The sequence below is a fragment of the Flavobacterium sp. TC780 genome (genome assembly GCF_056783245.1).
The window spans coordinates 1-49,512 of sequence record NZ_JBXBAV010000081.1 but is presented as its reverse complement, the minus strand read 5'-3'; the positions used below and the strand labels follow the sequence as shown (position 1 = coordinate 49,512).

The following is a 49,512-nucleotide window of genomic DNA, read 5'->3' as shown; positions in this document are numbered from 1 at the left end:
TGTAGTCACATCTTCTTCGGTTCAGTTGCGTATTGCTAAGGTTAATACATGCTCCTGTTGTTAGGGAGGCAGCACCTCTGGGAAAGTATAGTTTAAAACTTGATTTTTATAATTTTGAAACGTGCCTGAGCTCTTCCGTTTTTAGATTGTTTTTGATCTAATAAATAAGAAGTTTCAAACCAGATATCTCTGTATTTAGGAATGTTTAAAGACCAATTTCCAACTTCTAAAGTCTCAGAAGTAGTTACAGAACCGATTTTGAAGAATTCAATATTACTTGCATTTAATTTAGCTTCAACAACAGCATCAGCTTTAGCTTGGAAAACAATTCCTATATTTTCTGCAAAAAGGATTTTCAATAAGTCTTTTTCTGCGAAAGCAGAGAAATCAATTTTTGCTCCTAGATTTATATCAGCAAAACATAATTCTAGTAAAGTTGTGATTAAACCACCGCTTCCTATATCGTGTCCAGCAAGAATTTGATCTTCACCAATTAATTCCTGAATGGTATTAAATGCATTTTTAAAGAATGAAGCATCTTTAATAGTCGAAGTTTCGTTCCCAATAGTATTTCTGATCTGTGCAAAAGAAGAACCTCCTAATTTGTATGCATCTTGAGATAAATTGATATAATAAATAGAATCTCCGTTTTTCTGTAAAACAGGTTCTACTACTTTTTTAATATCAGTACAATTTCCACCTGCCGAAATAATAACCGTTCCTGGTGCGATTACTTCGTCATTAGGATATTTTTGTTTCATCGAAAGAGAATCTTTTCCTGTTGGAATATTGATTCCTAATTCGATTGCAAACTCTGAACAACCTTCAACAGCTGCGTATAAACGTGCATCTTCTCCTTCGTTTTTACAAGCCCACATCCAGTTTGCAGATAATGAAATTCCTTTCATTCCATCTTTAATTGGAGCCCAAACAATATTTGATAATGACTCAGCAATTGCATTTCTGCTTCCTGCCACAGGATCAATTAAAGCTGCAATAGGAGCGTGCCCGATAGAAGTTGCATTCCTTCTTTACCTAAATAATCTAAAGCCATTACACCAACATTATTTAATGGTAATTGTAATGGACCAGCATTTTGTTGTTTGGCTACTTTTCCACCTACACAACGGTCTACTTTATTAGTTAACCAGTCTTTAGATGCTACAGCTTCTAAACGTAAAACATCTTGTAAATAGCTTTCAAAATCATTTGCTGTATAAACAACATCAGCATAATTTCTATTGATTGTTTTATCAGTCATTACAGTTTTTGGAGAACTTCCAAAGAAATCTTCAAGTGCATAATCCATAGGTTTAGCCCCAGTTGATTTAGATTCAAAAGTAAAACGGTGATCTCCAGTTACATCTCCAACTTGATACATTGGCGAACGCTCTCTGTCAGCGATTCTTTGTAACGTATCAATATCTTTTTGACCAATTACTAATCCCATTCTTTCTTGAGATTCGTTTCCAATAATTTCTTTAGCAGAAAGAGTTGGATCTCCAACAGGTAATTTGTCTAAATCAATTAATCCACCAGTTTCTTCTACTAGTTCAGAAAGGCAGTTTAAGTGTCCTCCGGCTCCGTGATCGTGAATAGAAACAATTGGGTTATTATCACTTTCTACTAAACCACGAATGGCATTAGCAGCACGTTTTTGCATTTCAGGGTTAGAACGTTGGATTGCATTTAATTCAATTCCTGAACCAAAAGCTCCTGTGTCTGCAGATGAAACTGCAGCTCCACCCATTCCTATTCTATAATTTTCTCCACCAAGAATAACGATTTTATCTCCTTCTTGTGGTTTCTTTTTTATGGCTTGATCTAATTTTCCGTAACCGATTCCTCCAGCTTGCATGATTACTTTATCGTAACCAATTTTGCGGTCGTTTTCTTCATGTTCAAAAGTTAAAACAGAACCAGTAATTAATGGCTGACCAAATTTATTTCCAAAATCTGAAGCTCCATTTGAAGCTTTTATCAAGATATCCATTGGAGTTTGATATAGCCATTTTCTTTCGTCCATAGCATTCTCCCATGGTCTGTCATCCTGAGCGGAGTCGAAGGATTTCAAACGTGAGTAAGATGTCATATAAACTGCAGTTCCTGCAAGTGGCAATGAACCTTGTCCTCCTGCAAGACGGTCACGAATCTCTCCTCCTGATCCTGTTGCTGCACCATTAAAAGGCTCAACAGTTGTAGGGAAATTATGTGTTTCGGCTTTTAATGAAATAACCGAATCAAATTCTTTTATTTCGTAAAAGTCTGGTTTGTCTGCTGTTTTAGGAGCAAACTGTTGTACACGTGGTCCTTTTACAAAAGCCACGTTATCTTTGTAAGCCGAAACGATGTCGTTAGGGTTTTCCTGAGATGTTTTCTTGATTAATTTAAATAGAGACGTTTCTTTTTCTTCTCCGTCGATTACAAAAGTTCCGTTGAAAATTTTGTGACGACAGTGCTCTGAATTCGCTTGTGAGAAAGCAAAAATTTCAGAGTCAGTTAATTTACGTCCTAGTTTGATAGCAAGATTGTCTAGATAATCTACTTCTTCTTGGCTTAAAGCTAACCCTTCGGTTTTGTTGTAAGCAGCAATATCATCGATATCCAAAATTGCCTCTGGTTGTACGTTGATAGTGAAGATTTCTTGATTCAGTTCAGTATACTTTTGTGAAAGCATCGGGTCAAAATCTGAAAATTCAGTAGTTGCCGGATAAAATTCTTCAATTCTGATAATGCCCGAAATCCCCATATTCTGAGTAATCTCTACAGCATTAGTACTCCAAGGGGTAATCATAGTGGCACGAGGACCAACAAAAAAATCCGTTAGTACGGATTTTTCTATTTTATTGGAGTTGGCAAAAAGCCAGTTTAATTTTGAAATGTCTTGAGCCGAAATTTCGTTTTGCGTTTGTACTGCAAAAACAGTTTTGCTTTGGTTTTCAAAGAAATGAATCATTGTGTTGTGTAGTTTGTTGTAATTTAGATGCAAATTTAGTGTAAATAAATAGTAAGCGCAAATTTGAAAACGAACTCTTTTAAAAAAAAAAATACAGTGATTTTTTTCATCAGAATGTCGAGAGGGTTAATGGTAATGTGTAGGAACGCAGATCAGTACGTTTTTTTTTAATTTTGCAAAGACGCAAATATTTTTGTTTCATGCAGATTTGGCTGATTGCTTCGCCTGTTCGCTATCGCTCGGGTGAGCAGATTTAATTGATTGGGGATTATTAAATCTGCATAAATTCTTTAGAGGTTTTGTATCTGCTTTATCTGTAAAATCTGCGTGAAAGATATTTCTTGAATGCAAGTTTTTTTGTGGAAATGTTTCTTTTAAATTTTACAAAGACGCAAAGTTTTTGTTTCACGCAGATTTGGCTGATTGCTTCGCCTGTTCGCTATCGCTCGGGTGAGCAGAATTAATTGATTGGGGATTATTAAATCTGTATAAATTCTTTAGAGGTTTTGTATATTCTTTATCTGCAAAATCTGCGTGAAAAATTAATTTTAAAATCTTCAGAAACAAGAAAAAGCGACAAATTGCCGCTTTTTAATTACTAGATGTTTAATTTGTAATTAGTTGATTAGTATTTTTTTAATAAAGGTTTTTTCCTCTTTTATCACTTTAACGATATATAATCCTTTAGGTAGATTACTTACAGCTATATTTTGCAGGGTTGTGTTTACTTTTTCGAATACTTTTTGTCCAGATATCGAAATTATTTCAATTGCATAAGGGGTATTTGAATTATCGAAATTAATAAAAAAGTTACCATCTGAAGGATTCGGATATAAATGAATTTCATCAGAATCTAAAGCTAATTCGGAAGGGTTTGTTACTTTTAGGGTGCGATTTCCTAAATTTTCACAAGAGTCTACAGTAAAAGAATCCCATTGTGAGCTTAAATTAAATGTAGTGCTTGGAGAAGTTACAGTCGATTTTCTTCTTAAAGTTACATCGAAAGCAAAGTTTGCAGATCCTCCGTTATAAGTTCCAATAATATCAATAAGTACTCCGTTTTTAAATAAACCTACAGGATCATTTCCATTAAATGTAAGTTCTGGAGCTGTTGTCGAAATATTGGCAGACGCTTTAGGGTAACAGGTAGAAGTAATCACATTATTTACAATAGTAAATTTAGTTCCGCTATTTAAAGTTCCGTTTAAGGCAAGACCCGTACTCCATGCTCCAGCTCCGTTTGTTTGTCTTTTTATAGTGTATCCAGACAAGTTAACGGGACTACCTGTTACATTCAGAATTTCTAATGCTTTGTTATTTCCAGATCCCTCGATATATTCTGAGAATAATAAGTCGGTTGCAGTTCCAGGGTCTGTTACACCACCCGCATCTGTTGTTACAGTAATTGTATTACTTGTTGTTGAAATATTTCCTGCAGCATCATTTGCTTTAACAGTAAGATTATAGCTAGTTGAAGCTGTTAAGCCAGTTATAGTAGCTGTTAGTCCTGTTGCTGTAGTTTTTAAAACGCCATTTGCATAAACATTATAATTTGTTACTGCTACGTTGTCTGTAGATGCAAACCAGCTTAAAGAAATAGAAGTGGCCGTTTTTGATGTACTGGCTAAGCTGGTAGGAGCTGTTGGTGCTTGCGTATCAGCAGAAGGATTCCATATTTGATTAACATATTCTGGATGGTCTATATATGGATTTCGATTGTTCTGACGTGCATAAATGGCATTGTTTCTAGCAATCTCTCTTGCGCTTACCGGATCTTGTGTGTTCCATGCTAAAAGAATATTTAAGAACGCAGCAGAAAAAACTTTATCGCCAGAGCCATCAAACATAGGATAGCTATAACCAGCAACAGTATTTTCATAGCGTGTTGCAAAATAAAAATACATTCGGGCAATGTCTCCTTTGAATTCATTGATTGGTTCAAAAACAGTTCCTGAATAACCTGATGTAGAATTTGCTCCCACCTTTCCGCCGTTTTGAGAAATGTAAGTTGGTGTATTCACAACTCCATGAGGATAATTAGATCGCATACCATTTACTTTCCCATCCGTGGGTGTGATAAAATGGGCATCAGATACCATTGGAGCTTTTTTACTAAATATTGATTGTGGTATTATATGTTCTCTGTTGTAACAATCTCCTTCAGACAAATAATTACCACATCGTTGCGTAGTTGCTATGCTATAGTTATAAGGATCTGTTCCTGATGGGTTCTCTGAATACATGTCTAAGACTGTTCCGTCATTTTCATAAAAATTATCTATATCAGATGTTTGATATGTGGTATACAAACCAGCATATCCATTATCGGTATGACCTTTTATAATGTTATACAATTGGGTTTTTAAGGCGTAACCAGTTCCGGTTGCAGTGCTGTAATATCCCGAAGGAATTTGTGCAAAAGTTGCAAAACTAAAAAGCAGTAATAGAATGAAAGAGTAGATTTTCTTCATAATTTATTAGTTTGAGTTTAAAAAATGGAGCTTATAAAACGAATCAAAAAAATGATTTTGAGTTGGTTAGCTTTATATTCAAACAAATCTACATCTTTTGAGGATATCTTATGTTAAGAGATGTTTAATTTATGAAGCATTTTTCTTACTCGTAATTATTATAAAGATTTAATTTGAAGATAGCTTTGCGCCTTAGCGTTTTTGCTAGTCATTATAAGGGGATGTGAGCTTTTGTAGTTTTAATTTATTTTTAGTTAAGTCGTAGATTTACCAAGTTTTAAAGATCTCATTTTTCTCAATATTGTCTTTCTGACGAAGGAAGAATCACCATTAGTAGCTCGCCAAGTTTTAATGGTTTTTTTTAAAGAAAGCTTTGCGTCTTAGCGCCTTTGCGAGCATTATAAAAAAGGTGAGTTTTACATGTTTAATTTATTTCTCGCTAAGTCGCAGAGATGCTAAGTTTTAAAGAAAGCTTTGCGCCTTAGCGTCTTTGCTAGTCATTATAAAGGGATGTGAGCTTTTGTAGTTTTAATTTATTTTTAGTTAAGTCGTAGATTTACCAAGTTTTAAAGATCTCATTTTTCTCAATATTGTCTTTCTGACGAAGGAAGAATCACGATTAGTAGCTCGCCAAGTTTTAAAGGTTTGTTTTAAAGAAAGCTTTGCGTCTTAGCGCCTTTGCTAGTCATTATAAAAAAGGTAGGTTTTACATGTTCAATTTATTTCTCACTAAGTCGCAGAGATGCCAAGTCTTTTTAATAAAGATAAATAACTGTTTCGATTTTATTTCGATTTTGGAAAGGGCATACTTTGATAAGCTCCTAAATCGGGTGGAGAAGTTCTAGTATTCCCTATGATATCTAGCGAAATGTTATAGGTCTGGTTTCCTTTTGCGAAAGCACCAGAATTGGTATCGATATTAAATTTATTTTGAGAAACTTTATAAAATTTTGGATCTTGATTTAGTATAATCCCATTGTAATGCTGGGGATCTTTATCAAACTGATAATCTGGATTTGTACTTGTACTGCTATACTTGATTAAAGAATTATTAAATTGGTATACAAAAGCCGAACTGTTTTTTTTGTCTAATGATAATTCGTTAGTATTTGAGCCGTAAATTATACAGTTATTGAAAGTTGCTTTTACTAAATCTTTAGATTCAGGAGTTGCACCCGCAAGAGTATTACTTAAAGCAACTGCACTTTGCAGAGAACTTTGCCAGTTGTTATTAAATGTACAATGTGTGAATTCATAATTTCCACCATACAAACAGGCTAAACTCGATAATCCTGCGCGGTTTATTACAATGTTTTCACCCTTTATTCTTCCATTTTCGGCCAAAATACCATGATTTACTGAGTTGTAAATTTGTGTATTTTTAATGCTTACAGTCGTTTGATCACTATTTTCTATAAACAATCCTGTAGTTGCATTTTTAATGGTTAAATGATTGATTGTGTTGTTTGTGCTTCCATTGGCGAGCCATATAGTTCCCCATTGTCCAGGGATATCCGAATATAAAGGTTCTAGGCGATCTCCTTCGAAAATGACTTCTTTCTCTAATTTTTCTGTTGAAGATAGTGCGCCATTTACATTAAGACTTGCGTTTTTACTAACCAATAAACCTGAGTTTGCATGAAAATAAACCCTTGCGCCTGGGTCAAACGTAACGGTTTTTCCTTCAGGAACAGCTGCATAGCCATATATCACATATGCTTTTTGGCTTGTAAATTGTAATTCAGAATCCTCTAAGTAAAAGCCTTCTACTTCTTTACCATTGATTGGTAATGTTTCTGTAGTTCCATCAGAGGATCTTTTTGGATATAAAAAAGTCGCATCTTTAATTAGTGTTACTAATTCTACATTTTGAAGATTTGCACCACTATCAAATTGAATTTGGTCGGTGTATAAAAAATCGGTTGGGTTTGCATCAGCAATTGCAGCAGTTGTTTCTATAAAAATATACATGCTGTCTTTTGCTAAAAGTGTTACATCATTAAAGATCTTTCCCTCTGTTCCGTGCATTCCGTCAACGGTCATTCTGTATTTCGAGCTTAATCCTTTACTTAGTTTGATTGTTGGGATGGTAATGTCTTTTTTTCCTTGATTGTACACTTTTAGCTGGTATGTACTTGAGCCAATGTTGGTAAAAACGGTATCTAAATAAACGGTGTCTTTTGAGAAAACTAAATCTCCAGTACTGGCAACGGTTTCGAAATCACTTCGACATGAGCTTGTTGCTAAAAGTATTCCGATAGTAAATAGTAAAAAAAAAGTACGCATTTGATTAGAATTTATGTAAAAATAGCAAAAAAGTAATTCGATTAACGTATGATTTTTAATTTAGAATTGTATTTCCTGTTTTGTGACTTATCTTTTATTTAATTTTACATTTTAAAGCCAAACAAATGAATTTTAGTAAAGAACAAATATTGGAACGTTGCAATCAATTTTCACAAAATACCTTGATGCAAACGTTGAAAATTGAATATGTAGATGCGGGAGAAGATTTTTTAGTAGCAAAAATGCCAGTAAATCCATCGGTTCATCAACCAATGGGGTTGTTACACGGAGGTGCTTCTGTAGCACTAGCAGAAAGTGTAGGCAGTGCAGCATCATTTTTTTATATAAATCCAGAATTACAAGAAGTGCGTGGAATCGAAATTTCGGCTAATCATTTAAAAAGTATTCGTGAAGGATTCGTTTACGGAACAGCACGAATTATTCATAAAGGAAGAAGTTTGCATCTTTGGGAAATTAAAATTACGGATGAAGAAGGTAATTTAGTTTCGTTGTGTAAATTGACGAATATGGTTTTGGATAGACAAAAAAAGTAATCTGGAAATCATGAATCAATTTTTTTCTAAAATAAAAAAGCACAAAGAGCAGCTTTTGCCTTTTGTGCTTTATAAGAAACCAAAATCGGACGCAATCATAGCTTTGTTACAACAAAATAATACGTTGCATAAAGTTGTTGACTATAAAGAAAAAGGATTTGTGTTTGCTTCTTTTGATAAAAATCAAATTGTTCTTATTCCTGAAAATGAATCTGAAATTTGTACTAGTGAATTAGAACGAAAATCAATAAGCCTAGTAGATATTGTTGATTTAAATTTTGATGTTGAAGCTAAAGAACAATTTGAAATATTAGTACAGAACGGTGTTAACGCAATTGTGAATGATGAATTCAAAAAAGTAGTTTTATCTCGTAGTGAAATTGTTCCTTTGAATGACTTTGATTTTATTGAGACTTTTCAGAATCTGGCAAATTTATACCCCACAACATTAGCGTATTGCTTTTATCATCCTGAAATTGGTTTGTGGATGGGAGCAACGCCAGAACAATTGCTTAAAGCAAATGGGAATGCTTTTGAAACAACAGCTTTGGCGGGAACTCAGAAAGCTGCTTTGGTATCAGAAGTTGTTTGGCATCAAAAAGAAAAAGACGAACAGCAATATGTTACTGATTTTATTATAAAAAGATTGCAGGACGTAGCCTCTTCAGTTGAAGTTACGGAACCTTATAGTGCAAATGCAGGGAGTATCTGGCATATAAAGACAGATATTTCAGGAGCATTAAAGATTAATTCGAGTTTAGATGAAGTGATTGATTTATTACATCCAACACCTGCTGTTTGTGGTTATCCTAAAAAGAAATCGAGAGCATTTATTCTGGAAAACGAAAATTACGATAGAACTTTTTATACTGGATTTTTGGGTGAACTAAATAGCAGTTTTGCATCTGACTCGATAAGCTCGGATTTATTTGTGAATTTACGAAGTATGCAGCTACGTAATGCGGAAGCTGTTTTATATATGGGATGCGGAATTACAAAAGAAAGTATTCCTGAAAACGAGTGGGAGGAAAGTGTGAATAAATCAATGACGATGAAAAGGGTTCTGAACATAAAATAAAAAATTAGTTTTCAGTTGTGGTATTTAGTCACAGTATTCAGTTGTAGAATTCACTCGCAATGGAACTTGAAACAAAGAAAACTTGAAACAAACAAATAAATAGAAGATGAAATTAGATATATTAGCTTTTGGAGCACATCCAGATGATGTAGAATTGGGTTGTGCTGGTACAATATTAAAAGAGATTTCTTTAGGGAAAAAAGTAGGGATTGTTGATTTAACTAGAGGAGAGTTAGGAACGCGTGGATCAGCTGAGCTTAGAGATCTTGAAGCCGCTGCAGCTGCAAATATATTAGGTGTTTCTGTGCGTGAGAATTTAGCAATGCGAGATGGTTTTTTTGTAAATGACGAGGCGCATCAATTAGAGGTTATAAAAATGATTCGTAAGTACAAACCAGAGATTGTATTATGTAATGCAATCGATGATCGCCATATAGATCATGGAAAAGGGAGTAAATTGGTTTCTGATGCTTGTTTTTTATCTGGGTTAATGAAGATAGAAACTATTCTTAATGGACAGCAACAAACAGCATGGCGTCCTAAGGTTGTGTATCATTATATTCAGTGGAAAAATATAGAGCCAGACTTTGTGGTGGACATTACAGGATTCACTGAAAAGAAAATAGAATCAATTTTAGCGTATGGATCACAGTTTTATGATGCGAATTCTAAAGAACCGGCTACTCCGATAACGAGTAAGAACTTCCTTGAAAGCTTAAATTATCGTGCGCAAGACTTAGGAAGGTTAGTTGGGGTTGATTTTGCAGAAGGTTTCACTGTTGAAAGATGTTTGGCTATCAATAGTTTAGGAAATTTGTTATAAAAAAGATGAAATTTTTTCGCTTTTTTGTTTGTAGAAGTGAACTTTAGTAGTATCTTTGCCACCGCTAAGCAAATGGTGGTTGTAGCTCAGCTGGTTAGAGCATCGGTTTGTGGTACCGAGGGTCGCCGGTTCGAACCCGGTCATCCACCCAAGAAGCAAAAGCCTCGAATTTATTCGAGGCTTTTTTTGTGGAATAAAGTTTCGTGAAAATGGATCAGGTGTAAAAGGGATCAAACGGATCAGGTGCAAAAGGGATCAGGTGCAAAAGTTGGGTATTAGGCAAAAAGATTAGACAATCTGAATAAAAAGAAATCTACATTTCTCACTCCCTTAAATTGAGATCTAAAAGCTTTTGTTTGGATCAAACGAAAAAGTTAGGGATTATTCAAAAAGATTGGATGATTTGTTTTGTGTCATCAGTATCAAGTTGGATAAGAGAAGAGGGTGAGTTATTTTTATTAATGGAGGTGGTGATTAAATATTGGGTATGTGGATTGTGTAGTAGTGGTTGATCTGTGAGTTTTATTTGGGTTGGGTTGATGTTTTGATTGTGTCTTCTTTATGTGAAATAGGATTGAAACAATCTAGTTGAGACTTGGGGTAATTGGGTTTAGAAGTATGTCTTGTTGAATTGGAATTAGAGTAGAAGTTATTTGTAAGTGGTTATTATATAGTAGTCGCTTATTTTATGTCCTTATATATATAGGAGTAATATACGACTATACTATATAGGAGAGGTTTTTTGAGGAGCTATTACCTGCTATCCGTTTCAATCTTGCCCTTTCTAAAGAAAAAAGGGCAAGGATTTCCACTGCTATCAGGGCTAGGAGGGGTAGAAACAGGGTAAAGCGCTATATAAATTCAACGACAATAATAACATAGCGTTGCGCCTTTGTGTCTTTGCGAGAAACATAGCAAAAACAAGGAAAGAGGATGCTACCCCGAAGAAAAACCTCATAAAACATAAAAATCGCTAAGTTGTAAAATCAAAGTTATCAATGCATTAAGAAATAAAGATAAAATAAGTTTAAAAATGCGATTAAAAAGTATTGTTTATCTAGAAAAAGGTGGTAGTTTTGCACCCGCAACAACGACAAACGTTCTTTAAAATACTGACAAGCAAACGAATTAAAGTAGAAAATTTATTTTCTAAAAAGATTTAAAAAAAGCTTGTGAGTTTGGAAAACGAAAGTTACATTTGCACCCCGCAAAACAACGGAAGTTCCTTGACATGCTGCTAAGAAAAACGAAGAAAACGAGAAAGAAAATTTCTTAAAAAAAACTTCAAAAAAATCTTGCCAGTTAAAAAGGAGTTCCTTACTTTTGCACCCGCTTTGAGAAACAAGCGACACAAAAAATAAGTAGACAAGTTCTTAGACATATTGAATTGACAGCCGTTTTGAAAGAGATTTCAAAACAAAGAATAAAGAGTAATAGAATCGCAAGATTTGAATATAACCGATAGAATCTGAAGTCGCAATATAATATAAAAATATACGATGAAGAGTTTGATCCTGGCTCAGGATGAACGCTAGCGGCAGGCTTAACACATGCAAGTCGAGGGGTATGCTTCTTCGGGAGCAGAGACCGGCGCACGGGTGCGTAACGCGTATGCAATCTACCTTTTACAGAGGGATAGCCCAGAGAAATTTGGATTAATACCTCATAGTATTATGAAATGGCATCATTTTATAATTAAAGTCACAACGGTAAAAGATGAGCATGCGTCCCATTAGCTAGTTGGTAAGGTAACGGCTTACCAAGGCTACGATGGGTAGGGGTCCTGAGAGGGAGATCCCCCACACTGGTACTGAGACACGGACCAGACTCCTACGGGAGGCAGCAGTGAGGAATATTGGACAATGGGCGCAAGCCTGATCCAGCCATGCCGCGTGCAGGATGACGGTCCTATGGATTGTAAACTGCTTTTATACAGGAAGAAACCCTGGTTCGTGAACCAGCTTGACGGTACTGTAAGAATAAGGATCGGCTAACTCCGTGCCAGCAGCCGCGGTAATACGGAGGATCCAAGCGTTATCCGGAATCATTGGGTTTAAAGGGTCCGTAGGCGGTTTAATAAGTCAGTGGTGAAAGCCCATCGCTCAACGGTGGAACGGCCATTGATACTGTTAAACTTGAATTATTAGGAAGTAACTAGAATATGTAGTGTAGCGGTGAAATGCTTAGAGATTACATGGAATACCAATTGCGAAGGCAGGTTACTACTAATATATTGACGCTGATGGACGAAAGCGTGGGTAGCGAACAGGATTAGATACCCTGGTAGTCCACGCCGTAAACGATGGATACTAGCTGTTGGGAGCAATCTCAGTGGCTAAGCGAAAGTGATAAGTATCCCACCTGGGGAGTACGTTCGCAAGAATGAAACTCAAAGGAATTGACGGGGGCCCGCACAAGCGGTGGAGCATGTGGTTTAATTCGATGATACGCGAGGAACCTTACCAAGGCTTAAATGTAGTTTGACCGATTTGGAAACAGATTTTTCGCAAGACAAATTACAAGGTGCTGCATGGTTGTCGTCAGCTCGTGCCGTGAGGTGTCAGGTTAAGTCCTATAACGAGCGCAACCCCTGTTGTTAGTTGCCAGCGAGTCATGTCGGGAACTCTAACAAGACTGCCAGTGCAAACTGTGAGGAAGGTGGGGATGACGTCAAATCATCACGGCCCTTACGCCTTGGGCTACACACGTGCTACAATGGCCGGTACAGAGAGCAGCCACTGGGCGACCAGGAGCGAATCTATAAAACCGGTCACAGTTCGGATCGGAGTCTGCAACTCGACTCCGTGAAGCTGGAATCGCTAGTAATCGGATATCAGCCATGATCCGGTGAATACGTTCCCGGGCCTTGTACACACCGCCCGTCAAGCCATGGAAGCTGGGGGTGCCTGAAGTCGGTGACCGCAAGGAGCTGCCTAGGGTAAAACTGGTAACTAGGGCTAAGTCGTAACAAGGTAGCCGTACCGGAAGGTGCGGCTGGAACACCTCCTTTCTAGAGCCCTATATGTTAGCATTTATGCACGTTGGGGAAAGAAGACGAAAGATATTAAAGGTTTCATTTCTATAGATTATATTACTCTGCTGTTAGTTCAAATAATAAATTTAAGTAAAAACAGAGTCTCGTAGCTCAGCTGGTTAGAGTACTACACTGATAATGTAGGGGTCGGCAGTTCGAGTCTGCCCGGGACTACTTTTTAAAGTTATAAATTATAAATTATGAATTGTAAATTATAAATTAAAAAGACTGAATTATTTAAAAAGGAAATTCTAGGGTTGAGACCTTATGAGCTGAAAATTCATAACTCATAACTAATAACTCATTACTAAAATTTGGGGGATTAGCTCAGCTGGCTAGAGCGCCTGCCTTGCACGCAGGAGGTCAACGGTTCGACTCCGTTATTCTCCACAGATCAATCCCTACAAGGGTGCGATAAAAGTTCATTGACATATTGAGATAAGAAAATAATAAAAAGTAGAAAGCGTTTTTATTAGTGATAATAAAAACAAAAAAAAACGGTCATATTAAATTATGATTGGTACAATAAGCAAAATAAGGGCGTATGGGGGATGCCTTGGCTCTCAGAGGCGATGAAAGGCGTGATAAGCTGCGAAAAGTTACGGGGATCGGCACACACGACTTGATCCGTAAATACCTGAATGGGGCAACCCACTATGTTGAAGACATAGTACACCGATAGGTGGGCAAACCCGCTGAACTGAAACATCTAAGTAGGCGGAGGAGAAGAAAACAAAAGTGATTCCGTAAGTAGTGGCGAGCGAACGCGGATTAGCCCAAACCAATGTTGTTACGGCAATGTTGGGGTTGTAGGACCACGATATTTGTTGCACAAAGAATTAGAATCTACTGGAAAGTAGAACCAAAGAGGGTGATAGTCCCGTATAGGTAATGAGTGTAAATGATAGTGGTATCCTGAGTAGGGCGGGACACGTGAAATCCTGTCTGAATTTGGCGGGACCATCCGCTAAGGCTAAATACTCCTGAGAGACCGATAGTGAACCAGTACCGTGAGGGAAAGGTGAAAAGAACCGTGAATAACGGAGTGAAATAGATCCTGAAACCATACGCTTACAAGCGGTCGGAGCCCTTTCGTGGGGTGACGGCGTGCCTTTTGCATAATGAGCCTACGAGTTAACGTTGCTGGCAAGGATAAGTGGTTAAGCCACGGATCCGTAGCGAAAGCGAGTCTGAATAGGGCGCTTTAGTCAGTAGTGTTAGACGCGAAACCGTGTGATCTACCCATGGGCAGGTTGAAGCTGTGGTAACACACAGTGGAGGACCGAACCGGTTGACGTTGAAAAGTCTTCGGATGACCTGTGGGTAGGGGTGAAAGGCCAATCAAACTCGGAAATAGCTCGTACTCCCCGAAATGCATTTAGGTGCAGCGTTGTGCATAAAGTTATATAGAGGTAGAGCTACTGATTGGATGCGGGGGCTTCACCGCCTACCAATTCCTGACAAACTCCGAATGCTATATAATGTTTCACAACAGTGAGGGCTTGGGTGCTAAGGTCCAAGTCCGAGAGGGAAAGAACCCAGACCATCAGCTAAGGTCCCCAAATATATGTTAAGTTGAAAGAACGAGGTTTGTCTGCCCAGACAGCTAGGATGTTGGCTTGGAAGCAGCCATTCATTTAAAGAGTGCGTAACAGCTCACTAGTCGAGCGGACGAGCATGGATAATAATCGGGCATAAACATATTACCGAAGCTATGGATTTACAGTTTACTGTAAGTGGTAGGGGAGCATTCTAACAGGGTTGAAGGTGTGTCGTAAGGCATGCTGGACTGGTTAGAAAAGAAAATGTAGGCATAAGTAACGATAATGCGGGCGAGAAACCCGCACACCGAAAAACTAAGGTTTCCACAGCTATGCTAATCAGCTGTGGGTTAGTCTGGTCCTAAGGCGAACCCGAAAGGGACAGTCGATGGCTAACGGGTTAATATTCCCGTACTACTAATTACTGTGATGGGGTGACGGAGTGATGAAAGCGCCGCGAACTGACGGAATAGTTCGTTGAAGTACCTACCTATAAGATCTGCAGGCAAATCCACAGATTTTGGGGAAATACGATAGTACTCGGAGACTTCGGTTGAAGAGATAGTGCGCCTAAGGGCTTCCAAGAAAAACCTCTAAACTTCAGGTAATTAGTACCAGTACCGTAAACCGACACAGGTAGTTGAGGAGAGAATCCTAAGGTGCTCGAGAGATTCATGGCTAAGGAATTAGGCAAAATAGACCTGTAACTTCGGGAGAAAGGTCGCCAGCAGCAATGCTGGCCGCAGTGAAGAGGTCCAGGCGACTGTTTATCAAAAACACAGGGCTCTGCAAAATCGTAAGATGAAGTATAGGGCCTGACACCTGCCCGGTGCTGGAAGGTTAAGAGGAGATGTTATCTTCGGAGAAGCATTGAATTGAAGCCCCAGTAAACGGCGGCCGTAACTATAACGGTCCTAAGGTAGCGAAATTCCTTGTCGGGTAAGTTCCGACCTGCACGAATGGTGTAACGATCTGGACACTGTCTCAGCCATGAGCTCGGTGAAATTGTAGTAGCGGTGAAGATGCCGCTTACCCGCAGTGGGACGAAAAGACCCTGTGCACCTTTACTATAGCTTAGTATTGACCTTGGATAAATGATGTGTAGGATAGGTTGGAGACTGTGAAGTGGCGTCGCTAGGCGTTGTGGAGTCATTGTTGAAATACAACCCTTTGTTTATCTGAGGCCTAACCCCGTTATGCGGGGGACATTGCTTGGTGGGTAGTTTGACTGGGGTGGTCGCCTCCAAAAGAGTAACGGAGGCTTCTAAAGGTTCCCTCAGTACGCTTGGTAACCGTGCGTAGAGTGCAATGGCATAAGGGAGCTTGACTGAGAGACATACAGGTCGATCAGGTACGAAAGTAGAGCATAGTGATCCGGTGGTTCCGCATGGAAGGGCCATCGCTCAAAGGATAAAAGGTACGCCGGGGATAACAGGCTGATCTCCCCCAAGAGCTCATATCGACGGGGGGGTTTGGCACCTCGATGTCGGCTCGTCACATCCTGGGGCTGGAGAAGGTCCCAAGGGTTGGGCTGTTCGCCCATTAAAGTGGCACGCGAGCTGGGTTCAGAACGTCGTGAGACAGTTCGGTCTCTATCTACTGTGGGCGCAAGAAATTTGAGTGGATCTGATTCTAGTACGAGAGGACCGAATTGGACAAACCTCTAGTGTATCTGTTGTTCCGCCAGGAGCACCGCAGAGTAGCTACGTTTGGAAGGGATAAGCGCTGAAAGCATATAAGCGCGAAACCCACCACAAGATGAGATTTCTTTTAAGGATCGTGGGAGATGACCACGTTGATAGGCTATAGATGTAAAGGCAGTAATGTCATAGTCGAGTAGTACTAATAATCCGTAAGCTTATGTACACCTTTTCCCCACACTACGGTGTGGGGGAGAAACTTTCTAAATTGTTTTATGTTTCTTTATCTCAGTGTGTTAAGATATTCTTTAATTGATAATTAATAATTTATAATTAACAATTAAAAAGTTGCCTAAAGCAACTAACGACCTTAAGGTGGTTATTGCGGCGGGGCTCACCTCTTCCCATCCCGAACAGAGAAGTTAAGCCCGCCTGCGCAGATGGTACTGCAGTTATGTGGGAGAGTATGTCGTCGCCTTTCTTTAAAATCCTCATCATGAATTTGATGAGGATTTTTTTTTGTCGCAATAACTTTTTAGCATGATTCCTTCATAAGAATGGATCAGGTGCAAAAGTTGGGGATTAAGCAAAAAGATTAGACAATCTGAATAAAAAGAAATCTACATTTCTCACTCCTCTAAATTGAGATCTAAATGCTTTTATTTTTGCATTAAAAGATTCTGCTGAAGCATTTGTACTTCTATTATCAAAATAGTTTAATATTGATTGGTAATTGAAAGTTATGGTATTGAGCAAAATATTAAAGTTTTTAAAACCTGATTCCTCTACATTTTTATACCAATGTGCCAATTTGGTTATGGCAATATGTTTGTCATTATTGTTATTGTAAATTCCTCGAAGTTGTTGATTTAGATTGTAAGCTGTTTTTATATCAGGATATAATTCAAATATCATATGTGCTCTTTCTTTTTGGTTTTGCGTCCATTTTTCACGAGATTTATAAAGCAGATACCTGCTTCTGGCTAATAGCTGTTTTACAGAATCTCCGTTGGGCAAAAGCTGGGGGATGTATGTTTTGTTTTCTGATTTTGCCTGTATGATCAATTGATTTTCAAAATCCATTGCTTCCCATCGATGCTTGATTCTAATTTCTTGTAATGCTTCCAAGGCTAATTTTTGGACATGGAATCTGTCGGTGACTTGTATGGCTTTAGGAAAGCATCTCTTTGAGATTAATTTCATAGAATTAGCCATATCAAGTGTTATTTCCTTGACAAAGGATCTCTTGCTCTGATCGATTTTACAGATATGTTCTATAACTTGTTCAGCTTTGGTTCCGGCAACAATAGCTACTAAAGAACCTTTTTTACCTTTGAATTTCTTATTGGTTAAAATGGTATAAAGTTCACCCTGGGACAACGCTACTTCGTCAATGGATAAATGTGTACCCATATTTTCAGGGTAAACAATCCACTGGTGCGCATGTTCGCGTGGAGCCCAGTTAGTAAAGGAACTTAGGTGTTTTTTGTATTGCCTTTGAAGTTTTTTACCGTCCACTCCAAAGAAGCCTCCGATGGTATGGCAATCTGTAGGGCTATTATCGATTAATTTCTTTTAAAAAAGCCGCAAACTCTTGAGTCATGCGCGTTCCTTTGGCTACTAAAGTCCAGTCTCTTTTGATAATTTCTCCGGTGCTTTTATTAGTCCAACGACGTCTTTTGATATGTAAATACACAAACTTGCCTCTTAGAGGAAAATCCTGAATGGTAATCTCATCGAGAAAACCTTTGGACACCAGTTCAAATGAATTAAACTCTTGTGGCGGCTTTATTTTTTCTTCAAAATAGAGATGTAATACTTCTTCCGTGTGACTGGTAGAAACTACTTCAAAATGTTCTACTAAAAAATCAGGAAGCATAAATTTTAAAAGATCTATAGGAGTCATATCAAATTCTTAGATTGCAAATTTCTAATTTTATTTTGACATTTCTCCCCAGGTTTTGTTCTTGATCCTTTTAAAATTATATTAATTTATAAACTAAATTATCTTTATTGCTTTGTAATTTAATGACATTACTTTCAGAAACGATATTTTTTTCAATGAGTAAACGTGCAGTTAAATGTCAAATCATTGATTTTGATTCCTAATTTTAATTGTATTCCTCGATTTAAAGATTAATGCTCTGAATTGGTCTACTCGTGCTTCAATGATTGTTTGATGGAATAAATGTATATGTATTGGATGAAGTGTTTATTGATGTATTAAACTCTGTTCTTGTCAATTTGTTCAAAAAATGAATCCTTATAAGTAGCTCCAATGGGTAATTCTTTTGCATTGATGAAAACTGATAAGCTATCTGTTGATTCGATTTGTTTAAGGGAAATTACATATGATTTATGTATCTGAATAAAATTATTTCCTGGAAGTGATTCTATTATATTTTTTAAAGATGAATGTGTGACAATTTGTTGTTTTGCGGTATGAATGCAAACATAATTCTGTAGACTTTCTATATATAAAATATCATCTAAAAATAACTTATGAAATTTATTTTTACCGTCAGTTTTTATAAAAATAAAATCAGAAGAGTTATTGTTTGAGGTTTCTGTTTTTGAATTGGAATTTAATTTAGAAACTGCTTGATAAAAACGTTCAAAAGCAATGGGTTTCAGTAAGTAATCAACGGCATTCAATTCAAATCCTTCTAAAGCAAAATCTGGATATGCAGTTGTAAAAATAACTTTTATATCTTTTGAAATTATTTTTGAAATCTGTAAGCCTGTTAATTGAGGCATTTGTATGTCTAAAAAAATAACATCAACTGCTTGTGTGTTTAAAAATTCTAATGCTTTTAATGAATTATTAAAAACAGCAGTTTTTTCAAGAAAATGAACTTTACTAATGTAATTTTCCAGAATACGTGTTGCAGGTGGTTCATCATCAACAATTATGCATTTAAAAGCCATAAATTATTTTTTTAGAGGTATTTTTAAGTAGGTTTTAAAGGTATTATTTTCTTCAGTTTTTTCAAGTATAAATTTACTTTTATACATGTATTCTAATCTTTTTGTTAAATTATCAAAACCTATCCCAGTTGAAGAATAATTCTCGCCTTCAACGATATGATTAAAAGTTAAGATCTCTAAAAAGTCTTCTTTTATTTTGATTGTAATAACAGCTTTTTCTTGCTCGGTATTGAATTTTCCATGTTTAAAAACATTCTCTACAAAATGAATTAAGGCTGATGAAATAATTTTTTCATTTGAATAATTTCCTTCAATAGTAAAATCTAAATACAACTGATCTTCAAATCGTTTTTTCTGTAAATGTATATAGTTCTGAATGAATTGAATTTCTTTGGACAGTATTGCTTCATCTTTGTCTGTTTCTGTAATAACATAACGAAGTAAATCGGAAAGTACTAAAACATCTGAAGCTATTTCATCATCTTTACCTATTAATTGACTGTAAAATGAATTTAAAGTATTAAATAGGAAATGCGGACTTACTTGAGATTTTAGCATTTGGAACTCTGCTTTTTTATTCTCTAAGAGTAACTCTTGGTTTTGTTTTTGTGTTTCTTGAAACTGCCAAATTAAAAAGATTAAAGAGCTCAGAATTACAGCTGGTAATCCAAAGAAAAAATTATCCCGAATGTAGTATGTTATTTTTCTTGTTGTTTCGGCATAATTATGAATCCCTGTAATTTGAAAAACAATGACTTCTTGTAAAAAGTAGCGTACCCCTGCGAACATTAGTAATGAAATAGGGATGCTTATTAAATACAGGAATATTTTTTTCCTTATTCAAAAACCAATTGCAAAAGGTGTAAAAATTTAGAAGATAAACGATGAAAATTGCTCCTATAAAACCCACATTGAATAAAAAATTGATTTTATTGAAAATGAATTCTATTTTTTGGTTGTTTATTCCAAAATCCCATAGGTTAAAGAGTAGAAATAATCCTAAAAAAAGAATGATATGGTAGTAAAACGGAATTTTCAGCTTCATAGTTAGGACTTTATTATTTCAAAAATACAACTATGACTTTGAAAGATAATTATATTTATACAAAACCTTTATTTCTCTGGATGAACTGCTGAAAATCGTACATGAATTTTTTTAAGGATAGATTCTAAACGTTTGTGATCTGAAATTTACTGTTTGTCAAAAAATAAAAATTCTTCTTAAACGCAACTCTATTTTTGTGATGAATTTAAAATTAATCATCATGAAAAAAATCTCTTTGTTGCTTGTCTTTTTAGTTGTATTCAGTAGTTCTTTTGCTCAAACTAAGAAGAAGCAAATCTTATTAATTGGAAGTTTCCATTTTGCAAATCCTGGACTTGACGTTGCCAAAGTCAATACTTTTAATGTTATGACAGATAAAAGTCAGAAGGAACTGGTAAATATTACTGATAAAATTGTAGAGTTTGGTCCGAATAAAATTTTTGTAGAATGGAATTATAAGAAACAGGATAAACTAGATGAGTTTTATGCAAAAAATACAGACAGTTTGCTTAATAAAAAGGCTGATGAAATAGTGCAATTAGCATTAAGATCTGCTAAAAAATTGGGGCATAAGAAACTTTTTGCGATAGATTATAATCAGACTTCTTTTCCTTATGATAGTTTATTGAAAGGGATGAAAGGAGCAAATCAGTTGGATTTATTAAAAAGTAATGAAATAGAAATGGTAAACTATGAGAAAACTCAAAACGAAAAAATTTCGAAATACAATTTAACTAAGCTTCTTTTGGATTTAAATTCAAATGAATCAATTAAGAACGATCTTGAATGGTACACTGGAATAGCTAATAGAGCTGGTAAAATTGACAATTTTTGGGTGCCTATTTGGTTTCAGAATGGTATCGAAGAAATCTTTATATGTATTCTTTAATTCAAAAGCTTATAGAGGCTAAAGATGATAGAATAATGGTTTTGTTGGGAGCAAGTCATGCGGGAATAATAAAAGAATTTGTTAAATATGATCCTAATTTTGAAATAATAGAATTGTCCACCATTTTAAAATAGATAGTAAGTAATCTAAAGTAAAAAAAAATCCTAAGCTTATGCTTAGGATTTTTATATATAATTATTTTCTTATTTGATTAAGAAAGTGCAGCTTTAACTTGGTCAGCAGCTTCTTGAAATTCAACAGCTGATAAAATTGGCATTCCAGAATTATCAATTAGTTCTTTTGCAATAGCAGCATTTGTACCTTGTAAACGAACAATGATTGGCACTTTAATAGCGTCTCCCATGTTTTTGTAAGCATCTACAACTCCTTGAGCAACACGGTCACAACGAACGATTCCTCCAAAGATATTGATTAATATAGCTTTTACATTTGGGTCTTTTAAAATGATACGGAAAGCAGTTTCAACACGTTTAGCATGAGCAGTACCACCTACGTCAAGGAAGTTTGCAGGTTCGAAACCAGCATACTTAATTAAATCCATAGTAGCCATTGCTAATCCAGCTCCGTTTACCATACATCCTACAGTACCGTCAAGATCTACATAGTTTAATCCTACTTCTTTTGCTTCAACTTCGATTGGGTTCTCCTCACGAATGTCACGCATTTCAGCATATTTCTTTTGTCTGTATAAAGCATTATCATCGATATTTACTTTAGCATCTACAGCCATGATTTTATTATCCGATGTTTTTAAAACTGGATTAATTTCAAACATAGAAGCATCAGAACCAATATATGCATTGTATAATGAGTCAATGAATTTAACCATTTCTTTAAATGCATTTCCAGAAAGACCTAAGTTAAAGGCAATTCTTCTTGCTTGAAAACCTTGTAATCCTACAGATGGATCAACTTCTTCTGTAAAAATTAAATGAGGAGTGTGTTCAGCAACTTCTTCGATATCCATACCACCTTCAGTAGAATACATGATCATGTTACGACCTGTACCTCTATTCAATAAAACAGAAACGTAAAATTCAGAAGTTTCACTTTCACCAGGATAGTAAACATCTTCAGCAACTAAAATTTTATTTACTTTTTTACCCTCAGCAGAAGTTTGAGGTGTAATCAATTGCATTCCGATGATTTGTTCAGCTATTTCTTCAACTTGTTGTAAGTTTTTAGCTAACTTAACTCCACCACCTTTTCCACGTCCACCTGCGTGAATTTGTGCTTTAATAACGTGCCATCCTGTACCAGTCTCAGCAGTTAATTGTTTTGCAGCAGCCACAGCTTCAACCGCATTATTAGCCACAATTCCGCGTTGAATGCGTACTCCGTAACTAGCTAAAATTTCTTTTCCTTGATATTCGTGTATGTTCATAATATAGAATTTGTCTGGTTCTGAATTAATTTCAGAATAAAAGTGGGACAAAAATAGCAAAAATCAACTTTAAAAAGAAATCTTTTTGGAATAAAAAGCAAGACTTATTTTGCTTTATGATTTCTTTAAAATTAATTAGAATTTTGAGTTAAATAATTGTGTAAGGAATGTTAATTTAAAGACACTATATCGTTTGAGTTTTAACATAAAATAGTGTAGATTTTGATGTATAACAGGGATTTTGTTCCTAAAGATGAAATTCGAATTATGATTTTGGCAATTCGGGGTGGGTTAAATAATGTTATTGATAATTTAGGATTGTTTTTCTAATATTACTATAAAAATGTAAGCGATACGCTTTATTTGATACATTATGTTTAACAGAATCTTTATTTTTGTAAAAAAAATATCAAGAATGAAAGTTAAAGAACAAGGGCTATATCTGCCCGAATTTGAACACGACAATTGTGGTGCAGGATTTATTTGTAATTTGAATGGTATTAAGTCTAACGACATCATTCATAAAGCATTGGATATCTTAATAAAATTGGAACATCGTGGTGCAGTTAGTTCTGATGGAAGAACTGGAGACGGTGCTGGAATTTTATTTGATATCCCACATGATTTTTTTAAGAAAGTTTGTGATTTTGAAATCCCTGAAACACGAGAGTATGGAGTAGGAATGGTTTTTTTACCTAAAAGTAAAAACCAAGTTGCATTTTGTATTAATGCATTCGAAACAACCATAAAAGAACAGAACCTTACTATTCTTGGCTGGAGAGACGTCCCAGTTGATGTAAATAGTTTAGGTGAAATTGCAGCAGAAAAAGAACCGACTGTTAAGCAGGTTTTTGTTGGCAAAAACGGGCAGAATCTAACAGAACAACAATTTAACGCTAAGTTATTTGCAGCAAGAAAAATAGCAGAACATGCTGTCAGAAATTCTAAAACTTCTGAGAGTCATATGTTTTATTTCTCTAGTTTATCTACAACAACAATTATATATAAAGGTTTGTTGATGCCAGAAGATATTAGTGGTTATTTTATCGATTTAAAAGATACTGATTTAGTAACACGTCTGGCGTTAGTACATCAACGTTTCTCTACAAATACATTCCCTTCTTGGGAGTTGGCTCAGCCATTTAGATATATGTGTCACAATGGTGAAATCAATACACTTCGCGGTAACATTAGCAGAATGAGAGCTCGTGAAGAATTGATGCAAAGTGATATTTTTGGAGAAGATATAAAAAAGTTGTTTCCTATTATTTTAGAAGGAAAATCAGATTCTGCTTCTATGGATATGGTAATTGAATTATTGTTAATGACAGGGAGATCATTACCAGAAGCTATGATGATGGTTGTGCCTGAAGCTTGGGAGAAACACCAAACGATGTCAGAAGATAAAAAAGCTTTTTATGAATATAATGCATGTATCATGGAACCTTGGGATGGTCCAGCTTCGATTCCGTTTACAGATGGAAATGTAATTGGTGCATTGCTTGATAGAAATGGGTTACGTCCTTCTCGTTATACATTAACAAAAAGTGGTTTTGTAATCATGTCATCAGAGATTGGTGTTCTTGATGTTAATCCAGAAGATGTAATTCAACACGGTCGTTTAGAGCCAGGAAAAATGTTCTTGGTTGATATGAATGAAGGTCGTATTATAGAAGATGATGAGATTAAAAATGCTATTGTAACTAAACGTCCTTATAGAGAATGGCTTAATAATAACTTATTACCATTAGCAAAAGTACCATATACTAATAATCCAACTCCTGTTGAAAAGATCGATTTTGAAACAAGACAAAGATTATTTGGTTATACAATCGAAGATTTAAAAACAATAATTAATCCAATGGGAGCTCAGGGTGCCGAAGCGATTAGTTCGATGGGTAATGATACACCATTGGCTGTATTGTCAGAGCAACCACAATTATTGTATAATTACTTCAAACAATTATTTGCACAAGTAACTAATCCACCTTTAGATGGTATTCGTGAAGAAATTATCACAGATATCAGTTTAGCGGTAGGAGGGGATTTTAATATTTTCGAAATTGAATCAAAACAATGTAAAAAATTAAAAATCCAAAATCCAGTTATCTCTAAAGAGGATTTAGATAAAATTAAAAATATAGATCACGCAGATTTCAAAACAGCAACTATTTCTACTTTATATAAAATAGAGAAAGGGGTAAATGGATTAGAGCGTGCTTTAGAAAAATGTGTTCAAGCAACTTACAAGGCGGTAAATGAAGGGCACAATATTATTATTCTTTCAGATAGAGGAGTAAGTAAAGAATTAGCACCAATACCAATGTTGTTGGCTTGTTCATATGTTCATCATTCATTGAATATTTTGCAGGTTCGTTCTAAATTCGGAATTATAATCGAATCGGCAGAACCTCGTGAGCCACATCATTTCGCTTTATTATTTGGTTATGGTGCTAGTGCTATTAATCCTTATATGGTAAACGAAATTATTCATAATCAGGTTGAGCAAGGTTTTATTACAGGAATAAAAGCCGATTATGCGATTGCTAATTATAATAAAGCTATTGCAAAAGGTATTCTTAAGATTATGAATAAAATAGGTATCTCTACATTACATTCGTATAGAGCAGCACAAATTTTTGAAATCTTAGGATTAAATAAAACATTTTCAACTAAATATTTTCCATACACACCATCTCGAATTGAAGGAATCGGTTTGATGGAAATAGAAAAAGAAGTTAAGAAAAGATACCAAAAAGCATTTCCAAATTCTAAAATTGCCAATTTATTGCCATTAGAAATTGGAGGTATTTACAGATGGAGAAGATCAGGTGAAAAGCATATGTTTAATCCAACGACTATTGCTAAATTACAGCAGGCAGTCCGTTTAAATAGTCCTGAAAGTTACAAAGAATATTCAGATATGGTCAATGAGCAAAGCTCAAACCTCATGACGATTAGAGGGTTGTTTGAATTCAATAATTTAGATCCAATTTCTATTGATGAAGTAGAACCTTGGACTGAGATTGTGAAAAAATTCAAAACAGGAGCGATGTCTTATGGATCTATTAGTAGAGAAGCACATGAGAATTTAGCAATTGCTATGAATAGAATTGGAGGAAAAGTAATTTCAGGAGAGGGAGGAGAAGATCCTAAACGTTTCCAGAAAGAAATTAATGGAGATTCTAGAAATAGTGCTATCAAACAAGTTGCTTCAGGAAGATTTGGTGTTTCGATCAATTACTTGACAAATGCCAAAGAGATTCAAATAAAAATGGCTCAAGGTGCAAAACCTGGAGAAGGAGGACAATTACCAGGTGAAAAAGTGGTGCCTTGGATTGCTGAAACTAGAAATTCAACACCATATGTAGGGCTTATTTCTCCACCACCTCACCATGATATTTATTCTATTGAAGATTTATCACAATTAATTTTCGATTTAAAAAATGCCAATCGTGAAGCGCGTGTAAACGTAAAATTAGTTTCAGAAGTTGGAGAGGGACAATCGCTGCTGGTGTTGCCAAAGCAAAAGCAGATGTGATTTTGATTTCTGGTTACGATGGAGGAACTGGTGCTGCACCATTAACATCTTTACAACATACAGGTATTCCTTGGGAACTTGGTTTGGCTGAAGCACAACAAACATTAATCTTAAATGATTTAAGAAGTCGTGTGGTTTTAGAATGTGATGGTCAGTTAAAAACAGGCCGTGACGTAGCTATTGCAGCTTTATTAGGAGCAGAAGAATTTGGTTTTGCAACTGCTCCGCTTGTAGCTTCAGGTTGTATCATGATGAGAGCTTGTCACTTAAATACATGTCCAGTTGGTATTGCTACACAGGATCCAGAACTAGAAAAGTATTTCAAAGGAACACCAGAGCATGTACGACTTCACGTAATTTGATTGCAGAGGAGTTAAGAGAAATCATGGCACAATTAGGATTCAGAACTTTAAAAGAAATGGTGGGGCAATCACAGAAATTAAATGTGAACAAAGCTATCAAACATTATAAAGCAAATGGATTAGACTTGTCTTCGATTCTTTACAAACCAGAAAAAGCAAAAACAGTTCCGAATCACAATACAACTACACAAGATCACGCTTTAGAAAACGTATTGGATTTTGCAATTATAAAAGAAGCAATTCCTTCTATTTATAAAAAAGAAAAAACAAGAGTTAATTTCAAAATTAAGAATACAGACCGTTCAGTGGGTGCAATTTTAAGTAATGAAATTTCAAAAATATATGGTGCACAAGGATTGCCTGAGGATACGATATTAGTTGATTTTGAAGGATCAGCAGGACAAAGTTTTGGAGCATTTGCTACAAACGGATTGTCATTTAAAATTCACGGAAACTGTAATGACTATTTAGGAAAAGGGCTTTCAGGAGGAAAACTGATTATTAAATTTCCACCAACAGCAACTTTCAAGCCTGAGGAGAATATTATTATTGGTAACGTTGCTCTCTATGGAGCTATTACTGGTGAAGCATACATTAATGGTATGGCGGGAGAACGTTTCTGTGTGAGAAATTCTGGAGCAACAGCCGTTGTAGAGGGAATTGGAGATCACGGTTGCGAATATATGACCGGAGGGACTGTTGTTATTTTAGGTAAAACCGGAAGAAATTTTGCTGCGGGTATGAGCGGTGGTGTTGCTTACGTTTATGACAAGGATAAAAGATTCGATTCGACTTTATGTAATATGGAGATGGTTGCATTTGATCCTTTAGAAGAAGATGATTTTATCAAGTTAAGACGTTTAATCAAGAACCATTCGTTATACACAAATAGTCCATTGGCAAAAAGACTTTTGGCAAACTGGGAAAACGAACAGGAACATTTCATCAAAGTAATGCCAACAGATTATAAAAAGGCATTACAAAGAATAGTAGAGGAAAAGCAAATCGAAGAATTAATAGCTGATTAAAAGGTTCTGAGTTACAAAGGTGCAGAGGTACTAAGTTTGAGTTTTTCAACTCACTTCTCACAACTAAATTTAATAAAAATATCATGGGTAAGATAGGTGGATTTAAAGAATATAATAGAGCAGACGAAAGTAATATTGCTGTTAAGGAGCGTATATCAAACTATAATGAGTTTACGATAACCTTAGAAAAAGATAAGATTAAAGAACAAGGTTCAAGATGTATGGATTGTGGTATTCCGTTTTGTCACAGTGCATGTCCGTTAGGAAATTTAATTCCAGATTTTAACGACATGGTTCATCAGGAAGAATGGGAGAGTGCATTAAAAATTTTGCAATCAACAAATAACTTTCCAGAATTTACAGGTCGTTTATGTCCAGCACCATGTGAGAAATCATGCGTGTTAGGAATTATCAAAGAACCAGTTGCGATTGAAAATATCGAAAAAAATATTATCGAAAGAGGTTTTGCTGAAGGTTGGATTAAACCACAACCGCCAAAAAAGAGAACAGGAAAAACAGTTGCAGTTATTGGTTCAGGTCCTGCAGGTTTGGCAGCGGCACAACAATTAAACAGAGCTGGACATACAGTTACTGTTTTTGAAAGAGACAATGCAATAGGCGGATTATTGCGTTATGGAATTCCTAATTTTAAATTAGAAAAAGGAATTATCGACAGACGTATAGTAATATTAGAAGCTGAAGGAATTGTTTTTAAAACCAATGTAAATGTTGGGGTAGATTATAGTATCGAAGAACTAAATGCATTCGATTCGATTGTTTTATGTGGAGGAGCAACTGAAAGAAGAAGCTTGCCAACAAAAGGAATCGAAAGCAAAGGAGTTGTTCAGGCAATGGATTTCTTAACACAACAAACTAAAGTTTTATTTGGAGAAGAAATTCCAAACCAAATAAAAGCTACAGGCAAAGATGTTATTGTTATTGGAGGGGGAGATACAGGATCAGATTGTATCGGGACTTCAAACAGACACGGAGCAAAATCGGTTACTAATTTTGAGATCTTGCCAAAACCACCAGTTGGAAGAAGCGAATCTACGCCTTGGCCATTTTGGCCGTTGCAGTTAAAGACATCATCTTCTCATGAAGAAGGTTGTGATAGAAACTGGTTAATTAACACCAAAGAGTTTCTTGCAAACGAAAAAGGAGAATTAGTAGGTTTGAAAACTGTTGAAGTAGCATGGAAAATGACAGCAGGACAACGACCAGAACTTATCGAAAAAGAAGGTTCAGAGAAAATATGGCCTTGTGATCTTGCATTATTAGCGCTTGGATTTACAGGACCAGAAAAAACATTAAGCGATCAATTAGGTTTGCAGTTGGATATGAGAAGCAATTACAAAGCGACAAATTATCAAACTAATGTACCACATATTTTTACAGCTGGTGATATGCGCAGAGGACAATCCTTAATTGTTTGGGCAATTTCAGAAGGCCGTGAGGCAGCAAGAGAAGTAGATTTATATTTAATGGGATCTACAAATTTACCAACAAAAGGAAGCGGGGACTTACCAAGTCTATAAACCAACAAACAACACAACGAAAAGAAACCCTTGAATAATTGCATTCAAGGGTTTCTGCTTTTAGTTTATAAGGCACTAATTCACTACTATTTAAGGGGTTTTTTATAAAAAAAAGATAGTAACTTAGTATCTTAGAACCTTCGCAAGTAAAAGGGTTTTAAATAAATTTAAAATAACGCATAAATTGTTTGATTTTAAACAAATTGTTATAATTTGTTATTATTTTACATTTTATTGGTGGATATACAAAAGAGTAATAAATTTGTCAAAAATAGTTTAACAATGCAATCAAAAGATTTACTGCAATTAGCAGACCAATTTGGAAGTCCATTATATGTGTATGATGCTGAAAAAATCCAATCACAATACAACAGGTTAACTAAAGCGTTCTCTAAAGTAGAACATCTTAGAATTAACTATGCCATGAAGGCTTTGTCAAATGTTGCCATACTTCAGTTGTTAAAGGATATGGGGTCTGGATTAGACACAGTATCTATTCAAGAAGTATTATTAGGACTTCATGCTGGATACGAGCCTGAAAGAATTTTTTATACACCAAATGGAGTTTCTTTAGAAGAAATTGAAGAAGTTGCTGCAATGGGTGTACAAATAAACATTGACAATTTATCTATTCTGGAGCAATTCGGAACTAAATATCCAAATACACCAGTTTGTATTCGTATTAATCCGCATGTAATGGCAGGAGGAAATGCAAATATTTCTGTAGGACATATTGATAGTAAATTCGGAATTTCGGTACATCAAATACCGCATTTATTGCGAATTGTTGAAAATACAAAAATGAGTATTGTGGGAATTCACATGCACACAGGATCAGATATTTTGGATATCGAAGTATTCTTGTATGCTGCAGAACTTATTCGATACAGCTAAAAACTTCAAAAATTTAGAGTTTTTGGATTTTGGAAGCGGTTTCAAAGTGCCATACAAAAAAGATGATATCGAAACAGATATTGAAGAATTAGGTAAGAAATTATCAAAAAGATTCAACTCTTTCTGTGCAGAATATGGTAAAGATTTAACCTTAATTTTCGAACCAGGTAAATTTTTAGTGAGTGAAGCAGGATTCTTTTTAGCAAAAGTAAATGTTGTAAAACAAACAACATCAACTGTTTTTGCTGGAATCGATAGTGGTTTTAACCACTTAATTCGTCCAATGTTATATGGATCTTCTCACCATATCGAAAACATCTCAAATCCAAAAGGAAAAGAGCGTTTTTATTCAGTAGTAGGATACATTTGCGAAACAGATACGTTTGCTAACAACCGTAGAATCGCACAAATTACCGAAGGTGATATTTTATCTTTCAGAAATGCAGGAGCATATTGTTTCTCAATGGCTTCTAACTATAATTCAAGATACAAACCAGCCGAAGTTTTATGGATGAATGGTCAAGGAATATTAATTCGCCAAGCCGAAACATTCGAAGACCTTCTTAAAAATCAAATTCCGTTGCCACAAGAAGTTGCTGCAGCAGTTTAAAATAAAAAAAATGTCAATTATAGAAATCCCATTCCCGAAAGGTGAATGGGATTTTTTTGTTTCATATTGACTCCAACTGTCAGGCAGTGTAGAGTTAAAGCCTCATTGCAATTATGTCTTTACAGAAAAGACATAATTGGAGTGTAATCTTTAGTCAACCAGTTTAATTGCGAAACTCACTGAACTCATCTAAAAATAAATGTATTATGAGGTAATCCTTCATGCGTAATAGAAAACTAATTAATAATTTGTGAGTATTATTTTATATTTTAGCTATAAACTGATATGTAAATATTAATTAATTTATTGATATACTATAAAGTTAGATGTCTCAAGAAAATAGATGAAATTATGATAGATAAATTAAAAGAGTTTAAAATAAGTAAAGATGAAATAGAAAAATTAAAAAATTTTAGATCAAGAGATGGTTTTATAATACTAGAGGATAATGAGTTTAATAATATGCAAAGCTATTTTGACCAATTTCCAGTTTATAAAAACATTACGGCGATATTGACTGATGGAAATTCAAACTATTGGTGTGTATATGTTGATACTACTATGAAAGGAATGGTTTGTTATTTGTGTCATGATGAATTAAATTTAGAGCCAAAGTTTAGAAGCATTTCAAATCTTATTGATGCAATTGAAAATAATTTTGATGTATTCGATTTTGATGATTTTAATGAAAACCATTTTGAGTTTCCTGTGACAAAAGAGATTGCGGAGTTTCCTTAGCGAAGTGGGCTTATTGAGGAACTTTTTACCAAGCTAAAAATAGAAACTGACGAGGATTGTATGCAACAATTAGCATTTATGATTATGGCTTTAAGTTTGAATGATGAAATTGAAACCAATATTTATCCCTTTTTAGATGATGAAAATATGTACATTCAAGAACGGGCGATACAGCTTTTAGGTTTTCACAGATATAAGCCAGCAAGAGAGAAATTAATAGAACTAAAGACTACGGCAATGCCAAATGGGAAATATGCAGCTAAACTTGCATTGGGAAAGATTAATTCCAATAATTAAAGAATAGAAAGTAATAGATTTAGTTTTTAATGTAATTTTTGTTATCTAAAAAGGGCAACTAATAGAGCTGTTTTTAAAATAATTTGTAAGTGTTTTTATATTTTAGCTAGTTAGAAACTAGAAATTTATTAGACTTAACATAGTCTAACAATGCAAAACACAGAATTAGATACATGAAAATTAGAATTTTAACAATTATTGTAATCGCTTTTATCTCTTGCTAAAAAGAAGAAAAATTACAAAACGAAAAAGTTGAAAACTATGAACTCCTTTGAAACAATTTATGATTTTTCATCTGGAGATGGAATCAAAAAAATCTGGATATTATTTATACCAGTTGGTATTTTTCTATTTTTAAAATTTATTTTATTCTTGATTGAAAACGATGAGGAAGAAAACTTATTTAAAGATCCTGAACACCAAAAAAATAAGATAAAAATATTCCAGTATGTATCGATATTCTTTTTTTTATTATTCTCATTCTTATTTGGTTACGAGTATTACAAAACAAATGATTTATACAATAATGCCAAACTACAAACTGAAGGATTTGTTACAAAATTTCATCCAATGCCATCTGGCGGTCATGATAGTGAAAGATTTATTGTTAATGGAGTAGAATTTGAATATTCAGATTTTGATATATCTGGGTTTGGATACAATAATGCTAAGTCGCATGGAGGAGCAATAGACGAAAATAAATATGTAAGGATAGATTATATTAAAGAAAAGAAAGGAAATCAAATTTTGAAATTAGAAGTAAGAAAGTAAAGGATAGCCGAGGCCTCCCTACTTCGTAGAGACCACAATGAAACATAGCAAGAATTAAAAAGAATATAGGAATGGGTACGAAGTTGGGAGACTTCATAATAATCGATATTTCTCATTTTAAAGGTAAAGTTTTGCACACAATCTTGTCATTTCGACGTAAGGAGACTCGAGCGATAGCGAACAGACGAAGTAATCTTCGCAAGAAACTCCATAAAGTATATTAAATATATTGTAAGTAAAATCTCTAATAAAAATGATTTAACTTTAGCGAAAAATATATTTAATGGAATTACAAGGAGGCTATCATACTTACTATATATACATAATAACAAATATATCTAAAACAGTTTTTTATACTGGGGTTACAAATAATTTGAGAATTCGGTTAAGTCAACACGAAGAAAATAACGCAAATGGAAATAAAACTTTTGCGTCAAAGTATAATGTTACATACTTACTATATTATGAAAAGTTTACTTGGATTCAAGAAGCAATTGCTCGTGAAAAAGAAGTAAAAGGCTGGCGCAGGGAAAAGAAAATTGAATTGATAAAAACAATGAATCCAAATTTGGACTTTTTGAATTATTTATTTGCATAATTTGTAAGCAAATTTTATATGAATTTTTCAATCTTTGTAGAGTTTCTTGTGAAGATTTACTTCGTCTGTTCGCTATCGCTCGAGTCTCCTTGCGTCGAAATGACAAGATTGCGGATATTGGGACTTGAAATTTAATATTTTGGACGTCTCTACACTGAAAAGTCTCCCGACTTAGTAGCGACAACAGTAGTTAAAATAAAAATAAAAATAAAAATATATGAGAAATAGGATTCGGGGATCTCTTATAGAGTAAATTTGACAATCCATGCCTGCACAAATTTTTAACCATCATTTATCAAACTTAAATTAATCAAAGCTTCATTTTTAATTTGTATTTTCGGGAAACTAAAAAATTAAAAAACAAAATAACAAATGGGATTTGGTTCTAATGTTAGTTTTTATGATGTCTTAGGTTTAAGTAAGAATATTTTAGCTTTTTGTAGACAAAATAAAATCAATAATGGATATTAAAAAAACAGGGAGAATATTCTTTTATCTTCATACTACGGGAAATGATTCATTAAAAGTAACTCAAGGACTTTCAAGTATTCAGGCTTTTTTTGTGTTGGCAGTTCTTGCCATTTTTAAAAAAGTTTTATTTCCCAGTTTACATATTACTATACTTTTTTTATTTCCTTTTTTTGTTATAATTAGTTTGACTATTAATTATTTCAACTATAAAATATATAAAAAGCATATAAAAGATTTTACTATAGAATGGAATAAGGAAACAAAAAAGAATAAAATAATATATAAAATCAGCAATGTAGTATTTGTAATTTTTATTTTTTCAATTTGTATCTGTATTTTAAAATACTTGGATGACTAATTTGAATATCTCTTATAGAGTAAATTTGACAATCCATGCCTGCAAACAAATTTTTAACCATCATTTATCAAACTTAAATTAATCAAAGCTTCATTTTTAATTTGTATTTTCGGCAAACTAAAAAATTAAAAAATGAAATTACAAATCCGTATTCTAATCTATTCAATATTATTTTTCACCTATAGTTTTTCAACTTCATATTTGCTGGCATTGGGCGAAAAATTAAAAGATCATAGATTTATAACTTTAGGTTGCGGTTTTCTTCTTATCAATCTAATTTTCTCTTTTTTGGTATTAAAATGGAAACCTTTATTAAATATAGTGTACTCTGCTATAATTGCATTTTTAGCTTTATACGTAGCATTGAAGATTGGAGATTTGCATTTATTTCCAAAATATGATTCTTATGGGGTTAAAACTGCATTAATGGCTAATGCTTTTTTATCTATATTGTTTTGGGAAATTGCTTATCAAATAAAAATGAAGAGAGAATCTAAAATCTAATATTTGTATTTATTAAAATAATATTGTGCTAAAATCAGATGGATTTTTATAAATAGTAAATGCTCTAATCTGACCAAGTTTTTATAGCTATCGCGGAGGAGGTTATTCTGAAATTGAAAGTTTCTGCTTCTTAAATTTAAAATCGAGTTACTACTTATCTGAATCAATCTAAAACAGATATATTTGCACTTTAAAATTTATAGAATGAAAAAGATTATACTACTTTTTTCAATATTGTTTTTAGCACTTTCTTCGTGTGGTGTAAAAAGCACTCAATCAATGTTAAGTGATGGTAATTATGATGGAGCTATTGATCGTGCGGTCGAAGGATTAAGAACTAAAAAAGATTCTAAGGGTAAACAAGATTATGTTTACTTGTTAGAAGAAGCTTTTGCTAAAGCCAAAGAGAGAGATTTACGCAGTTTTGATTTGATGGCAAAAGAGGCTAATCCTGCTAACATTGAGCGTGTTTACAATACGTACATACAATTAAATAACCGTCAGGAAAAAATACGACCATTGTTGCCATTGCAGTTAATGAAACAAGGTAAGAATGCCTATTTTCCGTTTGATAATTATTCTTCGCAAATTGTAAGTAGCAAAAATGCATTATCAAAATATTTATATGAAAATGCTTCGGCACTTTTAAAATCTAAAAACAAGCTGGATTTTAGAAAGGCATACGATGATTTCGCTTATCTGGAAAATATCAATCCGGGATACAAAAACGCAAAAAAATTAATGGATGAAGCCCTTTTTAAAGGTACCGATTTTGTAGATGTTTATGCTAAAAACGAAACGAATATGGTTATTCCAAAACAGCTTCAAAATGATTTATTAGATTTCAGCACGTACGGATTAAATGATAAATGGACTGTTTATCATAGTGTCAGACAAAAAAGTGTTGTTTACGACTATAGTTTAATTTTGAATTTTAGAGAGATATTTATTTCGCCAGAGCAAATTAAAGAGAAAGAGTTTATTAAAGAAAAGCAGGTGAAAGATGGAGTGAGAACTCTTTTGGATGGTAGAGGTAAGCCTGTAAAAGATAGCTTAGGTCGGGAAATAAAGGTTGATAATTATAGAACGCTTCGAGCAAATATATACGAGTTCAGACAATTTAAATCTTGTCAGGTAACCGCAAAGGTAGATTATGTTGATTTAAGGACCAATCAGTTAATGCAATCGTTTCCAGTAACTAGCGAATTCATCTTTGATTATGTTTATGCAACTTACAAAGGAGATAAGAGTGCTTGCGAGGATAGTTACATGAGTTATTTTAATAGACGTGCTATGCCATTTCCTAATAACGAACAAATGGTTTATGACACTGGTGAAGATTTAAAAGCTAAGCTTAAAGACATCATTGTAAGAAATAGATTTAGAGGATAATAAAATCAATTATAAACAAAAACGGCTGTAATTTAATAATACAGCCGTTTTTATTTTATGAAATGAATTACTTTTTAGTATCTAAAACTTCTTCAAGAACATTAGTTTTGGTTCCGTTCGGGAACGTTACTTTTATTTTTTGTGCAATTGTTGGAGCAATTTGTGTAATCACTTTTTTATTATATGATTCCCCTTTTTTAACGTGCCATCCGTAAAAAATTGCCGGTACATGAGTGTCATAAGTATATGGAGTTCCGTGAGATGTTCCTGTTCCCATGTATTCGATATAACCGGGTTTGTCCAGAACAATTAAATCTCCGTTTTGAGTTACGTCATATCCTTTTACAATAAAGTTTAAGTAGTAATCATTACCTGTAGCACTTAAAATTTCTTCTTCGGTATATACTCTTTTTACGTATTCCTGAGCCATCAAATAATCTTTGAAAGCTTGTTTAACTTTAACTATATTCCAGTTTTTTAGTTTTGATGACTTCTTTATTCAAAAATAAATTGAAGCTAGAATAGTTTAAAACTAAATCGGCACCAAAAGTTTTTACTGAAAAATCGGTTAGATTTTTACGAATATCTTTTGGGCTAATACTATTTACATTGTACTTACGATCTTTAAGGTAATTTACATTCTCAGCTCCAGCATGATCAGCAGTTAAGAAAAGTAAGTAATTATCTTTACCAACAGTTTTGTCTAAGTAAGCTAAAAAGTCTGCTATAGTTTGGTCTAAACGCAAATAAGTATCTTGTAACTCCATAGAACGTGGCCCTAATAAATGCCCTACGTAATCTGTAGATGAGAAACTAACCGTTAAGAAGTCTGTAATATCATCTTTTCCTAATTCTTCTTTTTCGATTGCTCTTTTTGCAAAATCAGCAAGTAAGTCATTTCCGAATGGAGTAGAACGAATAATTCCTGCGTCATTTTTATCATACATATCTTTTAAGTTGTATGGAAAAACGGGTGCTGCACTATTGTATAGCTTCCCTTCGTATGGATTGTTATCTGGTAAGCTTTTACTAGTATAAACAGAAAGAGGTTTGTAAAGATCCCAGCCTTTGTTTATATATGATAAATAACGTTTTTCACCATTAAATTCAGTTACCCAATCAGGTAATTTATCTCCGTAAAATGTACTTGAAATAAAAGATCCTGTTTTGCTATACCAAAAAGCCCAATTAGCAAAGTGACCTGCTGGTAAAATTGCTCCACGATCTTTAAGACTCACACCAATTACTTTTCCTTGAAAATTGGTTGACATTCTTAACTCGTCAGTGATAGTTGTGCTTAATAAGTTTTTTGGAGACATTTCGCCTTCCTCTTTTGTACCATCACCTATTGTTACTACTCCAGCATCATTGGTGCAATACATTTGTTTTCCTAATTTTCGACTAAACCATTCGTTACTTACAATTCCATGTGTTGCAGGAGTTGTTCCTGTGTAAATGGATGCATGACCTGGTGCAGTGTAGGTAGGCATGTAATTGTAATGCATGTTTTGAAACGTGTAACCGTTATTCATAAGCCTTTTGAAACCATTTGCTGTAAAATCATCTGAGAAACGATAGAGATATTCCATCTTCATTTGATCCACAACAATTCCAACTACTAGTTTTGGACGTTCTTGTGCATTTATTTGGGAAACGAATACAAGTGCTAAAAATAAAATAATTTTCTTCATGTTTTAAAATCTAATTTATACAAAAATACAGATTCGATTTCAAAAAGAATTGAGAATTGAGTTTGAAAACGCAAAAATGGTTTCACTTTAACATATCTGATAAAAAAAATCCTAAGTGTGAGCTTAGGATTTTTTGTTTTTGCGAATTATTATATTCTTATCAATTCCAAATTAAGATTAGTCTCATCTAAATTTATGTAGGCTCTATTTCCTTTAATTTTGACTTTAAGAGCCATTATAGAATAATGATCCTCATGTGTTCCAATTTTAAATTTGTCATCTCTTTCATCAAATAACCATTTTGTATTATCTAAAGATTTTACTGTCATAAGAGTTAATCGAGTGTTCTTTTTAAAAGATATCATAAAATCTCTATTTTCTTTAAAAGAGAATATGGCATTTTTAAATGAATTTGAAAAATCAATAATATTTTTGTTATTAGACTTAGTCACTACATTTGTCACTTGCCAATTTCCAATTATTTCTTCTTTTGTACTATTTTGACTTTTTACAGTGAATGATGATAAAAAGATTAATATTAAAAATGTTTTTGTCATTATTTACAATTAAAATATATAAAAAAAAACCTAAGTGTGAGCTTAGGATTTTTTGTTTTTACCGAAGTTGAATTTTACTTTTTCAACTATTTGTATTTTTGGAGTAGATTTACTGTTGTTCTTTTTGAAAGGTTTTTTTGCAGCAGTTCCAGATTTAGATGGTGCTTGATCTCCTCTAGATCTTTCCTCATCTTTTGATTTGGCTTTAAATTCTGGCCTTTCCTTTGTGCTATCTTTAGCAGGTATTTCAGCTTTGTGTTTCGCTAAAACATCATTAGGATTTTTAGGATTTTCTTTTGTTCCTCTTAAATGAATTACTAATCCGTTTAAGAAGTTACGCAATACCTGATCCCCACATTCCATATAGTTTTCATGGTCTTCGGCTCTGAAAAAAGCACCCAACTCTGATTTTGAAATTCTAAAATCTACCAATTCTAATATTTCAACTATTTGGTCGTCACGGAGCATTAAGGCTACGCGTAGTTTTTTTAGGATATCGTTATTTGTCATCGTTTAATTTTTTACAAAGGTACGTTTTAAAAGTAATTGAATTGTTACTTTCCTTATATTGAAATTGTGATTAATATAAGATAACTCCAGTTCCGTTACCTTCAGCATATTTTATGGCTCCATTTTGTATGATAACGCCACTAGCAATATCTTTTTCTAATAGCAAAGGACCATCCATATCAACATAATCGAGTTCTGGTAATAAATGAGCAATTGCAGAAATTCCAACTGTAGATTCGGTCATACAACCTATCATTGTTTTTAATCCCAATTGCTTTGCTTCCTGTAGCATTTGTCGTCCTGGAGTTATGCCCCCACATTTCATCAACTTTATATTTACACCATGAAAATGGTTGTGGCATTTAGCAATATCACTTTCTATGATACAACTTTCGTCAGCTACAATAGGTAAAACGGAATGATTAAAAACTTTTCGATGTCCGTCCCAGTCATCTGCTTTGAGCGGTTGTTCAAGAAATTCGACACCAAGTTTTTTTAGTTCAATAGCATTTTTAATTGTCTCATCAACACCCCATCCACAATTGGCGTCTATCCTAAAAATAGCATTACTGTGTTTTCTTAACTCAGTTACAATGGCAATGTCTTCGGGAGTTCCTAGTTTTATTTTATAAATAGGCCATGGTAATTCTTTCATTTTAGAAACCATTTTTTCAATAGAATCAATTCCGATGGTATAATTAGTCAATGGATTATTTTGAATGGAATAATTCCATAATTGATATAGTTTAATGCCTTTTTTTCTAGCATACCAATCATTGAAAGCATTATCTAAGGCGCATAGCGCAAATTTATTTTCTTGTAATAATGGATTTATTTTTGCCCAAAATTCTTTTGGAGTTTCATTCTCTATTACTTCTATAATTGGACGGATTTTTTCAAGATCATTTTCTAATATTGGAACAGTGATATTATAATATGGATTGGATGTTGCTTCACCAAAACCAGAATATCCATCTTTTTTTAATTCAACAATTACTGTTGGTTGAAAATCGATTGTTTTTCTTGAAATTCTAAAAGTATGTTTTAATTTTAGATTGTATGCCTTGATAATTAATTGCATAGCTGCCGTTTTTGTATTTTAAATTTAAAAGCAATATTTTAGCTAAAAATATGAATTTGATGAATACTAATACAGAAAAAATAAGTTTACTTTTAGAACTAATATCTTTCTCAACTGTTGATGGAGAATTGCATAAGAGAGAGTATGATTTTTTGTCATTGGTTGCTCAGGAATTAAATATTGATGAAGTGACTTTTAAAGATTTATTTCATCAGGAGATACCTTCATTAGTTATCAAGTCAGAGTTTCAGCGTATTCAGCAATTTTATCGATTGGCTTTAATTATGCATTGCGATGGTATATTACATATTAGAGAAGCTACTGCAATACAGCAAATTGCTATTGATATGGGATTAAATCCTATAGCTACTAAGCGCATTCTTAATTTAATGAAGAATGCTCCAAATGCAATGATTGATCCTGAAGTCTTACTTAAAATTTTTCAGGAGCAACACAATTAAGGCAATTGTTCTTGTAATTTCTTAATATCGTCACGCAATTTTGCTGCCTGAAGAAAGTCTAAGTCCTTAGCTGCCTTTTCCATTGATTTACGCTTTTCACGAATCATTTTCTCTAGTTCTGCTTTAGATAGGTAAGCTGTGTCTGGCTCGGCTGCTTCACTCAAAGTATGACCTAATTCATATTCTACCAATGGATTTTTGGTGAAAGCACTGTCGATTTTTTTATTTAATGCCTGTGGAACCTGGTTGTGTTCTAGATTGAAATTAATTTGTTTTGTACGGCGGTAATTGGTTTCGTCAATAGTTTTTTGCATACTCGCAGTGATTTTGTCAGCATACATAATTGCTTTTCCGTTGAGGTTTCTTGCTGCACGACCAATAGTTTGAGTTAATGATCTATGACTACGCAAAAATCCTTCTTTATCGGCATCAAGAATTGCTACTAGTGAAACTTCAGGTAAATCCAAACCTTCACGAAGTAAGTTTACTCCAATTAAAACATCAAAAATACCTTTTCGTAAATCTTGCATAATTTCGATACGTTCTAGCGTATCTACATCAGAGTGTATATAACGACATCGAATACTAACTTTGGTTAAGTATTTTGCTAATTCTTCGGCCATTCTTTTTGTTAAAGTGGTAACCAAAACACGTTCGTCTAATTCGCAACGTAGCTGAATTTCTTCGATTAAATCATCAATTTGATTCAAACTTGGGCGTACTTCGATAATTGGATCTAATAATCCTGTTGGACGAATTACCTGCTCTACATATACACCATCTGTTTTTTGTAATTCATAATCTGCCGGAGTAGCCGATACATAAATTACTTGGTTTTGCATGGCTTCAAATTCTTCAAACTTTAAAGGACGGTTATCCATTGCTGCGGGTAGGCGGAAACCATATTCAACAAGATTTTCTTTACGGCTTCTATCTCCTCCATACATAGCATGCACTTGCGATAATGTTACGTGACTTTCATCGACTACCATTAAATAATCATCTGGAAAGTAATCTAGTAAACAGAATGGTCTTGTTCCAGCTTCTCTTCCGTCAAGATAACGAGAATAGTTCTCGATGCCTGAGCAATAACCTAGTTCACGAATCATTTCTAAATCAAAATTGGTGCGTTCTTCTAGTCGTTTGGCTTCTAGATGTTTTCCTATTTCTTTAAAATAGTCTACTTGTTTTACCAAGTCTTGTTGTATTTGCCATATTGCTCCTTGCAGTACATCTGGTGATGTTACAAACATATTGGCAGGGTAAATAGTAAGTTTATTAAATTTCTAATTACCTGAGAAGTTTTTATATCGAAGGATTCAATTTCTTCGATTTCATCACCCAAAAAAATGAATTCGATATCCGTCATCTGCATAACTAGGATATACCTCAACAGTATCACCTTTTATTCTAAAACTTCCAGGATTAAATCGGCTTCGGTTCTTGAATATAAACTTTGTACCAGACTGTGTAATAATTTGGTTCTGGAAATAACCTGATCCTTTTCTATAGCAATTACATTCTTCTGGAATTCCACAGGTTTTCGATACCGTATAAACAAGAAACTGAAGCGACGACCAATATGTCGCGTCGTCCTGAAAGTAGGGAAGATGTTGTGCTTAAACGCATTTTCTCCAACTCTTCGTTAATAGATAGATCTTTTTCTATAAATACTCCCGTTACTGGCATAAATGCTTCTGGTTGGTAATAATCATAGTATGAAACGAAATATTCTACAGCATTGTTTGGAAAAATTGTTTGAATTCTGAATATAATTGTGCTGCCAATGTTTTATTGTGTGCCAAAACCAATGTTGGTCTTTGCACTTCCTGTATTACATTGGCTACTGTAAATGTTTTTCCTGACCCTGTTACTCCAAGAAGCGTTTGGTATTTTTCGCCATCAATTATACCTTGGGTTAATTTTTCAATTGCTTGTGGCTGATCTCCTTTTGGACTATAATCTGAGGCTACTTGAAAATTCATTTATTTATATTAGAATTGTTGGGATTGTAAAGTTACAAAACAAAAAATAGAAATAATGATTTCTTGTTTTTGATTTCCAAGTTGGAACAGGGTTAAAATCGATGTTTTTATAGTCCTAGAATTGATTATACAGAGATATTATAATTTAATTTTCGCTTTTAAAACTCCATTTACCTAGTTGTGCTTCGGTAGGAATGACCATGCTACAATACGGCTCGTTTTCTGACCTTGTGCCATATCGATTGTTTTTACGATTGAAGCATTTACTTTGTTTTATGTTTTATAGATACTTGATAAGTTTTCTCTTTTTGGATACTAATGTAGAAACCATAAACATTGCATTAGATATTTGGCACTTTCGTAAATCATTTGTGTTACAAATCCAATTTCCCCCCCCACCATCGCACCATAATTCGGCACTATGACCACCGAAGTTTAAAACTGGAGCTGCTTTTCTATTTGCTTTTGGATTTAGGCTTGTTATTTTTCGAACAGCACCTTTATTTGAAGCTTCTTCTGAGGAAGAATGAAAAGACAGATTACAAATAGTGAATGTAAATTTATCTTCGGGTGTAATTATATTTTTGAATATAAAACGTGATTCTGTTTGTTGTTGTAAACTGATAGTGTCAATTAGTTTAGGATTGGCTTCAATAATTTTACTACAGTTTTCGATTGCTTTTTCATCGATATCTGTTCCTACGAAACTCCATCCATAGGCTGCATTTCCTAATATTGGATAAATACATTAGCGCCAACACCAATGTCTAAACCTAACACTGCTTCGCCTTCTGGAATAACACCATTATTTGTTGTGCTAATAAATCGGCTAGGTAATGAATGTAATCAGCTCTTCCAGGAATTGGAGGGCAGAGGTAATTTTTAGGAATATCCCAGTTTTGTATGTCGTAATAATGAATTAATAAGGCTTTATTAAGTGCCTTTACTGCTTCGGGATTACTAAAATCAATTGTTTCGATTCCATGTTCGTTTATCGCCACGTATTTCTTTAATTCAGAACAAGCTGCAATTAGTTGCCTTTTCAAAATCGTAGCGGGAACGATGCGGGTTTCTAGGATGTAGACTTGTTTTCTCGGCGTTATTTGTAGCTTTCATTATTCTTAATTTCCGTGCAAAGGTACACATTCCTAATTTGGAAATAAGTTATATTAGTATTATGAAATTATTTGGGTTAGCCCCGATTGAGCTGGTATCCTTTTTGGGCTTTTCTTGCCCAAAAAGATTGAGGCGAAAGCGGGAAATAGCTCCTGAAAAAAGAATTAATCCATACATTCCATTAGCAATAAATCGCCATCGGTGTGGGTAATTGTAGATTATTTCCATCTTTTACAACGGCATTACTGCTCCCAGTGCGATAGCCTATTGAAAGGATGTCGTTATGTAAAGGGTATACCAAATTGTCTGAAAAAATTCCGTTTACTATTCCAATATGGGATAAGTGAAATGAAGTGTTGCATATATCGTTTTTCGATTTGTTTGGTAATAAAAAATATTTTGGAATGGTCATTGAGGATTACAATTTTCAATAAATTTCGATATCGAACAGATGTTGGTTATATTTGTAATAGTATGGTCGGCTCTTTTTGAATTTACCAAATTACATTTACAGCAGGCATTTTTGTTCGATTAAATAATCGAATGCTTTTTCTAAATCGGTTTTGTCCTCATTCTAGAGTATGTACTCTCGATTGGATATTGTGTGGTTTTGTATATTTCTGGGTCGAATCACGCATGAAGTCACCTAATAACACATCGACTTTTATACCTAAATCGACTACTCGTTCTATAGCCGAATCTAATACGATTACCAAAGGAGACCATTCTAGTAATTGTCCTCATAATTCGGGATTGGAGGCTGCTCCGTTGGCTATGATTAATGCAGGTTCTTGGTCGTCGCGTACGATATGATGTGAGGACATTTATAGTTAAGATTTAAAATGTGCCATAAATGTACGAAAGTGAAAAAGTAAATATTTTTCTACGATTAAGTAATTGAGTTTTTTTATGAGCTAGATTATAAAGATTAAAAGGATTATTTGTGTTGTCTATAAGTTGCAACGATATTTTTAGTATATAAGTTATTTAAGAAAATATAAGTTTGGACTGTTTTACTTAACTGAGCTAGATAACCTATATGATTGGTTTTCTTTGTCACAGATTCTTATTAAACATAATCTTTTAATGGTTTAAGAATCTTAAAAAGTTATTTTTTTGCTTTGTAACAACTGCATCCCACTTCAATTAGCATTCCGTCTATGGCTAATTTTGGAATCTGGAATTTAATGAACTGGCTGGGAATGGCTTATTTTTCCATACTTCATTAATTTCTTCATTCCATATTTTTAGTTTTTCTTGTGAATGATCTACTATTAGAATAGTAATTTTTATAACGTTCTGTGGTTTTAAGTTGTAGCTGTCCAGTACTGTTACAATATTTTGTAATGCTACTTGTGTTTGTTCTCGAAAGCTATTACTTAAAAGATGTTCTTTGCCTAAGCCACCACTTTGCCCAGATATGTAAATCAATTCCCCAGTTGCAGAAACCGATGATGCATGACTAAAGCCATAGGGGGTAGGATCAAATAAAGATTCTGGATTTTTGAAATTTTGTGCTTTTGTATTAAATGCAAATAGCGAACATAAAGAAGAAGTAAGTGTCTCATGATTTTAATTTTTGAATTAATTATTCGCAAAGGTTGCCTAATTCTAATTCTTAAACATTTACATATGTTGAGACTTGATAGCTTTGTGTTTTAAAAGTAAAGCAAAAAAAATGCTCTCAGTTGGGAGAGCATTTTTTATGAATTTTATTTTTTATATCTAATCGGAATCCAAATTTCCTCTTCGGATGTTGGATCTTCATGTTTGTAATTTTCGCCCATGACGGCAAAATGAGGTCTGTTCTCAAGTGAGTATTCCGACTTAGGCAACCAATCAGTGAAAATATATTGATATGTTTTATGTCCGTTGCTTGCAGGGCCTTTATGTATAAAAACTGCGTATAGTCCGTTTGGAATTACAATGGTTTCCATGCCAACAGGAACCGAAAGGAAATCTGTTACTTCTATGCCTGCCCATTTTTCAAATTGATTGTTTGGATTAAAATTAGCAAAATGAGATTCTGGATACACTTCAATAGAATATAGCTCTGGACCGATATTATTTTGTATTTCTTTTCGGTTAGGCATAAAACCTTGCCAAAGTTCTTTTGTCCTATTGGCAGAAAAAGAGGTTGTAATTCGTTTTCCAACAATTTTCTTTTCGGTTAAAATTTCTACTTTGTGTTCCATATTCAGAATTACTCGATTGTGTATTTTTTAGTGTCTATTTCGCCAAGTGAAAAATAACCTAAAGGATAGTCGCTTGCATTTGTTGTGTTTATAACATTACCTCTTACTGTTGCTGGAGGAGATTGAAATGGTCCGCCACTATTATCGCCAGCAATACTTATTAAGATATTCATGTAATTGTAATAACTTTTAGAGATACCGATATGACTTATTTCAACTTTATCACCCGGTTTTAAATCATCGTTATTTGAAGTGCTGAAAAACTCATTTCCGTTAAAAAATCTATCTTCTACAGCTGAATAACTAGACAGTACTTTATTAGAGTATGTGTAATGGTATAAATAATAGTTTGTTTCGTTAGCAGGATCATTATAATATGCTTTTACTTCAACTTCATCTTTCATAATGCCACCATCGTTTTTCTGTTCTATTCTTGTAATTGGCGCTACCGATTTTAAGGTTTCGGTTGCTGTATAAGTATTTCCTCCACTAATAATGGTTAAAACATAGGTTTCGTTAATAACAGGCTCAAAATTTGTACAAACGTATTGTCCTGTTTGTGGAACTTCTATAAAGGAGAATACTTTATTAGTGCTATTCTTTATAGATACTGTAGCTCCTGAAACAACTGGAATTACTGGATTGTAATAATCTGTAGTGGTAGTTAATTTTATCATTTGTTGGTTTCCTGTTGTTCCTTTTGTCCAATTAATGACAGCTTCTACTACCAATTTAGGTGGTTCTGTTTTTAAATCAACTTCAACAACTTCTTCGCAACTCGTAAAAAAGAGCGCTGTAAAAAAAAGAATTAATAGGCTTATTTTTTTCATGTGAATATATTTTTATTTCTCTTTTTGGAGAAGTGAATTAAAATTTAAAATTATAGCTAACTGCAGGAACCATTCCGAAAATAGAAGTTTTTACAGCTTCATTATAGCCTGTATCTTCGTTTTGTCTGAAATTAATTGAGGCTGCATTATGTCTATTATAAAGATTATAAATACTAAAAACCCATTCGCCTTTCCAATTTCTGTTTTTGTTTGATCTTGGAGTTAATGTAGCTGAGATATCTAAATGATGATATGCTGGTAGTCTGTTTTCATTTCGTGTACCATAATGGGGAACTTTAACACCAAGATACTCATAGTATCCAGTCGGATAAGTTACCGGTTGTCCCGATTGTAATGCAAAATTAGCACCAAAAGACCATTTTTCGTTTAGTGAATATGCAGTTGTTACAGCTAAATTATGTAGCTTATCGTAAACTGAATTATACCATTGTCCGTTATTAATTCCTGTTTCCTCAGGAGTTCTTCCTGGAGTTTGCTGTTCTGATTTTGATAAAGTATACGAAACCCATCCAGTTAATTTTCCTGTATTCTTTTTAAGCATTAGCTCTACACCATAAGAACGCATACGACCATTTAAAAGTACTTGTTCAATAGCATTGTTTGCGATTAAATCTGCACCATCAATATAATCAAGTCTGTTTTTTATTTTCTTATAATACGTTTCAGCTTCAAGTGAGTAATCTCCATCTTGGAAATTTCTGAAATAACCTAGAGCAACCTGATCAGCAATCTGAGGTTTAATAAACTGGTCGCTTGGCATCCAGACATCAAGAGGAGTAGGAGATGAGGTATTTGATATTAATTGTAAGTATTGCGCCATTCTGTTGTAACTAGCTTTGACAGCTTGGTCTTCGTTTATTTGGTATCCAATAGAAAAACGAGGTTCTAAATTTTTATAATCATAAATAGATTTGTTCTTGCCATAATACTGAGTTCCTATTGGGGTTGCTTTCTCGTAAATTTGCCTAACAGGATCAATGAAACGACGGATTATCATTTTCATATAAGTTAACTGACTAAGAACCTAAACGATAAAACATGCTAAAGCGCAGACCGTATGAAAGGTTAGTTTTTTCGCAATTTGATTTTCTGCCTCAATATAAATTGCATGTTCAAATGCATATTTCTTGTTAATTGTTCTGGGTCGATTCTAATTTCTTCACCTGTTGGTTTAATAAATAGTTCCTGGGTCTAAAATCATAGTAAATACCATTTATACCATAATTCAGCTTGAATTTGTCTGAAATATAATTTTTGAAATCGTATTTGATATTTAATTCTTGATGCCATAATCCCATTTGAATCGAACTAAATCCAAATTAAGTCCATAATAATAATCACTGTAAATTACAAAATTAGCGTAAAGTTTATCTGAGTATAAATGATTCCAACGGAAAGTTTAAAGTAGTATTTCCGTAAAGTATTTGCAAAGCTATTGGCTATGCTAAACACATCACTTCCAAATAACTTGATAAATATAAACTGTTGTCATTTAATCTATAACTCAATTTAGCATTTAAGTCATAAAAATAAACAGAATTGTCTTTCATGTCTTCAGTTAGTTTTAGGAATAGATGACCATAAGAAGCTCTTCCTCCAATTAAGAACTCATCCTTTATCTTTTACTAGTGGACCTTCAGCAAGTAAGTCGGCTTGAGATTAATCCGTATCCACCATTCATATGGAAATCTTTGCTATTTCCATCTTTTTGATATATATCCAAAACGGATGATGCTCTACCTCCGTAACGAGCGGGAATTCTCCTTTATATAATTTTAAATCTTTAATGGCATCTGGATTAAATACAGAGAAGAATCCAAAAACATGTGAAGAATTAAAAATTGTAGCTTCATCAAGAAGTATTAAATTTTGATCGGCACCACCACCACGTACGTTAAAACCAGACGCTCCTTCACCAGCATTGGTAACACCAGGGAGTAGTAAAATTGATTTTAAAACATCAACTTCCCCCGATAACAACGGGCATTTTTTTTTATAGATGTAATAGAAAGTTTGTTTACACTCATTTCAGGAGTACGAGTATTGGCTCTTCCTCTATTGTCAGTAATGACTACTTCTTGAAGTTCTTCACCACCTTCTTTAAGTAATTACTTTTAGTTTCTTTGTTAATGGTTTGTTCAAAAGTTTGATATCCGACGTAGCTTATCTCTATCTGATATTCTCCTTTTGGAGCTGTAATCGAGTAAAAACCATATTCATTGGTTGTAGTACCTGTTTTTAATGAAGGGATGTATATGTTGACTCCAATTAAGGTTTCATTATTTTTAGAGTCCGAATGATGCCACTGAGGGTGAATTTCTCTTGGTGCTATCGAAGAAAAAGAAACGAGAAATACAATAAGTAATGAGTTAACTTTTTTTGAAAATGATTGTTTAAATTTTGAATTACTTTATAAGACGTTATAAGGCAAAAATTATTACAAAATCAATGTTAAATGTGAGTTAAAAAAAGACAACCGTTTAGGGTTGTCTTTTAGATATTCATTTGTAGAGAAGTACTTTGCAGTGTGTCTCTATAAAATTTATGTGTTAAGCTATTTTAGCTAAAATAGAATTAAATGTTGCGCTTGGACGCATTGCTTTACTAGTTAATTCAGGATTTGGTTGGTAATAGCCACCGATATCTTGAGGTTTTCCTTGAGCAGCAATTAATTCAGCATTTATCTTAGCTTCGTTTTCAGCAAACTCAGCAGTGATAGGAGTGAAGATCGCTTTTAATTCAGCATCTTTATTTTGAGCAGCCAAAGCTTGAGCCCAGTAGAAAGCTAAATAAAAGCGAGAACCACGGTTGTTGATTTGTCCTATCTTACTGAGCTGGAGATTTATCGTTTGCAAGGAATTTGTCATTAGCCTGACTAAGTTTAGCAAGAACAATTGCTTTAGAGTTGTTTAAAGTTTGACCTAAATGCTCTAAAGAAGCACCAAGAGCTAAAAATTCTCCGTAATGAATCCCAACGTAAATATCCTTCTTGTGTAAATTGCTCAACATGTTTAGGCGCAGAACCTCCAGCACCAGTTTCAAATAATCCACCACCATTCATTAAAGGAACGATAGAAAGCATTTTAGCAGAAGTTCCAACTTCAAGAATTGGGAATAAATCTGTAAGGTAATCACGTAATACGTTACCAGTTACAGAGATAGTGTCTAATCCTTTAATTATTCTTTCAAGAGTGAAGTTTGTAGCATCGATTGGATTCATGATACGAATATCTAAGCCAGCGTCTGCCTCCCTAACAACAGGAGCATGTATTAACCTTAGCAATACGTAACTGAATGAAGTAACAGGACATAG

General features: G+C 34.0%; 28 protein-coding genes, 3 tRNA genes, 3 rRNA genes and 9 pseudogenes. 21 read left to right on the top strand and 22 right to left on the bottom strand.

Features of this window, described 5'->3' with window-relative positions:
- Positions 1-78 precede the first annotated feature (78 nt).
- From purL to AC1RYN_RS07870, 3 genes and pseudogenes are all read right to left on the bottom strand, one after another.
- Positions 79-2,956, bottom strand: a pseudogene (purL, locus tag AC1RYN_RS07880) (phosphoribosylformylglycinamidine synthase); the annotation flags it as partial.
- A 617-nt stretch (positions 2,957-3,573) separates the two neighbouring features.
- Positions 3,574-5,427, bottom strand: a complete 1,854-nt coding sequence (locus AC1RYN_RS07875; RefSeq protein WP_481806524.1) for an endonuclease — start codon at positions 5,425-5,427, stop codon at positions 3,574-3,576.
- 783 nt (positions 5,428-6,210) lie between these two features.
- The gene (locus AC1RYN_RS07870) at positions 6,211-7,713 is read right to left on the bottom strand and encodes a hypothetical protein (protein ID WP_481806523.1); all 1,503 of its coding nucleotides are present in this window, start codon (positions 7,711-7,713) and stop codon (positions 6,211-6,213) included.
- Between the two features lie 125 nt (positions 7,714-7,838).
- On the opposite strand from AC1RYN_RS07870, the gene AC1RYN_RS07865 reads away from it, so the two are divergent.
- The 9 genes from AC1RYN_RS07865 (at position 7,839) to rrf (ending at position 16,864) form a co-directional block, all read left to right on the top strand.
- Positions 7,839-8,267, top strand: a complete 429-nt coding sequence (locus AC1RYN_RS07865) for a PaaI family thioesterase (RefSeq protein WP_481806522.1) — start codon at positions 7,839-7,841, stop codon at positions 8,265-8,267.
- Between the two features lie 10 nt (positions 8,268-8,277).
- Positions 8,278-9,345: a chorismate-binding protein gene (locus AC1RYN_RS07860; RefSeq protein ID WP_481806521.1), complete on the top strand. Its 1,068-nt coding sequence runs from the start codon at positions 8,278-8,280 to the stop codon at positions 9,343-9,345.
- A 106-nt stretch (positions 9,346-9,451) separates the two neighbouring features.
- Positions 9,452-10,168, top strand: coding sequence for a bacillithiol biosynthesis deacetylase BshB1 (gene bshB1, locus AC1RYN_RS07855; RefSeq protein ID WP_481806520.1), 717 nt, complete (start codon positions 9,452-9,454; stop codon positions 10,166-10,168).
- A 75-nt stretch (positions 10,169-10,243) separates the two neighbouring features.
- Positions 10,244-10,317 (top strand) — tRNA-His (locus tag AC1RYN_RS07850).
- Positions 10,318-11,664: 1,347 nt separating this feature from the next.
- Positions 11,665-13,178, top strand: a 16S ribosomal RNA gene (locus tag AC1RYN_RS07845).
- Positions 13,179-13,302: 124 nt separating this feature from the next.
- Positions 13,303-13,376 (top strand) — tRNA-Ile (locus AC1RYN_RS07840).
- A 142-nt stretch (positions 13,377-13,518) separates the two neighbouring features.
- Positions 13,519-13,592, top strand: a tRNA-Ala gene (locus AC1RYN_RS07835).
- 133 nt (positions 13,593-13,725) lie between these two features.
- Positions 13,726-16,609, top strand: a 23S ribosomal RNA gene (locus AC1RYN_RS07830).
- A gap of 145 nt (positions 16,610-16,754) precedes the next feature.
- Positions 16,755-16,864 (top strand): 5S ribosomal RNA (gene rrf, locus AC1RYN_RS07825).
- The 16S, 23S and 5S rRNA genes sit together here with 2 tRNA genes alongside, the layout of an rRNA operon.
- Positions 16,865-16,965: 101 nt before the next feature.
- Here the strand turns inward: rrf and AC1RYN_RS07820 are convergent.
- From AC1RYN_RS07820 to AC1RYN_RS07805, 4 genes are all read right to left on the bottom strand, one after another.
- Positions 16,966-17,901, bottom strand: coding sequence for an ISAon1 family transposase (locus tag AC1RYN_RS07820; protein WP_481806519.1), 936 nt, complete (start codon positions 17,899-17,901; stop codon positions 16,966-16,968).
- Between the two features lie 40 nt (positions 17,902-17,941).
- Positions 17,942-18,289 (bottom strand): ISAon1 family transposase N-terminal region protein, encoded by a 348-nt coding sequence (locus AC1RYN_RS07815; protein WP_481806518.1) that lies wholly within the window; start codon positions 18,287-18,289, stop codon positions 17,942-17,944.
- Between the two features lie 317 nt (positions 18,290-18,606).
- Entirely contained in the window at positions 18,607-19,311 is a 705-nt protein-coding gene (locus AC1RYN_RS07810) for a LytR/AlgR family response regulator transcription factor (RefSeq protein WP_481806517.1), read from the bottom strand.
- Between the two features lie 3 nt (positions 19,312-19,314).
- Positions 19,315-20,100, bottom strand: a complete 786-nt coding sequence (locus tag AC1RYN_RS07805; RefSeq protein ID WP_481806516.1) for a sensor histidine kinase — start codon at positions 20,098-20,100, stop codon at positions 19,315-19,317.
- Between the two features lie 455 nt (positions 20,101-20,555).
- Here AC1RYN_RS07805 and AC1RYN_RS07800 point away from each other — a divergent pair.
- Positions 20,556-21,379: pseudogene (locus AC1RYN_RS07800) on the top strand (DUF5694 domain-containing protein).
- Positions 21,380-21,456: 77 nt separating this feature from the next.
- Here AC1RYN_RS07800 and sucC read toward each other — a convergent pair.
- On the bottom strand, positions 21,457-22,650 hold the full coding sequence (gene sucC, locus AC1RYN_RS07795) for an ADP-forming succinate--CoA ligase subunit beta (RefSeq protein ID WP_481806515.1): 1,194 nt from the start codon (positions 22,648-22,650) through the stop codon (positions 21,457-21,459).
- Positions 22,651-23,065: 415 nt separating this feature from the next.
- Here sucC and gltB point away from each other — a divergent pair.
- The 10 genes and pseudogenes from gltB to AC1RYN_RS07745 all read left to right on the top strand — a co-directional run bounded on the left by gltB (position 23,066) and on the right by AC1RYN_RS07745 (position 35,752).
- Positions 23,066-27,581, top strand: a pseudogene (gene gltB / locus AC1RYN_RS07790) (glutamate synthase large subunit).
- Positions 27,582-27,664: 83 nt separating this feature from the next.
- Positions 27,665-29,119 carry a glutamate synthase subunit beta gene (locus AC1RYN_RS07785; RefSeq protein WP_481806514.1) on the top strand — a complete coding sequence of 485 codons (1,455 nt, stop codon included), beginning with the start codon at positions 27,665-27,667 and terminating at the stop codon, positions 29,117-29,119.
- Between the two features lie 282 nt (positions 29,120-29,401).
- A pseudogene (lysA, locus tag AC1RYN_RS07780) lies at positions 29,402-30,623 on the top strand (diaminopimelate decarboxylase).
- Between the two features lie 351 nt (positions 30,624-30,974).
- Positions 30,975-31,361, top strand: a complete 387-nt coding sequence (locus AC1RYN_RS07775; RefSeq protein ID WP_481806513.1) for a hypothetical protein — start codon at positions 30,975-30,977, stop codon at positions 31,359-31,361.
- A 60-nt stretch (positions 31,362-31,421) separates the two neighbouring features.
- Positions 31,422-31,658 carry a HEAT repeat domain-containing protein gene (locus AC1RYN_RS07770; protein ID WP_481806512.1) on the top strand — a complete coding sequence of 79 codons (237 nt, stop codon included), beginning with the start codon at positions 31,422-31,424 and terminating at the stop codon, positions 31,656-31,658.
- A gap of 261 nt (positions 31,659-31,919) precedes the next feature.
- Complete coding sequence (locus AC1RYN_RS07765) at positions 31,920-32,429, top strand: hypothetical protein (RefSeq protein ID WP_481806511.1); 510 nt, start codon at positions 31,920-31,922, stop codon at positions 32,427-32,429.
- Positions 32,430-32,712: 283 nt separating this feature from the next.
- Positions 32,713-33,027 (top strand): GIY-YIG nuclease family protein, encoded by a 315-nt coding sequence (locus AC1RYN_RS07760; RefSeq protein ID WP_481806510.1) that lies wholly within the window; start codon positions 32,713-32,715, stop codon positions 33,025-33,027.
- Between the two features lie 460 nt (positions 33,028-33,487).
- The gene (locus AC1RYN_RS07755) at positions 33,488-33,856 is read left to right on the top strand and encodes a hypothetical protein (RefSeq protein ID WP_481806509.1); all 369 of its coding nucleotides are present in this window, start codon (positions 33,488-33,490) and stop codon (positions 33,854-33,856) included.
- 132 nt (positions 33,857-33,988) lie between these two features.
- A complete protein-coding gene (locus tag AC1RYN_RS07750) occupies positions 33,989-34,360 on the top strand; it encodes a hypothetical protein (protein ID WP_481806508.1) in 372 nt (123 codons plus the stop codon).
- A gap of 204 nt (positions 34,361-34,564) precedes the next feature.
- On the top strand, positions 34,565-35,752 hold the full coding sequence (locus tag AC1RYN_RS07745) for a hypothetical protein (RefSeq protein ID WP_481806507.1): 1,188 nt from the start codon (positions 34,565-34,567) through the stop codon (positions 35,750-35,752).
- Positions 35,753-35,819: 67 nt separating this feature from the next.
- On the opposite strand, the pseudogene pafA reads toward AC1RYN_RS07745, so the two are convergent.
- From pafA to AC1RYN_RS07725, 4 genes and pseudogenes are all read right to left on the bottom strand, one after another.
- Positions 35,820-37,443: pseudogene (gene pafA, locus AC1RYN_RS07740) on the bottom strand (alkaline phosphatase PafA).
- 149 nt (positions 37,444-37,592) lie between these two features.
- Positions 37,593-38,000, bottom strand: a complete 408-nt coding sequence (locus AC1RYN_RS07735) for a hypothetical protein (RefSeq protein WP_481806506.1) — start codon at positions 37,998-38,000, stop codon at positions 37,593-37,595.
- Between the two features lie 42 nt (positions 38,001-38,042).
- Positions 38,043-38,510, bottom strand: coding sequence for a DUF1456 family protein (locus AC1RYN_RS07730; protein ID WP_481806505.1), 468 nt, complete (start codon positions 38,508-38,510; stop codon positions 38,043-38,045).
- A 70-nt stretch (positions 38,511-38,580) separates the two neighbouring features.
- Entirely contained in the window at positions 38,581-39,591 is a 1,011-nt protein-coding gene (locus AC1RYN_RS07725) for a dipeptide epimerase (protein WP_481806504.1), read from the bottom strand.
- Positions 39,592-39,650: 59 nt separating this feature from the next.
- On the opposite strand from AC1RYN_RS07725, the gene AC1RYN_RS07720 reads away from it, so the two are divergent.
- Positions 39,651-40,052, top strand: a complete 402-nt coding sequence (locus AC1RYN_RS07720) for an excinuclease ABC subunit B (RefSeq protein WP_481806503.1) — start codon at positions 39,651-39,653, stop codon at positions 40,050-40,052.
- Here the strand turns inward: AC1RYN_RS07720 and uvrB are convergent.
- From uvrB to AC1RYN_RS07670, 10 genes and pseudogenes are all read right to left on the bottom strand, one after another.
- Positions 40,049-42,037, bottom strand: a pseudogene (gene uvrB, locus AC1RYN_RS07715) (excinuclease ABC subunit UvrB). The gene AC1RYN_RS07720 and the pseudogene uvrB overlap by 4 nt on opposite strands.
- Positions 42,038-42,211: 174 nt before the next feature.
- Positions 42,212-42,274, bottom strand: coding sequence for a hypothetical protein (locus AC1RYN_RS07710; protein ID WP_481806526.1), 63 nt, complete (start codon positions 42,272-42,274; stop codon positions 42,212-42,214).
- 43 nt (positions 42,275-42,317) lie between these two features.
- Positions 42,318-42,728: an RlmF-related methyltransferase gene (locus AC1RYN_RS07705; RefSeq protein ID WP_481806525.1), complete on the bottom strand. Its 411-nt coding sequence runs from the start codon at positions 42,726-42,728 to the stop codon at positions 42,318-42,320.
- An 82-nt stretch (positions 42,729-42,810) separates the two neighbouring features.
- A complete protein-coding gene (locus AC1RYN_RS07700) occupies positions 42,811-43,083 on the bottom strand; it encodes an RlmF-related methyltransferase (protein WP_481806502.1) in 273 nt (90 codons plus the stop codon).
- 234 nt (positions 43,084-43,317) lie between these two features.
- A pseudogene (locus tag AC1RYN_RS07695) lies at positions 43,318-43,977 on the bottom strand (thiamine diphosphokinase).
- 340 nt (positions 43,978-44,317) lie between these two features.
- A complete protein-coding gene (locus tag AC1RYN_RS07690; RefSeq protein WP_481806501.1) occupies positions 44,318-44,584 on the bottom strand; it encodes a RidA family protein in 267 nt (88 codons plus the stop codon).
- A gap of 281 nt (positions 44,585-44,865) precedes the next feature.
- Complete coding sequence (locus AC1RYN_RS07685; RefSeq protein WP_481806500.1) at positions 44,866-45,348, bottom strand: GyrI-like domain-containing protein; 483 nt, start codon at positions 45,346-45,348, stop codon at positions 44,866-44,868.
- An 8-nt stretch (positions 45,349-45,356) separates the two neighbouring features.
- On the bottom strand, positions 45,357-46,178 hold the full coding sequence (locus AC1RYN_RS07680; RefSeq protein WP_481806499.1) for a DUF4249 domain-containing protein: 822 nt from the start codon (positions 46,176-46,178) through the stop codon (positions 45,357-45,359).
- A gap of 37 nt (positions 46,179-46,215) precedes the next feature.
- Positions 46,216-48,531 (bottom strand): annotated as a pseudogene (locus AC1RYN_RS07675) (TonB-dependent receptor).
- A 217-nt stretch (positions 48,532-48,748) separates the two neighbouring features.
- Positions 48,749-49,512 (bottom strand): annotated as a pseudogene (locus AC1RYN_RS07670) (NADP-dependent isocitrate dehydrogenase); the annotation flags it as partial.

What these genes read in the sequence shown, in the direction of transcription:
- AC1RYN_RS07875 (WP_481806524.1), bottom strand. Translation starts at nt 5,427, where the DNA reads ATGAAGAAAATCTACTCTTTCATTCTATTACTGCTTTTTAGTTTTGCA.
- AC1RYN_RS07870 (WP_481806523.1), bottom strand. Translation starts at nt 7,713, where the DNA reads ATGCGTACTTTTTTTTTACTATTTACTATCGGAATACTTTTAGCAACA.
- AC1RYN_RS07865 (WP_481806522.1), top strand. Translation starts at nt 7,839, where the DNA reads ATGAATTTTAGTAAAGAACAAATATTGGAACGTTGCAATCAATTTTCA.
- AC1RYN_RS07860 (WP_481806521.1), top strand. Translation starts at nt 8,278, where the DNA reads ATGAATCAATTTTTTTCTAAAATAAAAAAGCACAAAGAGCAGCTTTTG.
- bshB1 (WP_481806520.1), top strand. Translation starts at nt 9,452, where the DNA reads ATGAAATTAGATATATTAGCTTTTGGAGCACATCCAGATGATGTAGAA.
- AC1RYN_RS07815 (WP_481806518.1), bottom strand. Translation starts at nt 18,289, where the DNA reads ATGACTCCTATAGATCTTTTAAAATTTATGCTTCCTGATTTTTTAGTA.
- AC1RYN_RS07810 (WP_481806517.1), bottom strand. Translation starts at nt 19,311, where the DNA reads ATGGCTTTTAAATGCATAATTGTTGATGATGAACCACCTGCAACACGT.
- AC1RYN_RS07805 (WP_481806516.1), bottom strand. Translation starts at nt 20,100, where the DNA reads ATGTTCGCAGGGGTACGCTACTTTTTACAAGAAGTCATTGTTTTTCAA.
- sucC (WP_481806515.1), bottom strand. Translation starts at nt 22,650, where the DNA reads ATGAACATACACGAATATCAAGGAAAAGAAATTTTAGCTAGTTACGGA.
- AC1RYN_RS07785 (WP_481806514.1), top strand. Translation starts at nt 27,665, where the DNA reads ATGGGTAAGATAGGTGGATTTAAAGAATATAATAGAGCAGACGAAAGT.
- AC1RYN_RS07775 (WP_481806513.1), top strand. Translation starts at nt 30,975, where the DNA reads ATGATAGATAAATTAAAAGAGTTTAAAATAAGTAAAGATGAAATAGAA.
- AC1RYN_RS07770 (WP_481806512.1), top strand. Translation starts at nt 31,422, where the DNA reads ATGCAACAATTAGCATTTATGATTATGGCTTTAAGTTTGAATGATGAA.
- AC1RYN_RS07765 (WP_481806511.1), top strand. Translation starts at nt 31,920, where the DNA reads ATGAACTCCTTTGAAACAATTTATGATTTTTCATCTGGAGATGGAATC.
- AC1RYN_RS07760 (WP_481806510.1), top strand. Translation starts at nt 32,713, where the DNA reads ATGGAATTACAAGGAGGCTATCATACTTACTATATATACATAATAACA.
- AC1RYN_RS07755 (WP_481806509.1), top strand. Translation starts at nt 33,488, where the DNA reads ATGGATATTAAAAAAACAGGGAGAATATTCTTTTATCTTCATACTACG.
- AC1RYN_RS07750 (WP_481806508.1), top strand. Translation starts at nt 33,989, where the DNA reads ATGAAATTACAAATCCGTATTCTAATCTATTCAATATTATTTTTCACC.
- AC1RYN_RS07745 (WP_481806507.1), top strand. Translation starts at nt 34,565, where the DNA reads ATGAAAAAGATTATACTACTTTTTTCAATATTGTTTTTAGCACTTTCT.
- AC1RYN_RS07735 (WP_481806506.1), bottom strand. Translation starts at nt 38,000, where the DNA reads ATGACAAAAACATTTTTAATATTAATCTTTTTATCATCATTCACTGTA.
- AC1RYN_RS07730 (WP_481806505.1), bottom strand. Translation starts at nt 38,510, where the DNA reads ATGACAAATAACGATATCCTAAAAAAACTACGCGTAGCCTTAATGCTC.
- AC1RYN_RS07725 (WP_481806504.1), bottom strand. Translation starts at nt 39,591, where the DNA reads ATGCAATTAATTATCAAGGCATACAATCTAAAATTAAAACATACTTTT.
- AC1RYN_RS07720 (WP_481806503.1), top strand. Translation starts at nt 39,651, where the DNA reads ATGAATACTAATACAGAAAAAATAAGTTTACTTTTAGAACTAATATCT.
- AC1RYN_RS07685 (WP_481806500.1), bottom strand. Translation starts at nt 45,348, where the DNA reads ATGGAACACAAAGTAGAAATTTTAACCGAAAAGAAAATTGTTGGAAAA.
- AC1RYN_RS07680 (WP_481806499.1), bottom strand. Translation starts at nt 46,178, where the DNA reads ATGAAAAAAATAAGCCTATTAATTCTTTTTTTTACAGCGCTCTTTTTT.